Genomic DNA, 56190 nt, shown 5'->3' on the forward strand with positions numbered 1-56190 from the left:
CGCCCGCCACTCCTCGGGCCTGTCCGTGCAGAGCTTCCTCAAGGGCATCCACGTCGTGGACTACAGCGAGGAGGCCCTGCGCGAGGTCGCCGGCCGCGTCGTCGCGCTGGCCGACGCCGAGGACCTGCCCGCGCACGGTGAGGCCGTCGTCGCGCGTTTCGGAGGTTCGGTCGCATGACGATCGGCGAAGAGGTCACCCTGGACGAGCTGCCGCTGCGCGAAGACCTGCGCGGCAAGTCGCCCTACGGCGCGCCGCAGCTGGACGTCCCGGTCCGGCTCAACACGAACGAGAACCCGTACCCGCCGCCGCCCGAGCTGGTCGCGGACGTCGCCGAGGCGGTGCGCGCGGAGGCCGCCGAGCTGCACCGCTACCCGGATCGCGACGCCATGGCGCTGCGCCAGGACCTGGCCGACTACCTGAGCGTGTCGACCCGGGTCGTGCTGTCGGAGGCGAACGTCTGGGCCGCCAACGGGTCCAACGAGGTGCTGCAGCAGATCCTGCAGGCCTTCGGCGGTCCCGGGCGCAGCGCGCTCGGCTTCGAGCCGTCGTACTCGATGCACCCGATCATCGCGTCGGGCACCCGCACCGAGTGGGTGCCGGCACCGCGCCGCGCCGACTTCGGCCTGGACACGGCCGCGGCGGCCGCGGTCATCTCGAAACGTCGTCCGGACGTCGTGTTCGTCACCAGCCCGAACAACCCGACCGGCGGCTCGATCCCGCTTCCCGAGCTGCGTCAGGTGCTGGACGCGGCCACCGGGATCGTCGTCGTCGACGAGGCCTATGCGGAGTTCTCGTCGCAGCCAAGCGCGGTCGAGCTGCTGGCGGACTACCCGTCTTCGCTGATCGTCTCGCGCACGATGAGCAAGGCGTTCGCCTTCGCGGGCGGCCGGCTCGGCTACCTGGCGGCGGCGCCGGCGGTGGTCGACGCGCTGCAGCTGGTGCGCCTGCCGTACCACCTCTCGCGGCTGACCCAGGCGGCCGCCCGGGCGGCGCTGCGGCACGCGGACGCCACGCTGGCCAGCGTGCACAAGCTGGCCGCGGAACGCGACCGCGTCGTGGAGGCGCTGGCCGGGCTGGGCTACGACCCGGTGCCGAGCGACTCGAACTTCGTCCTCTTCGGACGGTTCGGCGACCCGCACGCGGCATGGCAGTCCTATTTGGACACCGGCGTGCTGATCCGCGACCCGGGCATTCCCGGGCACCTGCGCGTGAGCATCGGCACCCCGGAAGAGAACGACGCCTTCCTCGAGGCGAGTAAGGAAGTCTCGCGATGACCCGCATCGGCAAGGTCGAACGGACCACCAAGGAGTCCTCGATCGCCGTCCGGCTGGACCTCGACGGCACGGGCGAGGTCGAGATCTCGACCGGCGTGCCGTTCTACGACCACATGCTGACGGCGTTCGGCGTCCACGGCTCCCTGGACCTCAAGGTCGAGGCGACCGGCGACGTCCACATCGACGCCCACCACACGGTGGAGGACACGGCGATCGTGCTGGGCCAGGCGATCCGCCAGGCCCTGGGCGACAAGAGCGGCATCCGCCGCTTCGGCGACGCGTGGATCCCGATGGACGAAACCCTGGCCCACGCGGCGATCGACGTCTCGGGCCGCCCGTACTGCGTGCACGTGGGAGAGCCGGAGCAGTTCAACACGTTCACCATCGGCGGCAACTACCCGTTCGTGCTGACGCGGCACGTGTTCGACTCGCTGTCGTTCCACGCGCAGATCGCGTTGCACGTGAGGGTGATCCACGGCCGCGACCCGCACCACATCGCGGAGGCGGAGTACAAGGCGGTGGCCCGCGCCCTGCGCGCGGCGACCGAGCCGGACCCGCGCGCGGGCGGCATCCCGTCGACGAAGGGCGTTCTGTGAGCAACGGAGTCGTCGGCGTTCTCTTGCTGGCTCTGGGCGGCTTCCTGGTGGGCGGGGTCTATTCGACCTGGAAGACGGCCAAGTTCATGGCGGTGGTCCTGGGCATCGCGGCCGCCCTCGCCATCGGCGGCGCCATTTTCTGGTTCTCGAGCTGAGAAACGGCGAAGGCCCCCTCGCACGGAGGGGGCCTTCGCCGTGTTCGCTAGCGGCTCGCGCCGACCAGTTCGCGCTCTTCGGGCTCGTCCAGGTGCTTTGTGAGCTTTTCGCCCTCGACGTCGACGTCCGGCAGGATCCGGTCCAGCCACTTCGGCAGCCACCACGCGCCGCGGCCCAGCAGGGACATCACCGCCGGGACCAGCGTCATGCGGACCACGAACGCGTCCACCAGCACGCCGAACGCCAGGGCGAAGCCGATCGACTGGATCAGCGACGACTCCGCGAGCACGAAGCCGGCGAACACGCTGATCATGATCAACGCGGCCGCGACCACCACGCGCGCGCCGTGCTGGAAGCCGGTGACCACCGCTTCCTGCGGCTCCGCGCCGTGGACGTGCTCCTCGCGCATCCGCGTCACCAGGAACACCTGGTAGTCCATCGCCAGCCCGAACAGCACGCCGATCAGCAGGATCGGCAGCATGCTCATGATCGGGCCGGTGGATTCGACGCCGAGCAGGTCCGTCAGCCAGCCCCACTGGAACACCGCGACCACCGCGCCGAACGTCGCCGCGACCGAGCCGAGGAAGCCGATCGTCGCCTTCAGCGGCACCACCACCGAGCGGAACACCAGCATCAGCAGGACGAACGCCAGCCCGACGATCAGCGCCAGGTACGGCAGCATCGCGTCCGACAGCTTCTCGGAGACGTCGATGTTCGCCGCGGTCTGGCCGGTGACGGACAGCTTGGCGCCGGTCCCGTTCTCCAGCGCGCCGGATTCGGTGCGGATCGCGGCCACCAGGTCCTCGGTCTGCGTGCTGCTCGGGCCGCTCTTCGGGATCACCGTCAGCAACGCCGTGTCGCCGGCCTGGTTGACCCGCGGCGGGGTGATGGCGGCGACGTCGGGCAGCTTCTGGATGTCGGCCGCGGCCCGGCCGAGCGCCGCCTGGCGGTTCGTGCTCGCGGAGACGTCGACGACGACCAGCAGCGGCCCGTTCGAGCCTTCGCCGAAGCTGCGGCTGGCGATCTCGTACGCCTTGCGCTGCGTGGACTCCGGTGCGGCGGTGCTGTCGTTGGGCAGGCCGAGCTGCATGCTCAGCGCGGGCAGGGCGACGACGGCCATCCCGGCCAGCGCGACCAGCAGCACCGCGATCCGGTGCCGGCCGACGAACCGCGCCCAGCGTTCGCCGTGCGTCGTTTCGACCGGCTTGCGGCGCAGCCGGATGCGGTCGCCGGCGACCCGGGCGCCGGCGAAGCCGAGGATCGCGGGCAGCAGCGTCAGGGCGATGAGCACGGCGATCGCGACGGTGACGGCGGCGGCGACGCCCATCTGGCCGAGGAACGGGATGCCGATCACGGTGAGGCCGGCCAGCGCGATGATGACGGTGAGGCCGGCGAAGACCACGGCGGACCCGGCGGTGCCCGCGGCGCGGCCGGCGGCTTCTTCGGGGTTGCGGCCGATGGTCAGTTCGTGGCGGTAGCGCGACACGATGAACAGCGCGTAGTCGATGCCGACGGCCAGGCCGATCATCAGCGCCAGGACCGGCGTGTTCGAGTTCAGCTCGAGGAACCCGGAGGCGAGGAAGATGCCCGCCATCCCGGTGCCGACGCCGATCAGCGCGGTGAGCAGCGGGATCCCGGCCGCGAGCAGCGAACCGAACGTGATGATCAGCACGACGGCGGCGACCGCGACACCCAGGCCCTCGGTGGCCCCGGTCGCGGGCACGCCCTGCACGGCGTCACCGCCGAACTCGATGGTGAACCCGGCCGCGCGGCCGGCGTTCGCGGTGTCCAGCAGGGCCTGGCGGTCCTCGTCGGTCAGTTCGTACGCCTTCGCTCCGTAACTGACCTGGGCGAGCGCGACGCGCCGATCGGGTGAGATCGACTGCGCCTGGAACGGGTCGACCACGGCGGCGACCTTCGGCGCGGTCTTCAGCTGCCCGACCAGGGCTTCGACGGCGGCCTTGCCCTTCGCGTCGGTCACCGCGGTCCCGGCCGGGGCCTCGATGACCACGCGCGCGGTGGCGCCACCGGCGTTGGCCTGCGGGAACTTCTCGGTGAGCTGGTCGATCGCCCGCTGCGACTCGGTGCCGGGGATCGTCACCGAGTTCGACAGCTGGCCCGACAGCGTCAGCGCGCCGAGGCCCAGCGCCACCAGGACCGCCGCCCAGACGGCCGCGACCAGCGCTCTGCGCCGGAAGGAAAACCGGCCGAGCCGGTACAGGAAGGTCGCCACGAGTCAGCTCCGTTTCGCCCGAACGGGGTTGGTTCACTCCATAGGGTCCTTTCCAAGCTAGCCGATCGGCAAGGATCGCTCCAAGCCGATCGGCAAGTATGTGACTTGCCGAACAGCAAGGTTTATCCCTTGCCGGTCGGCTAGTAAGGCGGTTTGCCGATCGACTAGGCGTGACGTAGGCTCCGACGGCTGCTGAGGAGGAAGAATGACCGCCGGCCCGGCCGAGGACACCCGGACCCGACTGCTGCAGACCGCGCTGCGCCTGTTCACCGAACACGGGGTCGAGGGCACGTCGCTGCAGATGATCGCCGACGCGCTGGGCATCACCAAGGCGGCTGTCTACTACCACTTCAAGACGAAGGCGGAGATCACCGAGGCGGTCGCCGAGCCGGGCGTCCGCGACCTGGACGAGCTGGTCCGCCGGGCGGCGGCCCAGAAGCGCCGGGGCGCGCAGGTGGACCTGCTGCTGGAGGGTTTCGTCGACCTGGTGATCCGCCACCGGGCGCTGGTGGCCCTGTTTTCGAGCGACCCGGGCATCGCCCGCGCGATCGAGAAGTCGGCCCACGGCGGCATGGAGGGCTTCGGCCGCGTGCTGCTGGGCATCCTGTCGGGCCCCGACCCGGACACGACGGCCCGCGTCAACGCCCTGGTGACGCTGACGGGCATCGCGATGGCCGGCGGCTCCCCGGACCTGGCCGGCCTGGGCGACGAAGAGCTGCGCGCGGAGCTGCTCGACGTGGGCCGCCGCCTCCTCGGCCGCCCCCGCCGCCGAGCCCTCAACGCCGTGTCGCCCCTCCAATCACGCGAGTTGCCCCTCCGGTCACGCGAGATGCCCCTCCAGTCACGCGAGTTGCCCGGGTGATCACGCCGGAAGGCCCGCCCCTCACGCGAGTTCCGCTTCCGACCGCACGAGATGCCCCGCCAGTCACGGGTGATGCCCGTCCAATCACGCGAGATGCCCGTCCAATCACGCGAGTTCCGCCGCTGATCACGCGAGTTCTGGCCTCGATCACTTGAGTGGCGTGCACCTGGCGGTCGGACCGCGTGCCGGAAGGGGGTGGTTCGCGTGATCGGAGCGGCATCACGTGTGACTGAAGGGGAATCTCGCGTGATTGAAGGGGCATCACGTGTGACTGGACGGGACTTGGGTGAGGGGCGGGTTAGGTGAGGTAGGTCAGGTAGGCCGGGGGGACCGAAGCGGTCAGCCAGACTCCGTTGGCGCTCACCTGGAACGCGTCGCCGGCCGCGGCCATGGCGGCGGCGTCGATCCGGAGGATCACCGGGTTGCCGCGGCGGGCGCCGACCGTTCTGGCGGTGTCCACCGTTGCCGAGAGGTGGACCGCGTGGCGGTTCATCGGGCGCAGGCCCTCGCGGAAGATCGCGTCGAGGAACTTCGCCACCGTTCCGTGGTAGAGCACGTCCGGCGGGGTCGCGTCGGGCAGATCGAGGTCGATCGGAACGCTGTGGCCCTGGCTCGCGCGGATGCGCGTGCCCGTCTCGTCGAAGGCGAAGCGGCGCTTGTTGTTCTTCTCGACCACTTCTTCGAGTTCTTCACGGCTGATCGAGAGGGCCCGCAGGAGAGCGTCGACCGGAACCCAGCCGCCGGGGGCGAGGGTGAGACCGAGCGCGGCCGGGTCGTGGCGGAGGTGCCGGGACAGCCGCTTCGAGATGCGGATCAAGTGCTTTTCGTTCATTGCCTCCCCAGCATCTCCCCGCGCGCAACCGGTTTAAATGCCGCCCTCGACCGCCGGGCGCAGCTTGCTGGCGCCCGGCCCGAAGCGGGCCAGCTCGTCGTCGTTGTTGTACAACGCGCAGCTGCGCAGGGACAGGCAGCCGCAGCCGACGCAGCCGGTGAGCCGGTCGCGAAGCCGTTGCAGGGCGTCGATCCGCGCGTCGAGCTCGTGCTGCCAGTCGCGGGACAGGCGCGCCCAGTCCGCCTTCGTCGGCGCGTGGTCCGCCGGCAGCGTCGCCAGCGCCGAACTGATGTCTTCGAGGGAAAGCCCGACCCGTTGCGCGGCGCGGATGAAGGCGATCCGGCGCAGCACCGAGCGCGCGTAGCGGCGCTGGTTGCCCGCCGATCGCTCCGAGCTGATCAGCCCCTTCTCCTCGTAGAACCGCAGAGCCGTGTGCGGAACCCCGCTGCGTTCCGCCACCTGTCCGATGCTGAGATGTTCAGCGAGCCTCGTCACCAGCTCAGGCTATCCTTGACTTCGAGTTTAGTCGAGGTTGCATCGTCGGGACATGACCACTGCGACCGAATCGGGGTACGCCGATCTACCCCGGCTGATTGCGCTGATGACCGGCGACGAAAAGCACGGCGCCGCCGCCGAGTCCACTTTGGACGTCCTGTGGGTGCTCTACGACCGCGTGCTCGACGTCACGCCCGGGAACTTCCGCGAGCCCGGCCGCGACCGGTTCCTGCTGTCCAAAGGGCACGGCCCGATGGCGTACTACGCGGTGCTCACCGCGAAGGGCTTCATCGCCGAAGCGGAGCTGGCGACGTGGTCCGACCCGGTGTCGCGGCTCGGCCACCACCCCGACCGGCGCCGCATCCCCGGCGTCGAGATCTCCAGCGGCTCCCTCGGCCACGGCCTGCCGATCGCGTTCGGCACCGCGCTCGGCCTGCGCGCCCGCGGCCTGACGAGCGCGAAGGTCGTGACGCTCGTCGGCGACGCCGAGCTGGACGAGGGTTCGAACCATGAGGCGATCGTCGCCGCGGCGCGTTCGGGGCTGGAAAACCTGACCGCGGTGGTGATCGACAACCACTCGTCGACGCACGGCTGGCCGGGCGGCATCGCCCGCCGTTTCGCCGTCGAAGGCTGGGAGACGCGCACGGTGTCCGGCCGCGACCACGACGCGCTGTACGACGCCTTCACCACCGCCCACCCCGGCCGGCCGCTGCTCGTGGTCGCCGTCGTCGAACCGAAGGGCTGACGATGTCGCCGATGCGGGAAACCTTCCTCGCCACCACCGAACGGATCATCGACGCCGACCCGGACGTCGCGGTCGTGCTGGCCGACATCTCGGCGGCCCAGCTCGCCGGTGCCGCGCGGCGGCACCCGGACCGGGTGATCAACGTCGGGATCCGCGAACAGCTGCTGGTCAGCGCGGGCGCCGGACTGGCCCTGGCGGGACTGCGGCCGATCGTGCACACGTTCCCGTCGTTCCTGGTGGAGCGTGCGTTCGAGCAGATCAAGCTGGACTTCTCGCACCAGGAGGTGGGCGGCGTCCTGGTGTCGTGGGGAGCGTCGTACGACATGTCGACAGCGGGACGCACGCACCAGGCCCCGGGCGACGTCGCACTGATCGATTCGCTGCCGGGCTGGACGGTCCACGTACCGGGCCACCCGGCCGAAGCCGAGCGGCTGCTGCTGGAGTCGATCCCCGGCGACGGGCGGGTCTACCTGCGGCTTTCGGCGCAGGAAAACGCTTCGCCGCAGTTGGGGGTGGGGTTCACCCGACTGCGGTCCGGGTCTTCCGGGGTCGTCGTGGCGGTGGGCCCGGTGCTGGACCGGGTGCTGCGAGCAACGGCGGGACTGGACGTGACGGTGCTGTACGCATCGACCATCCGGCCCTTCGACGGCGCCGGTCTGCGGGCGGCGGTGCTTTCCGCTTCGGCGTCGGTGGTGTTGGTGGAGCCGTACTTAGCTGGGACGTCGGCTTTCTGGGTGGCGGAGGCGCTTTCGGATGTGCCGCACCGGCTGCGGTCTTTGGGGGTGCGGCGGGATGTGGAGATCCGGTCGTACGGTGGGATTGCGGACCACGATCTGGCGCACGGGCTGGATGCCGGGTCGCTGGGGTTGTCGATCAGGGATTTCCTGGGGGAGTAGGCGGAGCGGCGGCGGGAGGTGGCGGTCCCGCAGCGGGATGGTCGTAGGAAATGTCTTCGAACTTCCCGCGAAGCAGGTTCATGAGCCTGGCGTTGATCCGTCGCTCTTCCCGAGAGGTCGGTGGCTTGCGCACATGGAGGCTTTCGTAGAATTTGAAGCGGTTCAAGTCGATCAGCGTGCGCAACGCGGTCGTATATTCGTCGGCCGCTGCGACGGATGCCCGGTACGCGAGGTAGGTCAGCGCGTAGGTGGCCAATCCGAGGAACAACCACCACCCGTCCGTCAGCAAGCATGCGATGGTCTCGACGGTGGCGACGGCCGAAACCACGCACAAGCGAACCGATGTGTCGAGCTGCTGGCGGGAATCGCGGAGATACACGATGTGCTTGTCGTCCGCGAGCAGGCGAAGTGCGGGGCAGTGACGACCGCGTCGATCCCGTACTGACGTCCGGCGCGATCTTCTTCCTTGCGGAGTGCGTTGCCGAGCCGGGTCGGCATGAGCCTGGTCGGATCGGGATACCGTTCGGTGGCTTGGCCGAGCGATTCCTCGGCGACGAGCCACGGGATGAGATCGTCACCCGCGTTCGGACATCAACAGGCGACGGCGGTTCAGTTCGTAGGTCGCATCGTCCCAAGATCCGAAGTGTTCCTTGCCCCAAACCAGTTCCAGCCGGGCGTCGACGAGTTCGCGCAGCTGGTCCCCGATCGTCGCCCGCCGGTTCTCCAGCTCGCGCTGCTTTCGCCGGTACCGGTCGATCCGCATGCCGGTGAGGATCCGGCCGATCCGCGAATGTCCCCAATAGCCCTCCAGCACCTGGGTCATCGCGAACTGGAGCGGGTGGAGGAAGAGACCGGTCGCGAGGCTCAGGACGAGGATCCAAGCCACTTTCGCCACCGTCGGCTGTCCGAACGCCGCGCCGAGCGACTCGAGCCGCGGTCGTCCGCGCCACGCGCCACTGGCGATCAGAGCCGCCGACCAGAGGACGAGGAAGAGCGCGGGGAGCATGCTGACAACGCCGAAGTAACGGCCGATCCGGTGCCCGACCGCGAGTGCTCCTTCGGTCAAAGATGGAGTCGTCACCTGCGGCGGCCCGATCGGCCGGCCGGGGGCAACCCGCATCGCAGGCAGACGACGTCGCCGTCTTTGTCTTCGCGGAGCGCGCCGCCGCAGCCGGGCCGCTCACACCGGCCGCCCCCGCGCCGGGTGGTCCGGGCCGGCGTGCGTGGTGAGGGGATTTCCTGTCCGAGGAGCGCGTGCACGGAGATGAGGCGGAGAACGAGCCGAAGTCCGCGCATGAGCCTCACCCCGCCCTCCAGGATCCGACCATGGTAGGTCAGCATTCAGGCCGAGTCGACAACGTGGAAGGCGGTGGTGATGGGGCTTTCGCCCTGGGCGGTGCCCGCCGGGGGCATCACGGTGGTCGCGGTGGCCGGGGAGTTCGGTGCGGGATGGGCGTGGCTCTCGGCCGGAGCGCTCGTGGTCGCCGGGGCCGGCTGGTTCGGCTGGGTCGTGCTCTGGCGGCGTTGGCCCGATAGCGTGGCCGGTATGGGCTCCAGCATCCGGCCGATCGCGCTCGGTCTGATCCGGCGGCGTGCGCAGATCCTCGTCTTCGAAGGGCGCGACGATGTCAAGGGCGAGACCTACTACCGCCCCCTCGGTGGCGGGGTCGAGTTCGGCGAACGCAGTGACGACGCCCTCAAGCGGGAGTTCCGTGAGGAGCTCGCCGCCGACATCGAAGTCGGAAACCTGATCGGTGTGCTCGAGAACGTCTTCACCTGGCGTGGCCACCCCGGGCACGAGATCGCCTTCGTCTACGAGGCGGGGTTCGTCGACCCCGATCGGTACGCCGAAGAGGAGATGAAGATCCTCGACGACCCCGCCACCGCGCGGTGGGTCAACGTTGAGGACTTCACAGACGGCCGCATGATTCTCTACCCCGAAGGGCTCATCGAACTCCTCTCACCGGATCAGTGACCGTGCGGTCGGCACCAGCTCGAACGAGGACTCCGAAGGCGAACGGCTGAACCACACCGAAAACGGGCCGTCCGTACGCACCGGCAGCTGGGGGAACGTGTTCTCCGACGGTTCCGTCTCGAACGCCGCGAACGCCGACTCCGGCGCGGGCGAAGAACCGAGAGAAACCGTCACGTGAACCCCCGTGCCCGGCGGTGGCGCGGCGAGCCCGCGGCGGACCGGACGCAGCAGCAGGACGTTGTCCGAGTCGATCATCGTCGCGTTCGCCGCCGCTCGGTGGGCCTTCCACGCCGGGCCGAAGTAGAACTGCTCCAGCGCCTCCTTGCGGGCCGCCATCGAGGGGAAACCTCGTAGCCACACGAACTCGTCCGGCGCCGAGGGGACGCGGAACAAGCCGAACAGGTGCGCGCCGGCGGCCTCCTGCGGCTCGACGAACTCGCGCTCGAACAGCTCGATCAGCTCGTCTCGCCGGCCGGGGTGCAAGGTGTAGCGCCGCAGTTCCACCACGGCTTCGAAGTCGGAGAACGTCATGCCGCCGAAGCTAGCGGGCACCACCGACAAAAAACGATCAGCGGAACGCCGCGAGCCCCGTGACGGCCTGGCCGAGTGACAGCGCGTGCATCTCCTCGGTGCCTTCGTAGGTCAGCACCGTCTCGAGGTTCGCCATGTGGCGCATCACCGGGTACTCCAGCGAAATCCCGTTCGCGCCCAACATCGAACGGGCCTCGCGCGCCACGGAAAGCGCCGAGCGGACGTTCGCCATCTTGCCGAAGCTGACGTGGTTGTGGTGCAGGTCGCCGGCGTCCTTCAGCCGCCCGATCTGCAGCGCCACCAGCCCGGCGCGGTTGACCTCGACGACGATCTCGGCGAGCTTGCGCTGGGTCAGCTGGAACCCCGCCAGCGGCTTGCCGAACTGCGACCGCGACAGCGTGTACTCCAACGCCGCTTCGTAGCACGCCCGAGCCGCGCCGACGACGCCGAACAGGATTCCGAAGCGGGCTTCGTTCAGGCAGGACAGCGGGCCGCGCAGGCCGCGGACCTCGGGGAACGCCGCCGACGCCGGCAACCGGACGCCGTCGAGGACCAGTTCCGCCGTCAGCGACGCCCGCAGCGACAGCTTGTGCTTGACCTCGTTCGCGGTGAAGCCCGGCGTGGCCGTGGGGACGACGAAGCCGCGGATCCCGTCGTCGGTCTGCGCCCAGACGACCGCGACGTCGGCGACGGTTCCGTTGGTGATCCACATCTTCGTGCCCGAGAGCACCCAGTCGCCGCCGTCGCGCACCGCCCGCGTCCGCATCGAGCCCGGGTCGCTGCCCGCGTCCGGCTCGGTCAGCCCGAAGCAGCCCAGCGCCTCGCCGGTGGCCATCCGCGGCAGCCACTCCTGCCGGTGTTCCTCACTGCCCCACTTGTGGATCGCGTACATCGCCAGGGACCCCTGCACCGAGACGAAGCTGCGCAGCCCCGAGTCGACGGCCTCGAGTTCGCGGCACGCGATGCCGTACGCGACGGCGCTGGTGCCGGCGCAGCCGTAGCCCTCCAGGTGCATGCCGAGCAGGCCGAGCGAGCCGAAGCCCTTCGCCAGCTCCGCGGCGGGCAGCGCGCCCGTTTCGTACCAGTCGGCGACGTGGTCCAGCAGATGGTCCTTCGCGTACGCGCGGACGGCGTCGCGGATGGCGCGTTCTTCTTCGGCGAGCCCGGCGTCGAGGCCGAGGAAGTCGTGCGGGTCAGGCGTGCGACTCATGAGGGCTCCCGGGGGGACGCGTCGATGCGGCCACCGCAGGAAACCACAGTCAGGCGTCTGTTCTCCGCGTGGCGTTCGTCACGCGCGCGGCAGACGCGCCCGGCACGCACCGGGGCCGGACCTGCTGGCGCGGGATCAGCAGCTCGCTGAACTGCGGAAACGGCACGCTTTCGATGTCGTCACGCCAGGCGTGCAGCATCTGGGACAGCAGATCGTCCTCGGCCATCTTCGCCTCCCTGGCGTCCGGTCGTGCCGGGCAGAACACACACGTTCGGGTGAACTGATACCCGGCGCGCGGGACGCTCAAACGAGGTTCTTCAAGATTTTTCCGGTCGTCGCCCGGCGTGTGGCAGGCCTATTCGGTCGAAGCTCTCGGGAGGCTGCGGCTACGCTGGGTGGCGTGTCTCGTGTGGTGATCCTCGACTACGGTTCCGGCAACCTCCGCTCCGCCGAACGCGCCGTCGCGCGCGCCGGGGCCGACGTCGAGGTCACCGCCGACCCGCACGCCGCCGTCGAAGCCGACGGCCTGGTCGTGCCCGGCGTCGGCGCCTACTCCGCCTGCATGGCGGGGCTGCTGGACGTGCAGGGACACCGGATCATCGGCAAGCGGCTCGCCGGCGGCCGTCCGGTGCTCGGCATCTGCGTCGGCATGCAGATCCTCTTCTCCCGCGGCGTCGAGCACGGCGAGGAGACCGAAGGCACCGGGGAGTGGCCCGGCGTCGTCGACCGGCTGCACGCCGACGTCCTGCCGCACATGGGGTGGAACACCGTGCGCGCCCCCGCGGGCTCGCAGCTGTTCGCCGGGCTCGACCCGGAGGAGCGGTTCTACTTCGTGCACTCCTACGCCGCGCGCAAGTGGGAGCTCGACGGGCTGGCCGGGCAGGAGCCGAAGGTCACCTGGGCCCACCACGGCGAGGACTTCGTCGCCGCGGTCGAGAACGGGCCGCTGTGGGCGACGCAGTTCCACCCGGAGAAGTCCGGGGACGCCGGGGCGCAGCTGCTGCGCAACTGGCTGGCGACCCTCTGACCGGGTGATCCGGGTTCGCGCCCTAGAGTTACCCGCGTGACTTTCACGCTGCTTCCCGCCGTTGATGTGGCCGATGGCCAGGCCGTGCGACTCGTCCAGGGCGAGGCCGGCACCGAGACTTCCTATGGCAGTCCGCTGGAGGCCGCGCTGACCTGGCAGCGCGACGGCGCCGAGTGGATCCACCTGGTCGACCTCGACGCCGCCTTCGGCAAGGGCGGCAACCGCGAGCTGCTCGCCGAGGTCGTGGGCAAGCTCGACGTGAAGGTCGAGCTGTCCGGCGGCATCCGCGACGACGCGTCGCTGAAGGCCGCCCTGGCCACCGGGGCCCGCCGGGTCAACCTCGGCACCGCCGCGCTCGAGGACCCGGAGTGGACCTCCCGGGTCATCGGCGAGTACGGCGACCGCGTCGCGATCGGCCTGGACGTGCGGATCACCGAGGCCGGCCACCGGCTTTCGGCCCGCGGCTGGACCTCGGACGGCGGCGATCTCTGGGACGTCCTGGAGCGCCTCGACCGCGACGGCGCCTCCCGCTACGTCGTGACGGACGTCAGCAAGGACGGCACGCTGCGCGGCCCGAACCTCGACCTGCTGCGGGACGTCGTCGCCCGCACCGACGCGCCGGTGATCGCCTCCGGCGGCGTGTCGAGTGTGGCTGATCTGGTCGCGCTGGCGGGGCTGGCTTCCGACGGTGTCGAGGGGTCGATCGTCGGCAAGGCGCTGTACGCCGGGGCGTTCACGCTGCCGGAGGCGCTGGCCGCGGTCGCGGAGATCTAGCCGAGCAGGGTGGGTTCTTCGCGGCGGCCGGCCTACCGGGAAGCGTCGGAAGGGATCCGGGCGGCGACGCGGGGCCGGTAGGTCGTGATCGTGCCGCCGTGGCCGAAGGTCAGGGCCTCGGTGGGGGTGAACTCGCGTGGCCCGAAGCCGCCGGTGAACATCGGTGTCCCGCCGCCGGCGACCACCGGGTAGGACTTGACCACCAGTTCGTCGATCTCCGGCAGCAGCTGCCCGGCCAGGTCCGCGCCGCCGCACAGCCAGATGTCCATGCCGTCCTCGGCTTTGAGCTGCCGCACCAGGCCCAGTGGGTCGCCGGGCACGAGGGTGACGGCCGGGTCGGCCTCGGTCAGTGACCGGGACACGACGTACTGCCGCAGGTGCGGGTACGGGTCGGTGATGCCTTCGGTCAGTCCGACCGAGTAGGTGGCGCGGCCCATGATCACCGTGTCGTACCGCTTGTTCGGCGTGTCCGCGGCCATTCCGATGAGCGGCCGGATGTGCGCCGGCATGGTCTCCGGGTACTCCGCGCGCACGTGGGCCACCATGTCCGGGGCGAGCGGGTGGAAGCCGGTTTCGCCGCCGGGTCCGGCGATCATGCCGTCGATGCTGACGCCGATGAAGTACACGAGCTCGCGCATGAGGGTCCCCCTGCCGGAATAACTCCGAACGTAGTACTTTGTCTGAAGTGGTTTCGACCGTAGTACTACATCTGGAGTGGTGTCAACGTCATGGTGCGACGCAACCCCGAGCGGCGGGCGGCGCTGCTCGACGCGGCGATCGAAGTTCTGGCCGGCGAAGGCGCGCGCGGGCTCACCTTCCGCGCGGTCGACCAGCACGCCGGCGTTCCGGTCGGCACCGCGTCCAACTACTTCTCCAGCCGCGGGGAAATCCTCAAGCACGCGGGGGAGCGGGTCTACGAGCGGCTGGTGGACGACGCGGTGATCGCGGGCGGCCTCGAAGGGCCGCGCGACCGAGCCCGCGTCACCGAGCTCATGCACGAACTCGTCGACCGCGTGGCCGCCTTCCCGACGGGTTTCCTCGCGCTGCTCGAACTGCGGCTCGAAGCCGCGCGCCGGCCCGAACTGCGGGACGTGCTGACCAGCCGCATCCGTGCGGACCTCGACTTCAACGTCGAATACCACGAGAAGTCCGGCCTGCCCGGCGACGGCACGATGGTGGTCCTGCTGTGGCTGGCGCTGAACTGGCTGATCATGGAACGGCTGACGCTGCCGGACCTGTTCACCGACGAGCAGCGCCACGACCTCGTCACGGCGCTGGTCGAACGGCTGCTGGCCGGGCAGCCGGCGTAATCGGCGCGGTGCTTGAGGCCGAAAAGCGGCTGACAGCCACCCGCGGCAGTCGTAGGTTGCCGCGGGTGGAGGAGATCGTCACCCAGCTCGAAATGACCGCGCCCGATCAGCTCAACCCCGCTCCGCTCGTCGACGGCGTCGCGCTCCGGACCACCGGACCGGGGCCGCTGATCCGCGACCTGCACGTCCGGATCGGGACCCCGTACCGGTGGCCGAGCGTCACCCGCGGCGACGGCGAATGGGCCCGCTGGCTCGCCGCGCCGCACCGGGAATACCGGCTCGTCGAGTACCGCGGCGAGATCGCCGGCGCCGCGGACTTCGAGCCACAGCCCGGGAACGACGTCGAGATCACCACGTTCGGCCTGCTGCCGGAGTTCGTCGGCAAAGGACTCGGCGGGTGCGCGCTCACCCTCGTCGTCGCCGACGCGTGGGCGCTGCCCGGGACGCGGCGGGTCTGGCTGCACACCTCGACCCTCGACCACCCGAACGCGCTGCCGAACTACCTGCGGCGCGGCTTCCGCGGCTTCAGCCGTCCACTTTGACCGCGATGCCGACCGTCCGGTCCGCCGGGCCGCGCAGCTTCGAGAAGAACATCGTGACGCGCCCGACGATGCCGTACTTGCGGGCGATCGCCCGCCGCGCCTGCTCGGTCTCGGCGGCGTCCAGCAGCCGGGCCTGCCCGGTGACCTTCGCGCCGTGCGTCTTCCGCCCGCGGACGTCGCAGGCCTGCACCTCGACGCGGCCGTCGTTGCGGATGCGCTTGACCTTGCCGGCCTCGCGCACCGACCACAGCACCAGCTCGCCGTCGCGGCCGGCCACCCAGATCGGGGTCGGCACGGCCCGCCCGTCGCGCCGGAACGTGGTCAGGACGACGTAGCGCTCGGCGGCGAGGCGGTCGGTCTCGGAGGTCATGCGTTCACCGTAGCCCCGGAGTCCACTGTGGTCATGGCCCACCGTGACCGGCGGGAAAAATGCCTAGGCCTTTCGGCGCCCCAACCCCACACGCCTGGCCGAAGCGTTGCAACGTCTCTACCTGCAACGCTTCAAACGCTGCATTCCCGCACCCTGGAGGGCTTAGATGGCGGTCAAACAGCAGGTCCCGGTTCATCCCCAAGCAAGCTACTTCGGCGCCGGGCCGTACCCCGTGCGCCGGGCCGCCATCGCCGTGGCCGCGATCGTGGCGGGGTTCGTCCTCACCGCCGTCTGGTCGGCGCCCTTCGTCGACTCCGTGATCGGGGACAGCGTCGCGAACGGCCTCCTCGGGTACGACGCGAAAGCCACCCCGATCAGCGGGGTCCTCGCCGGGACGCTGTTCGCGTTCGTCTCCGGCCTCGCCGGCTCCTTCACCGCCTGCAACATCGCCGCCTTCGGGGCGGTCGCGCCGATGGTGGGCGAACAGGCGGGGCGGAAGCCGAACGCGCTCAAGCCGCTCGGCTGGATCGCCGCCGGGATGCTCACCGTCTCCGTGGTCTACGGCGTGATCGTCGCGCTCGTCGGCACGCGGATGCCGCAGTTCTCCACCGCGAAGACCACCGGGCTCTCCCCACGCAGCATCCAGTCGATGATCGCCTTCGGCGTCGTCGGCATGGTCTTCCTGCTGATGGGCCTGATCGCCCTCGGCATCCTCCGCAACCCCTTCGCGGGCTTCACCCGCCGCCACCCAGCCGCGCCGCTCGTCCTGATGGGGGCGCTCATCGGCGGGTTCCTCATCGGACGGCCGTACCCGCTGTTCCGCATCATGTTCCGCGACGCCGCCGAGCAGCACAACGTGCTCTACGGCGCCGCCGCGTTCGCGTTGCAGTCGCTCGGCAACATCGTCGTCATGGCGGTCCTGTTCCTCGTCCTGACGCACGCCACGGGCGGACGCGTGCAGCGCTGGCTGGCCGCGAAACCGGCGCGGATCGCGACCGTCACCGGCGCCGCCCTGCTCGTCGGCGGCACGTTCACGCTGCTCTACTGGGACGTCCGCGTGCTGGGCAGGCTCGGGATCATCTGGTTCCCGATGATCAGCTGGTAGGCCGCCCGAGCCAGCTGTAGTCGGGTGCCGGGTCGAGCTGGACGCCGTTCGCGACGGCGATCAGCTCGGCCTCCGGCCGCGTCCCCGACACGCGCAGCCAGCGTCCCGACGGCAGCCGGACGAAGACCATCGCGTCCCGCCCGTTCGCCGGCGCCACGAAGAAGCCCTCGCCGCCGCGGACGGTCACCGAGACGGCCTTGTCCGGAGTGGGCGGGTTCGGGCCGGCCAGGACCCGCACCACCGGGTCCGTCGGCCGGGCCGGGTCGCCCGCGGCCAGTTCGGTGGTCGCGTCGCGGGGACTGGTGCCCCGCACCGTGGCGGACAGTTCGGCCAGTCCCGCCGGCAGCGGGCCGAACCGCAGCTCGCCGCGGACGCCGACCGGCTCGGCGGTGACCGAGTCGGCGATGCGCTGGGCGACCGCACGAGCGTCCGGGATCCCGGTGACCGCCGCGCGGAGCACGTGCGCGTCGTCGGCCAGCCAGGTGAGCTCCGCGGTGCTGCCGGTGCCGCGGAACATGGCGATCCGGCCGTGCACCACGGCCTGGTCCTTGATCGCCGCGATCTTCAGCTCGGCCTGCGACCAGTCGGGGTCGGCGGTGGAGTACGCCAGCAGCGTCACCGCGGCCTGGCCCGCCATCCACCGGCGGACCTGCGGGGTGATCCCGGGACCGCCGCCGCGGTGCTGCTCGGTGAGGCCGGCCGGCAGCCAGCCCGGGGTGTAGGCGAGCACCGGGCGGCCCGCGGACGGCACCAGCTCCGGCGGCCGGGTCAGCAGCTGCATACCGGCGACGGCGCCGACGACCACCACGACCACCGCGGCGGCGACGAGGGCCAGCCGGGTCGACGGCCGCCGCGTCCGCCCGGCGCGGGCGAGCGCGTCGCGCACCGCGTGGCCGTCCGGGGCGCGGGCGGCGAGGCGGTCGAGGCCCTCCCGGATCAGCGTCTCGGTCTCGTGTTCGCTGAGGATCATTCGGGGGCTCCGGTGGTGATGACGGGGTGCTTCAACCCGGCTTGGCGGAGGGTGGCCAGCGCGCGCGAGATCTGGCTGCGCACGGTGGAGGGGCCGCACCGCAGGACCGCGGCGATCTCGGGGTCGGTGTAGTTCTCGTAGTACCGCAGCACGATGGCGGCCCGCTGTTTGCGGGGCAGCGTGGCGAGCAGGCCGAGCATGGCGTCCCGCTCGTCGTAGGCGGCCGACGGGTCGGGTTCCGGCGGGCCGATCGCGTCGAGGACGTCGTGGCTGCTGGTCACCACCCGCCGCACCGCGCGCCGCCGCCAGGACAGGTACTCGTTGGTGACCATCCGCCGCACGTAGGTCGACGGCGCGGCGATGCCGTCCCACCGCTGCTGGGCGCGCAGGAGCACGTCCTGGACGACGTCCTGGGCCAGGTGCGGGTCGTTCGTCAGGACGGTGGCGTAGCGGAGCAGCCCGTCCAGCCGCTCCGCCACGAACTCTTCGAAGGTCACACGCGTCCTCTCGTCACGACTGTGGACGCGCGAGGGGGCCGTGCCGCTGCACGGCGGACGGAAGTTTTTCTACCGCGCGAGGACCTCCTCCAGCCGGACGAAGGCGAAGCCCGTCGTCGGCAGGTCACCCGCCGCGGGGCGCCGCTCGCCGTCGTGGACGACCAGGAGGCCGTGCGGGAAGCGGCGCCCGAGGAACGCCGTGCTGATCGCCGAGCCGTCGGAGTGCTCGACCGAGTCCGTGCCGCGGCCGGCGACGATCCGCAGGTCACGCACGTGCCTGCCGTAGACGACGAACCGCGAGTCGCCCTGGCTGGTGGCGAACAGCGTGCCGTTCGCCACCGCGAGCCCCTCCGCGTCGGCCGTCAGCCACCGGCCGCCGAAGCCGGGGTCGGGGCCGTCCGGGACGCACTCCTCCGTGGCCGCGTCCCAGCGCTGCGGGACGCCGAAAGAGCGCACGCGGTCGACCGGTTCGGGCCGCCCGAAGCCGGTGCCCGTCAGCGGGATCCGCCAGATCCCGACGTCCTCCTGGGCGGTGTAGAGCACCCGGCCGTCGAACACCGAGCCCTCCAGCTGCGGCCCCTCGCCGGGTTCCTCGCACGGCGACCAACTCGAGCCGTCCGGCAGGCGGAACCGCGACGGCAGGTCCACCATGTCGATCGGCGCCGTACCGACCGTGCCGTCCGACCGGTCGACGAGCCGCAGCAGCGCCACCCGCGTCTCGTGCCGCCGGGTCACCGCGACCCACCGGACGCCGGTGCGCGGGTCCCGGCCCGCGGCCAGGCCGTAGGCGGTCCGCTGCTCGTCCACTTCGGACTCCGACGCCGAGAACACCGGCGCGGCGGCGGGGTCGGTGACGTCCCGCAGCACGTGCCCGCCGGCCGCCGAGCCCGCCGGGTCGATGCGGTAGACGCGGATCCGGTCCCGCCCGCGGTCGCTGACCACGGCGAGGTCCCCGACCACGTCGACGTTGTTGAACCGCCCGCCCGGCCCGGCGGGAACCAGCTGCAGCGTCCGCGCGGACAGGTCGAACGCGGCGAGCCCGCCTTCCTTGAGGGTGCCGAGGACGACGCTGCGTTCGGGGTCGCGCGGGTGCACCCAGATGGCGGGGTCGTCGGCGTCGGCGTTGGCGGGGGAGGCGCCGGGATCGTCGACGAAGGCCTGCGTCTGCAGGACCGGCGCCGGATCGCGGGGAGCGGCCGAAGCGGGGACGGCGGTCAGGAGGGCAACGGCGGCGACGGCCACCGGGAGGAGTCTGCGCACGGGCGGAAACTAGACGAATCGGGTGGCCGGGGGGTGAACGGTAGATGCCGGGCCGTGCCATCGGCGGCGGCCCCGACCCCCTTGACTAGGCTGGTGACCATGTCTGTCGCGGTGCGGGTGATCCCCTGTCTCGACGTCGACGCGGGCCGGGTGGTGAAGGGCGTCAACTTCGCCGGCCTCCGTGACGCCGGAGACCCCGTCGAGCTGGCCCGGCGTTACGACGCCGAGGGCGCCGACGAGCTCACCTTCCTCGACGTCACGGCCTCCTCGGGCGACCGCGAGACCACCTACGACGTCGTCCGCCGGACCGCCGAGCAGGTCTTCATCCCGCTCACCGTCGGGGGCGGCGTCCGCAGCAACGACGACGTCAACCGGCTCCTGCGGACCGGGGCCGACAAGGTCAGCATCAACACCGCCGCCATCGCGCGGCCGGAATTCCTCAGCGAGGCGTCGAGGCGGTTCGGCGCCCAGTGCATCGTGCTGTCGGTCGACGCCCGCCGGGTGCCCGCCGGCGGCGAGCCGACCGCCTCCGGCTTCGAGGTCACCACCCACGGTGGCCGCCGCGGCACCGGGATCGACGCCGTCGAGTGGGCCGCGCGCGGCGAGGAACTCGGCGTCGGGGAGATCCTGCTCAACTCCATGGACGCCGACGGCACGAAGAACGGCTTCGACCTCGAGCTCATCGAGCTCGTGCGCAAGGCCGTGCGCGTCCCGGTGATCGCCAGCGGGGGCGCCGGCGCCGTCGAGCACTTCCTGCCCGCCGTGCGGACCGGCGCCGACGCCGTGCTCGCCGCCAGCGTGTTCCACTTCGGACAGCTGAAGATCGGGGACGTCAAGACCGCCCTGCGCGAAGGCGGGGTCGAGGTCCGGTGAAGTCCTGGCAGGCACCCGTCGAGGTGAAGGTCATCGCCGGCCTGCTGGTCGGGCTGCCCGTCGCGTGGGCGCTGCTCGACCTGATCCCGGTGCTGAGCGCCGGGGCGAGCCTGGCCATCTACCGGATGCCCGCGCTCGCGCTGCTCCTCGGCGGCGTGGTGACCACCGGGCTCGTGCTGAAGATGGGCAGCGCCCGGATCGGCGGCCTGGTCGTCGCCGTGGTGTTCGCGCTGCTGCACGCGTTCCTGCTGCTCGGCGCCGAGCTGTGGTTCAACAAGCTGTTCTCCGGCCTGTCGTTCGCCGGCTACGGCTACGCGTTCGTCCTGCTGAACTCGATGCCGCTCAAGCGGCACCTCCTGGGAGCCAACGCATGACCTTGGACGCGGCCGTCTCCGCGCGCCTCAAGCGCAACGCCGACGGGCTGATCGCCGCGGTCGTCGTCGAGCACGCCACTTCGGACGTGCTGATGATGGCCTGGATGAACGACGACGCCCTCGCCGCCACCCTGGCCACCCGCCGCGGCACGTACTGGTCGCGCAGCCGGCAGAAGCTGTGGGTCAAGGGCGAGACGTCCGGCCACTACCAGCACGTCCGCGAAGTGCGGATCGACTGCGACGGCGATACGGTCCTGCTGCGCGTCGACCAGACCGGCCCGGCCTGTCACACCGGCACACACACCTGTTTCGACACCGAGGAGCGCCTGCTCCTGGCCGATGAGAAAGAGCTCGCGTGACCATCGTCGCCGACATCCTGGTCGGGCTCGTCGCCCTGATCCACGTCTACATCCTCGTCCTGGAGATGTTCCTCTGGACGAGCCCCCGCGCCCGCGCCGGCTTCGGCATGACCAAGGAGTTCGCGGAGGAGACCAAGACGCTCGCCGCGAACCAGGGCCTGTACAACGGTTTCCTGGCCCTCGCGCTGGTCTGGGGTCTCATCGCGGGCGAGTTCCAGCTCCAGCTGTACGGCATCGTCTGCGTGATCATCGCCGGCCTCTACGGCGCCGCGACGGCCAGCAAGCGGATCCTGTTCGTGCAGGTGGTTCCGGGCGTGCTGGCGCTGATCGCGCTGCTGCTCGCCCGCTGACCCTGCTCCCTTGCACGTTCGGCGGGGCCGCGCGGTTGCCTCGCGGTGAGCTTCCCGAAATCCGGCGCTGACCTGCGGGTTCTCGGCTTAGGCTGCGGCCATGGACCTGGGGTGGGACGCCCAAGCCGCCGCGCGGCGGCTGTCGCGGCGGAGAACGGCGTGGGCAGTGACCGCGGCCTTGTGCGTGGCCGTCTTCGTGCTCTTCGTGATAGGTACGGCGGTGACGCTGGCCGACCCCGCCTACGTCTTCGCGGACGGCGAACTCGCCGCCGAGCTCGGGACGCTCGCCGGTTCGGCCGCGCTGGGCGCCCTGGCGGTGGCCCGGAGCCGGGCCGCCGATCGCCGGTCCGAGTCCGTGTTGGCCCGGCTGAGCCTCGAAACCTGGCTGCCGCCGCCGGAGCGGCTCGACGGCGGCGTCGGGGTCGACTTCGACGTCGAAACCGCCCGGCTGCGCACGCTCGGCCGGCGCGCCCTGGCGCTCGCGCTGCTCTGGTGCGGGGTGCTGGCCGGCGGCATCGCGGGTCTCGAGGCGATCGAGAACGCCGCCGAGGGCCTCCTGGCCACCGGCGTCCGCACCGGCGGCGAGGTCGTGGAAGTCGTGAACCCGCCGAGCGGCCGGGGCTCGCCGTCGATGTGGGTGACGTACGAGGCCGGTGGCACCGTGTTCACCGAGGAGATCGTCCGGGACAGCAGCCGTGCCTACGTGCCCGGCGACCGCGTGACGGTGGTCTACGACCGGGCCGACCCGGAGCACGTCCGCACGGTGGAGGAGCCGAACGACAACCAGTACCTGGTCGGGTTCTGCGTCGTGCCGATGCTGCTCGCGCTCGTCGCGGTGCCGGTTTCGCTGGTGGCCGCCTCGCGGTGGCGGCAGCGGCACCGGGCCGTGCGGCACACCGGCTGGCGTGCCGCCGCCGTGACGGTGGTCCCCGACTACCCGGTTCGCAAGGGACGGCACACGCCCGACATCCACGTCCGCTACCGCGACGGCTCGGTGATCGCGTTGCGCGCCGCCACCTCGACGCACGGCGCCACGGTGCTGAAGAACCGGCCGGACCGGCCGGCCTGGGTCGGCGGCTGGGGACGCGACATGGTCGTGCTGTTCCCGGACGCGCCGCTGCGGAAGCGGCCGTACGCGGTCCCGGCGTACGCGAGGTCGCCGCGGAAAGCCGGGTGACGGCCGGAAGTCAGCGCAGCCGGTCGAGGGCGGCGCGCCAGGCCCGGGCGGAGACGGTCAGCTTCCCGGCACGCCGGGCCTTGGTGTCCCGAACGCTCACGACCGGCCCCAGCGCCACCTCGACGCAGCTGTAGTTTTCCCCGCTGTATGAGGACTTCCGCCAAACGGCCATGTGGTCGCCTCCGTTAGGGTGCAGCCTCCTCGAGCAGCTCCCGGGAGGCGGCTTCGCTCAACGCCTGCTCGCCAAGCATCTTAACCACCTGCTGGTGGGCGAGGGTCTGCGTTTCTTCGTGCAGGAACGCGCTCGAATGGGCGTGCTCGACAAAGGTGATCGGGGGCGTGCCGGGGAACTCGTATATTTCGAACGGTCCCAGCAGACCCGTGTGGTAGCCGAGTCCGGCCGGAACGACCCGCACGGAAACGTTGGTCCGCTGCGAAATTTCGAGCAGGTGATCGATCTGGTCGGACATGATGGCCGGACTGCCGATGGTTTCCCGGATCGCCCATTCGCCGATCAGCGCGCGGAGCCCGACCGGGTCCCGCTGCGTGAGCACTCGCTGTCGCTTGAGCCGGATGCGGAGCCGCTTGTCGGCTTCCTCGACCGGGACCGAGGAGGCCTCCATGATCGACCGGATGTAGTCGGGCGTCTGCAGCAGTCCGGGTACGAGCAGGGGCGACCAGGCGGTGATCTTGGTGGCGGTGCTTTCCAAGGCCAGCAACGCCGTGAGGGCGTGCGAGATGTCCGCGTTGCTGGACGCCAGCCAATTGGGCTCGCGGGCGTGCCGGGCGAGCGTCCGGATGCGATCGCGTTGCTCCCCGTGGATACCCAGCAGCGCGAGAATCGCCGACACGTCCTCGACGCTCGGCAGCCGATACCCCTTCTCCCACGCCGAAAGCAGCTGCGGCAGGATTCCCAGCCGGTCGGCGAGAACGCGCAAACCGACGTTGCGTGCTTCGCGTTCTTCGCGCAGTGAAGCGGCGAGAGTTCTCGCTGCGGGCCCCGAAGACGTTGGCTTCATGAGCCGATAATACGAATCCCGTCGATTCCCCGAATGTGCGAACGGTGTCCGCGAAATGCGATGGACCGCCATTCCCGTCCGGCATCCGGGTGACCCGCGGATTTCAGCCGATGTCACCGGTGAGGTAGCGCTGCAGGTTCGGGGCGATCGCCCGCACCAGGACCTCGACGTCCTCGGAGGTGAGCGGCTCGAACTTCGCCACGTACCGGACCATGCCCAGGCCCACCATCTGGCTGGCGCACAGGTTCATCCGCAACGGGATGCGGTCCGCGCCGACCGAGGTGATCAGCGCGCTGAAGAACTTCTGGAAGAAGTCGCGCAGCACGTGGCCGGCCTGCTCGTGGCCGGTGATGCTGCGCATGAGCGCCACGAACTGGCCGCCGCCCGCGCTGTCCCAGCGGGTGATGAAGGTGCGGACGATCCGTTCGCCCAGCTCTTCGTCGGGGCCCTGTCGCAGGGCTTTCTGCAGCTCCAGGGGGTCGAACGGCAGCTCGAGGACGGCTTGGGCGAACAGGCCCTCCTTGCTGCCGAACCAGTGGTTGACCATCGCCGCGTCGACGCCGGCGCGGGTGGCGATCGCGCGCACGGTCGCGCCGTCGTAGCCGGTTTCGGCGAACACCGCCCGCGCGGCGTCGACCAGTGCCGTGCGGGTGTCCTGACCGGCGGGCCGCCGCCCGCGACGGCGGCCGGTAGTCTCGCTGTTGTCCGTGGGGCTCACGGCCCCATCATGACGGACGGGCCCCCGAAATTCAATGTACGTTGAATTTGTCCCCCGCGGCGCCGTGCTCCGCGCAAGCGGCACAATGAGGTTCATGGTCAGCGCATCCGCCGGTTCGACCGGTCCCGGCACGGTCAGCCCGTCCCGCGAGGACTTCCGCCTCCTCGCCGAGAGCCGCCGCGTGATCCCGGTCGTGCGCCGGGTCCTCGCCGACGGCGAGACGCCGATCGGGGTGTACCGCAAGCTCGCCGCCGACCGGCCCGGCACCTTCCTGTTCGAGTCCGCCGAAAACGGCGCCTCCTGGACCCGCTGGTCGTTCATCGGCGTCCGCAGCCCGGCCGCGCTCACCGTCCGCGACGGCGAAGCGGTCTGGACCGGCACCCCACCGGTCGGCCTGCCCAGCGAGGGCAACCCGCTGAACGTCCTGCGCGAGACGATCGAAGCCCTGCACACCGAGCCGCTGCCCGGCCTGCCCCCGCTGACCGGCGGCATGGTCGGCTACATCGGCTACGACGCCGTGCGCTGGCTGGAGAAGCTGCCCGAGCTGGCCGAACGCGACCTCGACATCCCCGAGCTGACCATGCTCCTGGCCACCGACCTCGCGGCCTTCGACCACCACGAGGGCACGGTCACGCTGATCGCGAACGCCGTCAACTGGGACGACTCGCCCGAGCGCGTGGACGCGGCCTACGACGACGCCGTCGCCCGGCTGAGCGCGATGACCGAGCAGCTGCAGGTGGCCGCGCCCGCCACCGTCGCCGCGTTCGACCGGCCCGTGCCGGAATTCACCCGGAAGCGGTCGAAGGAGGACTTCCACGCGGCCGTCGAGAAGGCCGTCGAGGCGATCAAGGCCGGCGAAGCGTTCCAGATCGTGCCGTCGCAACGGTTCGAGATCCCGACCGCGGCCGACGCGATCGACATCTACCGCGTGCTGCGGACGTCCAACCCGAGCCCGTACATGTACCTGCTGCGGCTGGAGGGCTTCGACATCGTCGGCTCCAGCCCGGAATCGCTCGTCACCGTGCGGGACGGCCGCGCGACCACGCACCCGATCGCGGGCACGCGCTGGCGCGGCGCCGACCCGGAGGAGGACGCCCAGCTGGCGAAGGACCTCCTGGCCGACGACAAGGAGCGCGCCGAGCACCTGATGCTCGTCGACCTCGGCCGCAACGACCTCGGCAAGGTCTGCAGGCCGGGCACCGTGCGCGTCGTCGACTTCTTCCAGATCGAGCGCTACAGCCACGTGATGCACATCGTGTCCACCGTCACCGGCGAGCTGGCCGAGGGCAAGACGGCGTTCGACGCGGTCACGGCGTGCTTCCCGGCCGGGACGCTGTCCGGCGCGCCGAAGGTCCGCGCGATGGAGCTGATCGAGGAGCTCGAGCCGGTCCGCCGCGCGCTGTACGGCGGAGTCGTCGGCTACCTCGACTTCGCCGGCGACGCCGACACCGCGATCGCCATCCGCACCGCGTTGGTCAAGGACGGCATCGCGCACGTCCAGGCCGGCGGCGGGGTGGTCGCCGACTCGGTGCCGGACTACGAGGACACCGAATCCCTGAACAAGGCCAGGACCGTGCTTTCGGCGGTGGCCGCCGCGCAGACGATGGTGGCGGCGGGCGCCCTCGACCCGGCCGCGGACGCCGCGCGTGTCTGACACACCGCGGCACCCGGGCGTCCCCGCGCCGGCCGCGGACGCTCCGGTGGCGACGGCGTCGAGGCGTCCACTGTGGATGATCGTGACCGCGCTCCTGCTGGGCGCGCTCGCGTTGTGGGGCGCGTCACGGCTGACCTGGTTCGCCGAATTCCGCGACGGCGGCGTGCGGGGCACGATCCTCCACCGCGAAACCGGCGAGCAGCGGGCGACCGCGCTCGTGCCGCTCGCGCTGCTGGCCCTGGCCGGCGTGGCCGGGCTGGTGGCCACGGGCGGCTGGGCGCGGCGCGTGCTCGGCGTCGTGCTGGCGCTGGCCGGCCTGGCGGCGATCTGGACCGGCGTCGCCGGGGTCCGGTTCGGCGGGTACGCCGACGGCCTGCCGGTCACCGAAATGCTGCTCGGTCGCGGGCTCGCCGTCGTCGCGGGAATTCTCGTCGCCGCCGCCGGGTTGGCAGCCGTCAAGGGCGCGGGCCTGGCCACCCGGCTCGGGGCCAGGTACGCGGCTCCGGCCACCCGGAAAAAGGTCCGTGACCCCGACGCCCAGCTGTGGGAAGCCCTCTCCGACGGGGAAGATCCGACCGATGCCCGGAGCGGGCATTCGGAGTAACGCGCACACCCGGAACCGGGCGTCTCGGATGCGGGGGTTAGCATCGTTTCGGCGGGAAGGGGAAGGTTTTTGTGAGCGACCTTGCGAGTGAATCCGTGAGCACGCGCCCTGGTGGGGGCGTCCGGTGAGCGTGCTCGAAGACATCGTCGCCGGCGTGCGGGAGGATCTCGCCGTGCGGGAATCCGCGCTGCCGTTCGACGAGCTGAAGATCCGCGCGGCCGCCGCCCCGGCACCGCGTGACGTGATGGCCGCCCTGCGCGAGTCCGGCATCGGCGTCATCGCCGAAGTCAAGCGGCGCAGCCCCTCGAAGGGCGAGCTGGCCGACATCCCCGACCCGGCCGCGCTGGCGAAGGACTACGAAGCCGGCGGGGCGCGCGTGATCAGCGTGCTCACCGAGCAGCGCCGGTTCGGCGGTTCGCTGGCCGACCTGGACGCCGTCCGCGCCGCGGTCGACACCCCGATCCTGCGCAAGGACTTCATCGTCAGCCCCTACCAGGTGCACGAGGCCCGCCTGCACGGCGCCGACATGGTGCTGCTGATCGTCGCCGCGCTGGAGCAGAACGCGCTCGTCTCGCTGCTCGACCGCGTCGAGTCGCTGGGCATGACCGCGCTGGTGGAGATCCACAACGCCGAGGAAGCCGACCGGGCCCTCGAGGCGGGCGCCAAGGTCATCGGCGTCAACGCGCGCAACCTGCACACCCTCGAGGTGGACCGGGACGTCTTCTCGCGGCTGGCCCCCGGCCTGCCGATGGACGTCTACAAGGTCGCCGAATCCGGCGTCCGCGGCCCGGGCGACCTGATGTCGTACGCGGGTCACGGTGCCGACGCGGTGCTGGTCGGCGAGGGCCTGGTCGCCTCCGGCGACCCGAAGGGCGCCCTGGTCAAGCTGGTCACGGCCGGTTCGCACCCCGCCTGCCCGAGGCCGTCGCGGTGACCGGACAGCACGACGAGCACGACCCGGACGAGCGCGGCTACTACGGCCCGTACGGCGGGCGGTTCATGCCGGAGGCGCTGATCGGCGTCGTCGACGAGGTCGCCACCGAGTACGACAAGGCCCGCCACGACCCGGAGTTCCTGAACGAGTTCAACCGCCTGCTGAAGGACTACGCGGGCCGTCCGTCGCTGCTCACCGAGGCCAAGCGCTTCGGCGAGCACGCCGGGGGCGCGCGGGTCTTCCTCAAGCGCGAAGACCTGAACCACACCGGCTCCCACAAGATCAACAACGTGCTGGGCCAGGCGCTGCTCACCAAGCGGATGGGCAAGAAGCGCGTCATCGCCGAAACCGGCGCGGGCCAGCACGGCGTCGCGACGGCCACCGCGTGCGCGCTGCTCGACCTCGACTGCGTCGTCTACATGGGCGAGGTCGACACCGAGCGCCAGGCGCTGAACGTGGCCCGGATGCGGCTGCTCGGCGCCGAGGTGATCCCGGTCAAGACCGGTTCGCGGACGCTGAAGGACGCGATCAACGAGGCCCTGCGCGACTGGGTCACCAACGCCGACACCACGCACTACCTGTTCGGCACGGCCGCGGGGCCGGCGCCGTTCCCGACGATGGTGCGCAACTTCCACCACGTCATCGGCACCGAGGCCCGCGAGCAGATCCTCGAGCAGGCCGGGCGCCTGCCCGACGTCGTCGCGGCCTGCGTCGGCGGCGGGTCGAACGCGATCGGCATCTTCTCGGGCTTCTACGACGACCCGTCGGTGCGGCTGGTCGGCCTGGAGCCGGGCGGCGAGGGCATCGAGGGCAACCGCCACGGCGCGACGCTGACCAAGGGCACCCCGGGCAACCTGCACGGCGCGATGACGTACCTGCTGCAGGACGAGGACGGCCAGACCGTCGAGTCGCACTCGATCTCGGCCGGGCTGGACTACCCGGGCGTCGGCCCGGAGCACGCGTGGCTCAAGGACACCGGCCGCGCCGAGTACCGCCCGATCACCGACGCCCAGGCGATGGACGCGTTCAAGCTGCTGTCCCGCACCGAGGGCATCATCCCGGCGATCGAGTCGGCGCACGCGCTGGCCGGCGCGCTGGACCTGGGCCGCGAGCTGGGCCCGTCCGGCCTGATCGTGGTCAACCTCTCGGGCCGCGGCGACAAGGACATGGACACGGCGGCGAAGTGGTTCGGACTGGTGAACGGATGAGCGGGCTGGACGACCTCTTCGCGACGACGCGCGCGGAAGGCCGCGCCGCGCTGGTCGGCTACCTGCCCGCGGGCTTCCCGACGGTCGACGGGTCGAAGGACCTGATCGCGGCCTGCGTCGACGGCGGCGCGGACCTCATCGAGGTCGGCGTCCCGTATTCGGACCCGGTGATGGACGGCCCGACCATCCAGGCCGCCTCGGTGACGGCCCTGGACAACGGCTTCCGCCTCAAGCACGTCTTCGAGGTCGTGGAGTCGGTGGCCTCGCGCGGTGGCCGGGCCGTGGTGATGACGTACTGGAACCCGGTGAACCGCTACGGCGTGGACCGTTTCGCGCGTGATCTGGCGGCGGCGGGCGGCCTCGGCCTGATCACCCCGGACCTGATCCCGGACGAGGCCGCGTCCTGGATGACGGCGTCCGAGGAGCACGGCCTGGACCGGACGTTCCTGGTGGCGCCTTCGTCGTCGGAAGAGCGGCTGGCCCTCACGGCGGCGGCGTCGTCGGGCTTCATCTACGCGACCGCGGTGATGGGCGTGACGGGCGCGCGCGACCAGGTCGGCGCGGGCGCCGAGGAGCTGGTGCGGCGGACGCGAGCGCACACGTCGCTCCCGATCGGTGTGGGTCTGGGCGTCCGCTCCGGTGCGCAGGCGGCCCAGGTGGCGTCGTTCGCGGACGCGGTGATCGTGGGCTCCGCCCTGGTCACGGCGGCGGCCGAGGGCGCGTCGGGCGTTCGTGCGCTGTCGGCGGAGCTGGCGGAGGGTGTGCGCCGGGCCGTCACGCCTGCGTGACACCCATCGCCCGATCAGAACTGTCGGTGGCGGTCTGGATACTCCTCGTGTGATGATCCACAACGAGGGGACCAGCAGACATGTCACACTGGGACAGACCCACGGCGACGCGCGGGAGCGGAGGTGAAGCGCGATGGCGGCACCCGCTGAGCCTCAGGCCGAGTTCAGCATTCCCCTGCGCCCCGAAGGCTGGACGGTCGAAGACGTTCTCGCCCTGCCCGAGGAACAAACCTCACTGCAGCGGCTCGAACTCGTGGACGGGGTGCTGCTGATGAGCCCCGCTCCGACTTCAGCCCACCAGCGGCTCTTGCAGAAACTGCAGTTCACCTTGGTTCCCGCGCTGCCGGATGGCACCGAGCTGCTGCCCGGCGTGAACGTGCGCCTCGGAACACAACGCCTGCTGATTCCCGACCTGGTGATCCTCAACTGCCCCGGAATCGACACCGTCGCCTACACGGCGAGCGATGTTCTCTTGGCCGCGGAGATCGTCTCACCGTCGACCAAGATCCAGGACCGGATCCTCAAGCGGGCCCTCTACGCCGAGGCCTTGATCCCGTACTACCTCCTGGTTCAACCGGGCGAGCCCATCGCGGCAACCCTGTTCGAACTCCAAGGCGACGAGTACGAGCCCATCGCCAAGAGTGAGCACGGCGAACTCCGCCTCACCCGCCCCTTCGAGGCCACTGTTCGTCTCTGAAATTTTGTACGAAAGCTGTACGGCGCCGCGAGAGAATCCCGCCATGGACATCGCACACCTCCCGCGGCGCACCTTCCTCCGCGGTGCCGCCGGCCTCGCCGTCGCCGGGGCCGCCGGCCTGGTCCTCCCGCGGGCTGCGCAAGCCGCCACCGAGCCGCGGATCTACAGCTGTGCCGAGTGGGGGGCCCGGCCGCCCACCGACGCGCTCACCACGCTCGACCACCCCGCGAACCGGATCCTCATCCACCACATCGCCAGCGCCAACAGCACCGACTACTCCCTCGCCCACGCCTTCCAGGTCGCCCGCGACGACCAGCACGACCACATCGACAACAACGGGTGGTCCGACACCGGCCAGCACTTCACCGTCAGCCGCGGCGGGTACCGGCTCGAAGGGCGGCACGGCAGCCTCGACGCGCTGCGCGGGCGCACCACCATGATCCAGGGCGCGCACTGCCCCGGGCAGAACACCAACGCCATCGGCATCGAAAACGAAGGCCTCTACACCAGCGTCGAGCCGCCCGAGACGCAGTTCGCCTCGCTCGTCGTCTTCTGCGCCTACATCTGCCGGCAGTACGGCATCCCGGTCGAGGAGATCAAGGGCCACCGCGACTTCTACAACACCGAATGCCCGGGCGACCGCCTCTACGCCAAGCTCCCGCTGCTGCGCAGCGAGGTCGCCAAGGCGCTCAAGTCAATGTAGGTACCGCATCACGGCGCACAGCTCGGCCGGCGGCAGCGCACCCAGCCGGTCGAGCTCGCCGCGGCGGACGTCCACCAGCGTCGCCGCCAGTTCCGGGCCGAACGCCGACGTCAACGCCGGGTCCGCCTCGAACGCCGTCACCGCGTCGGCCAGCGAGGCCGGCAGCCGCTCCACCGCACCCCCGAGCGTTCCGGGGTCGACGTCGACCGGCTCCGGCAGGCTCTCCCGGGCCTCCACCCCGGCCAGGCCCGCGAAGATCAGCGCGGCCACCACCAGGTACGGGTTCGCCGTCAGGTCGAAGCACTTGACCTCGAAGTTCGCCGCCCGCTCGCGCTGCCCGGCCGGGCCCCGCACCAGCCGCAGCGGCGCCTCGCGGTTCTCCAGCCCCCACACGCGGAACACCCCGGCCCAGTGGTGCGGTTCGAGCCGCAGGTAGCTGACCACCGAAGGCGCGCCGATCGCCAGCAGGGCCGGCAGCCGCGAGAGGACGCCCGCGCCGAACACCTCCGCCGTCTCCGTGAGCCCGAACCGCCGGTCGCCGCCCGCGCACAGGTTGCGGTCGCCGTCCCACAGGCTCAGGTGGACGTGCCCGCCGTTGCCCACGCCGTTCGGGGCGAACTTCGGCGTGAACGACGCCCGCAGCCCGTACTGCTCGCTGACCGTCCGGATGGTCTCGCGCGTCAGCACCGCGACGTCCGCCGCGCGCACCGGGTCGCCGGCCGCCACCGACACCTCGAACTGCCCGGCCGCGTACTCCGGGTGGATCTGTTCGACCGCGATCCCCTGGGCGGTCAGCGTGGACACCAGTTTGCGCAGGTAGCCCGCCTGCGCGGAAAGCCGCGCGTAGCCGTAGGCCGGACCCGCGGTGGCCGAGCGCGGGTCGTCCGGCGCGTCGGCCCTGGTGACCACCCACTCGATCTCGAACGCCGTCCGCGCGTTGTAGCCCAGCTCCGCGAGCCGGGCCGTCGCGGCCGCGGCCAGTGCCCGCGCGTCCTGCGGGTGCGGGTCGCCTTCCTGGTCGTACCGCCACGCCGGTGCCCACGCCCAGCCCGGCTGCGCGGCCAGCGGCACGAGCGCGTCGAGGTCCGGGTGCAGCCGCAGGTCGCCGACCGGGCCGCGCGAGTGCGTGCCGCCCACGATGTCGTCGGTGGCCAGGAAGAAGTCGAACGAGTTCGACGCGCCGACCCCCCACGCCGCGGCCGACCACAGCCGGTCCACCGGCACGGCCTTCACCCGCGTGATACCGCTGTTGTCCACGAACGTCAGCGCCACGAGCTCCACGCCGGCGGCACGCAGGGCGTCGGCCCGGAGCGCGCCCTGCTGCGCGAGTTCGGCCCGGTCGAGCTGGCTCATCCCGCCCCCATCGCTGTGCCTCACCCGGAGAAAGAGGTGAAGATCGTGTCAGACACCGCCGAAGCCCGTCCAGGTCCGTGCCGGACTCGCCGTCCTGTCGGCGCCGCGGTTCGCTCGTAGGGTGGGGGAGAGGCTCGGCCCAGTGGACGGAGGCGCATGACCGACCTGCTCCCGTTCGTCGCGGATCTGCCGCTGGTGGACCACCACTGCCACGGGGTCGTCACCGGCGACGTCGCCCGCGCGGGCTTCGAAGCGATGCTGACCGAGGCCGACGCGCCGTCGCCGCTGGGCACGAGCCTGTTCGACTCGCTCATCGGGCTCGCCGTGCGCGAACGCTGCGCGCCCGTCCTCGGCCTGCCGAAACACGCGGACCCCGGCGCCTACCTCGAACGCCGCGCCGAGCTGGGCGCGGCCGAGGTGGCCCGGCGGTTCCTGCGGGCCACCGGCACCACCGACTTCCTCCTGGACGGCGGTTTCCTGCCGGACTCGCTGACCACGACCGCCGAGTTCGCCGGGCTGGCCGGCACGCGCGCGCACGACGTCGTCCGGCTGGAACAGGTGGCCGAATCGGTGATCCGGGGCACCACCGCGGCCGGGTTCGCCGGGGCCTTCGCCGACGAGCTGGGGAAACGCGCGGCCACGGCCGTCGGGCTCAAGTCGATCGCCGCCTACCGCGTCGGCCTCGAACTGGCGGGGGAGCGGCCGTCGCCGCCGGAGGTCGAAGCCGCGGCCGGGCGGTGGCTCGCCGCCGGTGGCGGGCGCCTGGCCGACGAGGTGCTGCACCGGCACCTCGTGTTCACCGGCCTCGACCTGGGCCTGCCGGTGCAGTTCCACGTCGGCTACGGCGACGCCGACATCGACCTGCACCGCTGCGACCCGTTGCTGCTCACCGGGCTGCTGCGGGCGACCCGGGGCAGCGGCGTGCCCATCCTGCTGCTGCACAACTACCCGTTCCACCGCCAGGCCGCGTATCTGGCGCAGGTCTTCGAGCACGTGTTCGTCGACGCCGGGCTCATCACGCACAACGCGGGGTTCCGGGCGCCGGCCGTGCTGGCCGAGCTCCTGGAGATCGCGCCGTTCGGGAAGGTGCTCTTCTCCACCGATGCCTTCGGCCTGGCCGAGCTGTACCACCTGGGCACCGCCCTGTTCCGGCGGGGTCTGTCGGACTTCGCCCGCACGGCACTGGCCGCCGACGCGATGTCCGAAAAGGACGCCGTCCGGCTGTGTGCTTTGGTGGGACACGAGAACGCGAAGAGGATCTACCGCTTGGAGCACGTGTGAGTGATCTGTGGACCCGGTGGACGCAGGCGATCGCCGACGAATTGCCCGCCGCCGTCGAGCTCCGGCACGCCGTGCACGCCGACCCCCGCGGTTCCGGCGACGAGGAGGACACCGCCCGCCTGGTGACCGGCGCGCTCGGCGCCGGCGACGGCACCCGCGTCGCCAAGACCGGGCGCGCCATCCGGCTGCCCGGCACGTCGGACGGCCCGGCCGTGGCGCTGCGGGCCGAGCTCGACGCCCTCCCGGTGCTGGAGGGCACCGGCGTGCCGTGGGCGTCCGGGAACGAGTTCATGCACGCGTGCGGCCACGACGTCCACCTCGCCGCGCTGGTGGCTGTCGGCCGGGCGGCGGTCCGCGTCGGCGTGCCGCGGCCGATCCTGGCGCTGCTGCAGCCGCGGGAGGAGACGTCGCCGCCCGGCGCGCTCGACGTCGTCGGGTCCGGGGTGCTGGCCGAGCACGGCGTGGACGCGGTGATCGGCGCGCACGTCCAGCCGCGGATCGCGCACGGCATCGTCTCGGCGGCCCCGGGGCCGGTGAACGCCTCCACCGACGAGTTCGAGGTCACCATGCACGGCCAGGGCGGCCACGCCGGCTACCCGCACCTGCTGCGCGACCCGATCCTGGCGCTGTCGCAGCTGGTCGTGAGCCTGCAGCAGCTCGCGTCGCGCCGGATCGACCCGGTGTTCGGCGCGGTCTGCTCGATCGGCCGCATCCAGGGCGGCGCGGCCGCCAACGTCGTCCCGAACAGCGCGAGCGCGTTCGGCTCCCTGCGCCTGATGCGCACGAAGGACCGCGAACGCGCCCTGGAGACGCTGACCGACATCGTGCACGGCACCGCGCGGGCACACGGCTGCACCGCCGAGCTGGAGATCAGCCCCTGCGAGCCGGTCCTGGACAACGACGCCGCGCTGGCCGCGGGCGCGCAGCGCTGGCTGCGGCACGCCGGCTTCACCGTCGACGAGGGGTTCCGGTCCTTCGGCGCCGACGACTTCGCCCACTACTGCGGCGGCGGCACCCGCGGCCTGATGCTCTTCGTCGGTCTCGGCGACACGGCGGGCGTGCCGAGCCTGCACGACGAGCGGTTCCTGCCGCGTGACCAAGCCGTCACCCAGGTCGCGCACGCGCTGGTGGCGGGGTACCTGGCCGCCTTGGATGCTCCGGTGCCTTAGCGCTACGGTGGCCGCGTGATGAGCGCCTACCTCGCGACGATCCCCAGCCCCGACCGCGGTGTCTGGCACCTGGGACCGATCCCGCTCCGCGCGTACGCCCTGTGCATCATCGCCGGCATCATCGTGGCGATCTGGTGGGGCGAGCGCCGCTGGGTGGCCCGCGGCGGCACCAAGGGCACGGTGATCGACATCGCGGTGTTCGCGGTGCCGTTCGGCCTGGTCGGCGGCCGGTTGTACCACGTGATCACCGACCCCGAGCTGTACTTCACCGAGGGCCGCAACCCGTGGAACGCGTTCGCGATCTGGGACGGCGGGCTGGGTATCTGGGGCGCGATCGCCCTGGGCGCGGTGGGTGCGTTCATCGCCTGCCGCCGCCGCGGCATCCCGCTGCCGGCGATGGCGGACGCGGTCGCCCCCGGCATCGTCGTCGCGCAGGCGATCGGCCGCATCGGCAACTACTTCAACCAGGAGCTGTACGGCGCGCACACGGACCTGCCGTGGGGGCTCGAGGTCTTCCAGCGCTTCAACCCGGAGGACCCGGAAAACCTGCTCAACGGCGTCGCGACGGGGCACATCCCGCTGCCGGAGAGCCCGGTCCACCCGACGTTCCTGTACGAGCTGCTCTGGAACCTGCTGGTGGCGCTGCTGGTCGTGTGGGCGGACCGCCGCTTCAAGCTGGGCCACGGGCGGGCGTTCGCGCTGTACGTGGCGGGCTACACGGCCGGGCGCGGCTGGATCGAGATGATGCGGACGGACACGGCCAACCACATCCTCGGGCTGCGGGTGAACGTGTGGACGTCGATCCTGCTGTTCGCGGGCGCGGTGGCGTACTTCGTGATCGCGGCCAAGCGGGGGCCGCGGGAGGCGCCGGAGACGCTGGTGAACAAGGACGCGCGACCTGGCCCGGACGCGCCTTCGGAGGACGTTTCGGCTTCCGCGTCGGGAGAGCCTGAGGTGGCTGACGAGCCGGAGCACGCGAAGGTGGCGGCCGACGCCCCGCCGGAAACGCCGGGGGAACCGGCGAAGGAGCCGAAGAAGACCGACGAGAGCTGACCGCTCGCGTGTTCGAAGGCCGCCACAGGGGACTTCCGGTGGCGGCCTTCGGCGTGTCCGGCCCATTTCGAAGGAGAACATCTCTTGCGCGTGTCGAAAACCCTGGAGATGCACGGTGACACCCCGTGGGTTGATCCGGCGAGCGAGATGATGGTCCGGCGGTCCTTCTTCCCCGTCTTCGACGACGACGAGGTGATTCGGTGCATCGGCCAGCTGGCCGGCGAGTACCCGGAGGCCGCGAGACGGACCGACCGCCGCTCGTTGGGGCTGCACCGGTCCACCACCGGGCCCAACGGGGTCGTCCTGGTCGCGGTCACGCCGGTCGCGACGCTCGTCTTCGCCGGGGTGAGTGCGTTTTCCGCCTGGGTCGTGCTTCGGTCGCTTCCGGAGACCCTGCGGCGGACGGGCGGTAGCTGGTTCGAGGTCGGCTTCGTCCTGACCGTGCTCGGGTCGATGTTCGTGGCGAGCCTGGCCCTGGCGGCAAGTCGTCACCCGGATCTCCGGTTCCAGCGGGTTGTCGCCAAGGTGCAGCGCCTCACCCGCGAAGGGTTCGCGCCGATGTACCGAATCGTCCGGTGCGCAAACCTGGCCGGGAAGGCGGCGAGGGAGTTGTTCCGGGTGCACCAGGGACGCAGGCTCACCTGGGTGTCGCCACCGATGGTGGCCGATCGCGCGCTCACGCTTTCGTTTCCGCTGGTCGACGTCGAGCTGAGTCGCGAAGCAAATCCGGATGACCTCGACAAGGTGATCCGGGTTTACGGTGAATTCCTGTACTTCGCCGCGGCGTTGGAGGCCGCCGGTCGGCCGGAGTTGATCCCGAAGCTGCGTGACCACTACGCCCGCAGCGGCCTGCTGGAGCGCCGGAACGCCGAGCCGCCGGGCGAGGTGCCGGAGCGGGATGCGCTCTTCCTGGATCCGATGCGCAACCACAGCCGCTGGGCGGTGGCCAAGGACTTCCTCTACCCGCTCTCGTCCTGGTTCAGCCTGGCGGTGGCCGTCGCCGCACTGGTGGTGAGCCTGGCCAGGTGACGTCGTCGCCGGCTCAGCCCAGGTCGGGCAGGCCCAGCTCCAGGTTCGGGGTCTGCAAGCCGCCGTCGACCTCGAGGATCTTGCCCGTGATGTACCCGCCGGCCCGGGACGCCAGGAACACCACCGTCGCCGCGATGTCCGCCGCCTCGCCGATCCTCCGCAGCGGCGTCGCCGACTCCATCTTCTCCTTCAGCTCCGGGTTGCCCACCACGATCTCCAGCGCCGACGTCGCCACCGAACCGACCGAGATCGCGTTGACCCGCACGCGAGGTGCCAGGTCCGCTGCCGCGAGCCGCGTGTAGTGCGCCAGGGCCGCCTTCGCCGTTCCGTAGGCCGCGAAACCGCGGCCCGCCACCCGGCCCATCACCGACGAGATGTTGACCACCGAGCCGCCGGTCTCCAGCAGTGCGGGCGCCGCCGCCACCGTGAGCGCGTGGGCCGTGGCCACGTTGAAGCGGAACGCTTCCTCCATGAACTCGACGGAGCTCTCCAGCAACGGCCGCGGGTACGTGCCGCCGACGTTGTTGACCACCAGGTCGAGGCGGCCGAACTCCGACACCGCCGTCGACGCCAGTGCCGCCGCCGCGTCGGGGGCGGACAGGTCGGCCGCCACGACGTGCGCGCGGCGGCCCGCGTCGGCGACGCGCGTGGCGACTTCCTCCAGCTGAGACTCCGTGCGGGACGCGATCAGCACGTCGGCGCCCGCTTCGGCGAGGGCCACGGCCGTGGCCGCGCCGATTCCGCGTCCCGCGCCGGTGACCACCGCCACCTGGCCGGTGAGCTTGAACCGATCGAGGATCATGCGGCGAAATGTAACACGTTCTAGTGATGGGGAACACATCTCGACGATCAGGTCACGGGGGACTTGACCGGAGTTCACGGGCCGTATACTTAGCGGAACGAACTACCGGGAACCCATCAGGAACTCTGTCGTTCCGCGCAGCCAGATCGTTACCGTCCGACGTCGTCCGGGGCGCTCTGAGGTGCTGCTGCGGTGTTTCCCAGGTGTTAAAGTCGCGCTAACAAGCGGGCCATCGTCGTCCCGTGCGCTCCCCGGCCGGTAGCCCGGCCCCGCACGACAAGACGACGAAGGAGGTCCCTTCATGATCTTCTCCGCCATTCCCGGCAAGCAGGGTCTTTACGACCCGGAGACCGAACAGGATTCCTGCGGGGTGGCCATGGTGGCCGACATCCGCGGGCGCCGCTCCCACGGCATCGTCACCGACGGCCTGGCCGCGCTGACCAACCTCGACCACCGCGGCGCCGCGGGCGCCGAGCCCACCTCCGGCGACGGCGCCGGCATCCTGCTCCAGCTCCCCGACGCGCTGCTGCGCGCCGAGGCCGGCTTCGAGCTGCCCACCCCCGACGAGCGCGGCCACCACGCCTACGCCGCCGGCATCGCGTTCCTGCCCCAAGACGCCGAGCAGCGCCGCAAGGCCGTCGAGCTGGCCGAACGCATCGCCGTCGAAGAGGGCCTGGAGGTCCTCGGCTGGCGCGAGGTCCCGGTCGACGCCGACCGCGCCGACATCGGCCCGACCGCCCGCTCGGTCATGCCGCACTTCGCCATGCTCTTCGTGACGGCGGAGGGGAAAGCCGGCCTGGAGCTGGACAGGCTCGCGTTCTGCCTGCGCAAGCGCGTCGAGCACGAAAGCGCGAACTCCGGCTGCGGCACGTACTTCCCGTCGCTGTCTTCGCGGACGATCGTCTACAAGGGCATGGTGACGCCGGAGCAGCTGCCCGCGTTCTTCGCCGACCTGCGTGACGAACGCCTGGAAAGCGCCATCGCGCTGGTGCACTCCCGCTTCTCCACCAACACCTTCCCGTCGTGGCCGCTGGCCCACCCGTTCCGGTTCGTGGCCCACAACGGGGAGATCAACACCATCCGCGGCAACCGCAACCGGATGCGGGCCCGCGAGGCGCTGCTCGAATCCGACGTCATCCCCGGCGACCTGAGCAGGCTGTTCCCGATCTGCTCGCCGGACGCGTCGGACTCGGCGTCCTTCGACGAGGTCCTCGAGCTGCTGCACCTGGGCGGCCGGTCGCTGCCGCACGCGGTGCTGATGATGATCCCGGAGGCGTGGGAGAACCACGCCACCATGAAGCCCGAGCGCCGCGCCTTCTACCAGTTCCACGCGAGTCTCATGGAACCGTGGGACGGCCCGGCCTGCGTCACCTTCACCGACGGCAGCCTGGTCGGGGCGGTGCTGGACCGCAACGGCCTGCGCCCGGCGCGCTGGTGGCGCACGGCCGACGACCGCGTCGTGCTCGCCAGCGAGGCGGGCGTCCTGGACGTCGCTCCGAAGGACGTCGTCGCCAAGGGGCGGCTCAAGCCCGGCAAGATGTTCCTGGTCGACACCGAGGCCGGCCGGATCGTGGACGACGAAGAGGTCAAGTCCGCGCTGGCCGCCGAGCTGCCCTACGACTCGTGGCTGCACGCGGGCCTGCTCAAGATCGCCGAGCTGCCCGACCGCGACCACGTCGTGCAGAGCCACGACTCCGTGCTGCGCCGCCAGCTTTCCTTCGGCTACACCGAAGAAGAGCTCAAGATCCTGCTCGCGCCGATGGCCACCAACGGCGCCGAGCCGATCGGCTCGATGGGGTCCGACACCCCGCCCGCGGTGCTGTCGAAGCGGTCCCGGCTGCTCTACGACTACTTCAAGCAGAACTTCGCCCAGGTGACCAACCCGCCGCTGGACGCGATCCGCGAGGAGCTCGTCACCTGCATGGCGCGGATCATGGGCCCGGAGCGCAACCTCCTGGCCCCCGGCCCGGCGTCCTGCCGCCACCTCAAGCTGCCCTACCCCGTCATCGACAACGACGAGCTGGCCAAGCTCATCCACATCAACGACGACGGCGACCTCCCCGGTTTCGCCTGCAGCGTCCTTTCCGGACTGTACGAAGTGGAGGGTGGCGCCGCGGCGCTGGCCTCGGCGATCGAGCGCGTCCGGCGGGAGGCCTCCGAGGCGATCGCGGCCGGCGCGCGCACGCTCGTGCTGTCCGACCGCGACTCCGACCACCGGATGGCGCCGATCCCGTCGCTGCTGCTGGTGTCGGCGGTGCACCACCACCTGGTCCGCACCAAGGAACGCCTGCGCGTCGCGCTGGTCGTCGAATCCGGCGACGCGCGCGAGGTGCACCACATCGCGCTGCTGCTCGGCTACGGCGCCGCCGCGGTGAACCCGTACCTGGCCTTCGAAACCATCGAAGACATGATCTCCCAGGGCGCGGTCACCGGCATCGAGCCCGCCAAGGCCGTCCGCAACTACGTGTACGCGCTGGTCAAGGGCGTCCTGAAGATCATGTCCAAGATGGGCATCTCGACGGTCGGCGCCTACACCGCCGCCCAGGTCTTCGAGTCCCTCGGCCTGAGCCAGGACCTGCTCGACGAGTACTTCACCGGGACGTCGTCGAAGCTCGGCGGCGTCGGCCTCGAGGTGCTCGCCGAAGAGGTCGCGACGCGCCACCGCCGCGCGTACCCGGAGAACCCGACCGACCGCGTCCACCGCGGCCTCGACACCGGCGGCGAGTACGCCTACCGCCGCGAGGGCGAGCTGCACCTGTTCACGCCGGAGACGGTGTTCCTGCTGCAGCACGCGTCCAAGACCGGCCGCGACGAGGTCTACCGCAAGTACACCGAAGAGGTGCACCGCCTCTACCGCGAGGGCGGCACGCTGCGCGGGCTGTTCAAGTTCAAGGACGGCGTCCGCGAGCCGGTGCCGCTCGACGAGGTCGAGCCCGCCGAAGCGATCTTCAAGCGGTTCAACACCGGCGCGATGTCGTACGGCTCGATTTCGGCCGAGGCGCACGAAACCCTGGCCATCGCCATGAACCGGATCGGCGGCCGCTCCAACACCGGCGAGGGCGGCGAGGACCCCGAGCGGCTCTACGACCCCGAGCGGCGTAGCGCGATCAAGCAGGTCGCTTCGGGCCGCTTCGGCGTCACCAGCGAGTACCTGGTCAACGCCGACGACATCCAGATCAAGATGGCGCAGGGCGCGAAGCCCGGCGAGGGCGGCCAGCTGCCGCCGAACAAGGTGTACCCGTGGATCGCGCGCACCCGGCACTCCACGCCGGGCGTCGGCCTCATTTCGCCGCCGCCGCACCACGACATCTACTCCATCGAGGACCTGGCCCAGCTGATCCACGACCTCAAGAACGCCAACGAGCACGCCCGCATCCACGTGAAGCTGGTGTCCTCGCTCGGCGTCGGCACGGTCGCGGCCGGTGTGTCCAAGGCGCACGCGGACGTCGTGCTCATCTCGGGCCACGACGGCGGCACCGGCGCGTCCCCGATGAACTCGCTCAAGCACGCGGGCACGCCGTGGGAGATCGGCCTCGCCGAGACCCAGCAGACGTTGCTGCTCAACGGGTTGCGCGACCGGATCACCGTGCAGGTGGACGGCGCCATGAAGACCGGGCGCGACGTCGTCATCGCGGCGCTGCTCGGCGCCGAGGAGTACGGCTTCGCGACCGCGCCGCTGGTCGTCGCGGGCTGCATCATGATGCGCGTCTGCCACCTCGACACCTGCCCGGTCGGCGTCGCCACGCAGAGCCCCGAACTGCGCAAGCGCTACACCGGCCAGGTCGAGCACGTGGTCAACTTCTTCAAGTTCGTCGCCGAAGAAGTCCGGGAGACCCTGGCGGCGCTGGGCTTCCGCACGCTCGACGAGGCCATCGGCCACGCCGAGCTGCTGAACACCGACGAGGCCGTCGACCACTGGAAGGCCTCCGGGCTCGACCTGTCGCCGATCTTCGAGATGCCGCAGGAGACGCCGTACGGCGGCGCGAAGCGGCGTACGCGGGGCCAGGACCACGGTCTCGAGCACGCCCTGGACCGCACGCTCATCCAGCTCGCCGAGGCGGCGCTGGAAGACGCGCACCAGGTCAACATCGAGCTGCCGGTGCGCAACGTCAACCGGACCGTCGGCACGCTGCTCGGCTCGGAGATCACCCGCCGCTACGGCGGCGACGGCCTGCCCGAGGGCACGATCCACGTCACGCTCACCGGCTCGGCGGGGCAGTCGCTCGGCGCGTTCCTGCCGCGCGGCATCACCCTCGACATGGTCGGCGACGCGAACGACTACGTCGGCAAGGGCCTGTCGGGCGGCCGGATCGTCGTCCGCCCCGACCCGGAGGCGTCCTTCGCGGCCGAGGCGCAGACGATCGCGGGCAACACGATCGCCTACGGCGCCACCGGCGGCGAGATCTTCCTCCGCGGCCAGGTCGGCGAACGCTTCTGCGTCCGCAACTCCGGGGCCACGGTCGTCGCCGAGGGCGTCGGCGACCACGCCTTCGAGTACATGACCGGCGGCCGCGCCGTGGTGCTCGGCCCGACCGGGCGCAACCTGGCGGCCGGCATGTCCGGCGGTATCGCCTTCGTCCTCGACGTCGACGCGAAGAAGGTCAACCAGGACATGGTGGACCTGCTGCGCCCGACCGCCGACGACCTGGCGTGGCTCAAGAAAACCGTGCAACGGCACTACGATCTCACCCGCTCCGCGGTGGCGGCCTCGCTGCTCGGCGACTGGCCGCGCCGCTCGGCGGCGTTCACGAAGGTGATGCCGCGCGACTACCAGCGGGTTCTGGACGCGGCGAAGGCAGCGCGTGCTGCCGGCCGCGATGTCGACGAGGCGATCATGGAGGCCGCTCGTGGCTGACCCGACCGGTTTCCTGAAGTACGAACGCGAAGAGCCGAAGAAGAAGCCTTACGAGGAACGGCTTTCCTCGTGGGGCGAGGTGTACGCGGAGGTCGACCCGGCCGAGCGCAACGAACAGGTGCGCAAGCAGGCGTCGCGGTGCATGGACTGCGGCATCCCGTTCTGCCACTCCGGGGGCTCCGGCTGCCCGCTGGGCAACCTGATCCCGGAGTGGAACGACCTGGTCCGCCGGGGCGACTGGGCCGCGGCGAGCGACCGGCTGCACGCCACCAACAACTTCCCCGAGTTCACCGGGAAGCTGTGCCCGGCGCCGTGCGAGGCGGGCTGCGTGCTGTCGATCTCGCCGCTGTCGGGCGGACCGGTGTCGATCAAGCGCGTCGAGCAGACGATCGCCGACCAGTCCTGGGAAGCGGGCTACGTCCAGCCGCAGGTGTCCGAAGTGTCCAGTGGCCGCCGGGTCGCGATCGTCGGCTCCGGACCGGCCGGGCTCGCGGCCGCCCAGCAGCTGACCCGCGCCGGCCACGAGGTCACGGTCTTCGAGCGCGACGACCGCCTCGGCGGGCTGCTGCGCTACGGCATCCCCGAGTTCAAGATGGAGAAGAAGGTCCTCGACCGCCGCCTGGCGCAGCTGCGCAAGGAGGGCACCCGGTTCGTGACGGGCTGCGAGGTCGGCGTCGACCTGTCGGTGGAGGACCTGCGCGCGCAGTACGACGCGGTGGTCCTGGCGGTCGGCGCCCTGCGCGGCCGCGACGACACGACGACACCCGGCCGTGACCTCAAGGGCATCCACCTGGCGATGGAGCACCTGGTCCCGGCCAACAAGTTCGTCGAGGGCGACGGCCCGCCCGCGATCGACGCCCGCGGCAAGCACGTGGTGATCATCGGCGGCGGCGACACGGGCGCGGACTGCTACGGAACGGCCACCCGCCAGGGCGCACTGTCGGTGACCCAGCTCGACCAGTACCCGACACCCCCCACGGTCCGCGACGACGCCCGGTCGCCGTGGCCGACCTGGCCGTACATCCTGCGCACGTACCCGGCCCACGAGGAGGCGGGCGAGCGCAAGTTCGCGGTGGCGGTCCGCCGCTTCGTGGGCTCCGCCGAGGGCCACGTGACGGCGGTGGAGCTGCAGCAGGTCCGCGTGCAGAAGGACCCGGTTTCCGGCCGCCGCGAGGTCATCCCGATCAACGACGAGATCGAGACCCTCCCGGCGGACCTGGTCCTGCTGGCGATCGGCTTCGAGGGCGTCGAGGAGATGCCGTTGCTCTCCGGCTTGGGCCTGTCGTTGACCCGCCGGGGAACGCTGTCCTGCGGCGCGGACTGGCAGACGGAGACCCCAGGCGTGTTCGTCTGCGGCGACGCGCACCGCGGGGCATCGCTGGTGGTGTGGGCGATCGCGGAGGGCCGCTCGGTGGCCAACGCGGTGGACACGTACCTGACGGGCGCGTCGGACCTGCCGGCTCCGGTCCACCCGACGGCTCTGCCGCTCGCGGTCGTCTGATCGAGTTACGTCGGAAGGCCCCCTCGCCGCTGGTGAGGGGGCCTTCGTCGTAACAGCGCGCGTACCCTCGGCGACGCTGGCAGAGCCAGCGAACGGTGACGGGGAGGATCGTCGATGACCCAGCCGGAAGCCGAGCCCGGCACGATCGAGAACTCGATCACCATCGGTGGCGACCTGACCGGGAACGTCCTCCAGGTCGGCACCGTGGCCGGCGACATCCAGTTCAACGAGCTCGGCGTGGCGCAGTCCTGGTACATCGGCACGGTTCGCGACGTGGCGCCCGGGAGGTTGGTGGGACGCGAGACCGAGCTGGCCGAGCTGACCCGGTTCTGCCTGGCTGCCGACCCGGCGCCCTCCTACGCGTGGTGGCGGGCGGAAGCGTGGAGCGGGAAGACCGCGCTGATGTCCTGGTTCATCCTCAACGCGCCCCCGGAAGTCCGGGTCGTCTCGTTCCTCATCACGGCCCGGGACACCAGGGCCGACACGCGGGCGGGTTTCCTCGCCGAAGTGGTTCCGCAGCTGGCGGTGGTGCTGCGGGTCAAGTCCCCTGAGCCGACGAGCGAATCCGACTTCCGCGGTCTGCTCGACGCCGCCGCGAAGCGGTACTCGGACCGCGGCGAACGTCTGGTCCTCGTCGTCGACGGGCTCGACGAAGACCGGGGCGCGGGGGAGGAGGACGGCGCCAGGAGCATCGCTGCCCTGCTTCCCCGGCGGCCGGCCCATGGCCTGCGGGTCATCGTCTCGGGTCGGCCGAATCCCGGCATCCCGCCGGTCTTGCCCGACGATCACCCCCTGCGTGATCCGGCGATCGTTCGCGAACTCGCACCCTCTCCCGCGGCTTCCGCGGCGAAGTACGCGATGAAGCACGACCTCGATCGACTGCTGCGTGCGGACGCAGGCGAAGCGAAGGACGTCCTCGGCTTGCTCGTGGCCGCTCGCAGCGGACTCAGCCGCCGAGATCTCGGCGAGCTTCTGGGCGGGACCCGCATCAGCGAGGTCTTGAACAGCGTCGAAAGCCGGGCCTTCAGCCGTCGGCACGCCCGTTGGCGGCCCGAGACCGCTCCCGAGGTCTACCTGCTCGGCCATCAGGGCCTGTACGCCGAAGCAGCGGACAGGCTCGGAGAGGAGCGGTGCGCGTCTACGCTGAGCAGATCACGAAATGGGCCGAGAGCTATCAAGCCAGGGGATGGCCGCCCGAGACGCCGCAATTCCTGTTGCACGGCTACCCGCGGTTGCTCAAGGAAGCCGGGCAGCTCGAGCGGATGGTCGAGTGTGTCACGGACCTGGCGAGACAGCGTCGCCTCATCGAGGTCACCGGCGGCGAAGAAGCAGCCCAAGCCGAAGTCGCCGAAGCCCACGCAGTGATCTGCGCTTCGCCCGCCCCCGACGTCGTGAGCCTGGTCAAACTCACCATGCACCGCGACGACCTCAGCGACCGGAACGCGCGGACGCCCGCGCGGCTCCCGGCGCTGTGGGCCAGGATGGGCGACTTCGACCGGGCCGAAGCGCTGGCACGGTCGATTTCGGAGGAGAACCGACGGGCCGAAGCCATCGGTGAACTGGTGGAGGTCATGGTGAAGGCCGGGCTGACCGATCGCGTCGACCGGCTGGTGGCCGAAGTCCGGCACGAATATCGGCGCATCCACCTTCGCAACCGGCTCGTGAGCGCGGTGGCCGGGACCGGGGACTTCGTCCGCGCGAGATCGCTGGCCGAAGGCTTCGCGAATTCCGATTGGCGCGCGCAAGCGCTCATCTCGATCGCTGCCGCCGAACGGCCGAAAGATGCCGAGCTGCTCCTGACGGCCGCCGTCGAGATCGGTGACCGAACAGCGAGGCATCAGGCGATCCATTCGGTGGCGAGGTCGTTGATCGAGGCGGGATTCGCGGAGTCCGCGATCCGGTTTTCCTCCGAGTTGATTCCGGAATACCTGCCCGGCTTGGTCGAGCAAGCTGCTCGGACGCTCATGCGGTCCGGCAAAGCCTCCGAAGCGCACCGGCTGGTCGGCAAGTTGGACGAGGAACCGGCGCGGAATCTGCGCATCGGGATGGACCTCGAAGCGGCGGCGCGGACCGATCCGGAATCGGCGTTCGCCGGATTGACCGAGATCGAAGAGTCGCGACGCGGAGGCATACTGCTGAACCTGTTCGAGATCGTCCTCGAAGACGACAACGTCGACTTTGCGGAGTTCGCACTCGGTGGGGTGGGCCCTTACTACGGCAAACTCGGCCTTCACCTGGTGCTGAAACACCTCGGCGCCAAGGGTGCAGTCGAACGCGTCGAAGCTTTGCTGCACCACAGCGCGCCGGATACGGAGAGCGAGATCGGACTCGCTGCGCGGGCGGAGGCGCTGACGGCGATGGCCGAGGGTACTCTGCAGGCGGGTGACCTCGAACAGACACGGGCACTGGCCGGGCGCGCGGAAGCGATCGCTCGCCGGGTAGGTGGCTCTTACCGTTACGGCGGCGCGTTGCGGAGCTTCATAAAACTCGTTACGACGACGAAGAATCTCGCGGCTGCCGAGCGGCTCGCCGGGGTGCTCCTGGTTTCCGATGTGGCTCATTACAACATCGAGCAGGTCGCCCGGTTCCTGGCGGAGTTGGGCGACGTGAAGATCGCGGAGTCGCTCGCTTTCCGGCTTGGCGCTCCGGCAAAGGTGATGAAGACGCTCACGCCATTGCTTCGTCGTCTCCGTTCTGGGGAGAACAGTAGCGAAGTCTTCCGCATCGTTCAACGGGTCGACGACCTTCCCGGTGGGTGGATCGACGACCTAGACAAACGGTGTGCGGTCGAGTTCTTCTGTGCGGCAGGAATTCCTGACCGAGCGCTCGAGCAAGCGGATGCTGTGATGAGCAACCATGGACGTACGTGGGCGCAGAGCCGGGTCATCGAGGAACTGTGCACCATGGGGAGAACCGATGACGCCGTCGGCATCGTCCAGAGGGTGAGCGGTGACGAAAAGACCGATGAACTCGTCGAAGCGCTGGCGAAAGCGCTGGGAGCTGCGGGGTGCGACAATGGGCTCGAAATCCTGAGCGGTCTCGGTGTCAAGCGCGGCAGGGTAGCCCTGGGGTTTCTCGAGGAGTTCGCCGCGCACGATGGCGAGCGGGCTCTGCAGTTGGCAGCCACGTCGCTGGAAGGTTTCGAGCAGGAAACGGCGTTGCTGGCGATCGCGGGCCGGGTCGACGGGCCTTTCCGATCGCGAGTGCTCGCCCAGTACATGCAGCGTGGCGAATGGGCGCGAGTCGTCCCCTTGCTGAACCCGATCGAGCAGTCCGCGCTGGCCGAGGTCGTCGATCAGTTCGTGGCCCTGCAGGAAGCGCGGCTGGGGCTGGGCCCCGAGACACCTGACCAGCCTGAAAGTGTTACGCCGGACGGCGGCTGTGCACTGTGTGCTCAGGCAACTACTTTCGAGTAGCTGTGTCGCCTTTGCGACGATTCACTTCTGCGGAAGGTGGGGCGTCTTGAAGCACACGAAAACCGCGGTGATCACCGCAATCCTCGCTCTCGCGTTCGCCCTGGTCGGGATCCCGGCCCAGGCCGCCGCGAAACCCTTCTGGACGCCCGATGCCATGCGGGCGGCCGTTCCCATGGACTCCCTCGTCCGAGCTCCGGCCGTCACGCCGAAAGACGTCGCGCGAGGGCAGAGCACGATCATCCAGAGCATTCCGAACGGCGGCGGGCCCTGGACCGGCGGCGGCAAGGTCACCCAGACCGCCGGGCGGGTGTTCTTCCTCTTCAACGGCCAGAAAGCGTCCTGCTCCGGGGACGCCGTCACCAGCACCAACGGCAGCGTCGTCGTGACCGCCGGGCACTGCGTGAAGTACCAGGGCACCTGGCACACCCAGTGGGTCTTCGTGCCCGGCTACGACAACGGCAACGCCCCGTACGGCCAGTGGGCCGCGAAGACCACGCTCACCACGCCGCAGTGGGAAGCCAGTGAGGACATCAACTACGACGTCGGCATGGCCGTGGTGAACCCGCTGAACGGCCAGCGGCTCACCGACGTCGTCGGCGCGCAGGGCATCGCCTTCAACCAGCCGAAGAACCAGAGCATGTACACCTTCGGCTACCCGGCCGCGTCGCCCTACGACGGGACGAAGCTGATCTACTGCAGCGGCAGCACCTTCACCGACTTCCTGCTGACCCAGGACCACGGCATGCAGTGCAACATGACCGGTGGCTCCAGCGGCGGGCCGTGGTTCCTGTCGTTCAACGAAGGCACCGGCACCGGCGTGCAGGCCTCGGTGAACAGCTTCGGCTACAACTTCCTGCCCGGCTACATGTTCGGGCCGTACTTCGGCACCGACGCGCAGAACCTGTACAACCGCGCGCAAGCCGCGTGATCCGCGTCAGCCCAGGGGCGGAGCGGAAGTTCCGGCCCCTGGGCTGACGTCCGCGCGCGGCCGCCGCGGCAGGCTCGGGGCATGCGGAAAACCCTGATCGCCCTGGCGTTCCTGCCCCTGCTCGCCGCGCCACCCGCGGAGGCGGCCCCGGCGCTGCGGTGGACGACGCCCTGCCCGGACTACGGCATGACGCCGTCCCCGACGGCCGGGCTCGAATGCGCCACCCTGCGCGTGCCGCTCGACTACGCCCACCCGGATCGCACCATCGAGCTCACGCTGTCCCGCCACGCCGGCACCCCCGGCAAGCGCCGCGGCGTGCTGCTGATGAACCCCGGCGGGCCGGGCAGCCCGGGCCTCGCCATGCCCGCCCAGCTGCGGCAACGCCTGGGCGATTCCGGCCTGCCGGACGCCTACGACGTCATCGGCTTCGACCCGCGCGGCACCGCCTCCAGCACGCTGGTCACGTGCGGCATGACCACGCCGGAGGAGCGCGGCGCCGTGCTGGGCCCCTACGCGGACGGACCCGCCGACGTCGCGGCCACCGCCGTGCGGGCCCGCGCCGTGGCGGAGAAATGCGGCCGGGCGTCCACAAAGGACCTGCTGCCGCACATGACGACCGCGAACACCGCCCGTGACCTCGACCGGATCCGGGAAGCGCTGGGCGAGAAGAAGATCTCCTACTACGGCCTCTCCTACGGCAGCTACCTCGGCGCCGCCTACGCGTCGATGTTCCCCGGCCGCACCGACCGGATCGTGCTCGACAGCGTTCTCGGCCCGCACGGTCTCGACGTCCGCGCCAACCAGCGATTCGCCGAAGGGTTCGACGACCGCTTCCCCGACTTCGCCGCGTGGGCGGCCCAGCGCGACGACGTCTACCACCTGGGGCGGACGCCGGCGGCGGTGACGGCCAGGTTCTTCGAGCTCGCCGCCGTCCGCGGGCCGGAGTTCCGGTCCGACACGTGGAACGGGCTCTACGACGACGCCTTCTTCCCGGACGTGGCCCGGGAGTGGGCCGGCACCGCGCGCGCCGCGGCCGGGCCGCTCGACGGCGACAACCGCGCCGCACTCCAGCTCCAGGTGCTCTGCAACGACGCCGACTGGCCCGAGCAGGTCGGCTACTACCGGCACGCGGTCGAACGCGAACGGGCGCGGCACCCGATGTTCGGCCCGGCCGCGGCGAACGTGAACCCGTGCGCGTTCTGGCCCGTCGAACGCGCGGAACCGCCGGTGCGCGTCGGCGGCCCCGGCCCGGCGAACATCCTGCTGGTGCAGAACCTGCGCGACCCGGCGACCCCGTTGTCGGGCGCCCGGGAGACGCGGGCGGCGTTCGGGGCCCGCGCGCGGATGGTCACCGTCGACGCCGGCGGGCACGGCGTGTTCACCCGGGAAAACGCGTGCGGAAACGAAGCCGTGCTGGGCTATCTGCGGGACGGGGTCTTCCCCGCGGCGGACGGTTCCTGCCGGTCTGGACGCTGAAGGGGACACGCGATCCCCGGGGGGCGGCGCAGGGCGGGGGCCCGGACCCGGTAGCCGCCCCGCCGGCGGACCGGCCGGGCAGCGGGACCCGGCGCCCGTCCGGTGGGTCACGTGGTGGCCGTCTCACTGGCCGCGTCTCGCCCCTCGGACATCAGCAGTCCCCAGGTCAGCGGCTACCCGGGCGACGGCGAGGGGCAGTGTGGGCACCTGGATTCAGGACGCCCCGCCTTCAGGGGCAAACCAGGCGAAGCGGAGCACGGCCTTGACCTTATATTGGTCGGTGTGAACTGGACTGTGGACGTCCCCGTCGACACACTGCCCGAGCTGCCGCCGCTGCCGCCCCAACTGCGTCAGCGGCTCGACAAGGCGCTGGCTCTCCCGGCCGCGCAGCAGCCGGAGTGGCCGGACCCCGAGGCCGCCCGGCGGGTCCGCGCCGTGCTGGAGAGCGTGCCGCCGATCACCGTCCCGGCCGAGATCGACCGGCTGAAGGGCCAGCTGGCCATGGTCGCCGGCGGGGAGGCCTTCCTCCTGCAGGGCGGCGACTGCGCGGAGACGTTCGAGTCCAACACCGAGCCGCACATCCGGGCCAACCTGCGCACGCTGCTGCAGATGGCCGTCGTGCTCACCTACGGCGCCAGCCTGCCGGTGGTCAAGGTCGGCCGCATCGCCGGGCAGTACGCGAAGCCGCGCTCGGCCGCGACGGACGCGCTCGGCCTGCCGGTGTACCGCGGCGACATCATCAACTCCCTGGTCGCCAAGCCCGACCTCCGCGTGCCGGACCCCGGCCGGATGATCCGCGCCTACGCGAACGCGGGCGCGGCGATGAACCTGGTCCGCGCCCTCACCGCCGCGGGCATGGCCGACCTGCACCAGGTGCACGACTGGAACAAGGACTTCGTGTCGGCTTCGCCGGCGGCGCAGCGCTTCGAGTCACTGGCGAACGAGATCGACCGCGGCCTGCGGTTCATGTCGGCGTGCGGCGTCACCGACACGTCGCTGCAGTCCACCGAGATCTTCGCCAGCCACGAGGCGCTGCTGCTCGACTACGAGCGCTCCATGCTGCGGCTCGACCAGGCGGACTCGACGAACCCGAAGCTCTACAACCTCTCCTCGCACTTCCTCTGGATCGGCGAGCGGACCCGCCAGCTGGACGGCGCGCACATCGCGTTCGCGGAGCTGCTGGCCAACCCGATCGGGTTGAAGATCGGCCCGACGACCACCCCGGAGCAGGCCCTGGAGTACGTCGAGCGGCTCGACCCGCGCTTCGAGCCAGGCCGGCTCACGCTCATCTCGCGGATGGGCAACGGCAAGGTCCGCGAGGTGCTGCCGGCGATCGTGGAGAAGGTCGAGGCGTCCGGCCACAAGGTCATCTGGCAGTGCGACCCGATGCACGGCAACACCCACGAGTCGTCCACCGGCTACAAGACCCGCCACTTCGACCGGATCGTCGACGAGGTCCAGGGCTTCTTCGAGGTGCACAACAAGCTGGGCACCTACCCGGGCGGCATCCACGTGGAGCTGACCGGCGAGGACGTCACCGAGTGCCTGGGCGGCGCCCAGGAGATCTCGGACGTCGACCTGTCCGGCCGCTACGAGACGGCCTGCGACCCGCGGCTGAACACGCAGCAGTCCCTGGAGCTGGCGTTCCTGGTCGCGGAGATGCTCCGCGGCTGAGCCGCCCACGACCGCCCCAAGGTGGCCTTCGGTGCGTCGAGCGCGCCCAAGGCCACGTCGGGGCGGGGTGGTCAGGAGGCGTCGAGGAGCCGGGCCGCGGATTTGAGGACCGCGTCCCGCAGCGAGCCGACGTCCGGCACCGCCGCGCCGTTGGCCTGCAGTCCGATGTGGACCGAGTCCCGGTACGTCGCCACCGCGATGCCGACCGCGTGGCGCGGGGCCAGCGGCACGAACGGGTAGACCTCCGCCATCCGGGCGCCGTCGAGGGACAGGCGGGCCGGGGGCACCGGGACCGTCGTGATCACCAGGTCGAACAGCATCGGCGCGGCCCGGCCCGCCGTGCGGGTGCCCAGGCGGTGCAGCAGCGGCGGGACGCGGCCGGCCAGCAGCGGCAGCGCGCCGGCGCCGCGGCTCGGGCCCGCCGCCTTGTTGCGGGTCATCGCCCGGCGGACCACCCGCAGCCGCTCCACCGGGTCGTCCTCGCCGACCGGCAGGTCGCACAGGTACCCCGAGAGCTTGTTGCCGCCGAGCTGCTCGCCGGCCCGGCCGCGCACGCTCACCGGGATCAGCGCGCGCAGCGTGCGGCCGTCGGCGCGCTGCCCGCGGTTGACCAGCCACTCGCGCAGCGCCCCCGACAGCACCGCCAGGACGACGTCGTTGGTCGTGCCGCCGTGCGCCCGGCGCACCTGCCGCAGCTCGGTCACCGGCAGCCGCACGAAGCCGAGCCGCCGTTCGGCCGACGGCGGCGCCGACACCGGCGACAGCGCCGGGCGCGCGGCCCGCACCACCGAAGAGGCGATCCCGGCCGCCTCGTTGGCCTGGCCCCACACCGAGCCCAGCGCGTCCTTCACCGTGTCCAAAGTGGAGCGGGGAGCCGGGATCGGCCGGGACGGCGCGGAGATCCGTTCCGGCAGCTTCACGCCGTCGAGCAGCCCGGCCGCGACCGCGTACGCGCCGGCGCCGTCGGTCAGCGCGTGGTGCAGTTTCAGCAGCAGCGCGAACTTCCCGTCCGGCAGCCCGGTGACGAGCGTCAGGTCCCACAGCGGGCGGGCCGTGTCGAGCGGCTCGGCGATCCACTGTGACGCGTACGCCGAAAGGGGGTCCGGCTCGTACAGCGAACTCAACACGACGTGGTGAATGTGGTTGCCCGCAACAAAACCCGGATCGTCGCTCCAGCTGGCCGAACCCGGGGGGAACAGCTCCGCCCGCGCCCGCTGGCGCAGCTTGGGCAACCGGGCGGCCCGCCGCGCGAGCAACGCCGTCAACGCGGCCGGGTCGACCGGGCGGCGGGCGGCGAAGGTGACCACCGCCCCCATGTGCATCGGGGTGGTTTCGCTTTCCAGGCACAGGAAAGCGACGTCGAGTGCGCTGAGCGGCGAGCCTGCCATGGGCGACCTTTCCGGGTTCGCGGGGGGCGCACGGCCACGTGCGTCGGAAGGGAAGGAACCCACTGCACCAGCCCGGCATGACGGCCGGGTGGTCGGAGTGTTTCCACCACGCTAACGAGCGACCCCGTTCCGCCATTCGAGACACCCCGGGCCGTGGTGCCCCGGCTCACAGCGCGCGGACGGGCTCATTCCCCCGGAGCATGCTCGGGTTCTTCCGCACGGGCCACCGGCGTGCCCCAATCGGGGGTGAGGGCCACCTGCTTGCCGACGCGGCGCACCGGCAGGCCGTTCACCTGCCGCCGGCCGAGTCCCGGCCAGATCTCCGCGGCGTCCTTCGCCGCGGCGCGGATCGCGCCGCCGTCGAGCGTCGTGCGGGTTTCCGGGATCTCGCGGTCGGTCCACTGCACGACCAGCTTGAGCGGGCCGGCCGAGGGGAGCGGCCACAGGAACACCTCGTGCTCGACGGCGAACCGCGTGCCGCCGACCGGGTGGGCCCGCAGCACCGGGGCCTCCGGCTCGGAGGCGGACGGCACCGAGATCGTCTCGGAGCTCGCCCGGCTGCCGTCGGCGTAGAGCACGCCGATGAGCAGCCCGTTGTAGTCGGGCTTGCGCCGGTGGTCGATCAGCCCCTCGCCGGGGTCGTCGACCAGGCTGTCGCGGGAGTACACCGTGACGCGCAGTGTCAGCGCCTGCGGCCAGACCTCGATGACCCGCAGCGCCACCACCGTGCGCTCGGACCGGCCCAGCGGCTGCGCCCACGGCAGCACGGCCGGGACGATGTACTCGCGCGGGGGATCGGTCCAGTGCCGTCCGTTGAAGGCGTAAAGCTCCTGCTCCGGAACGGGGAACAGGGGACGCTCACGGGGACCGCCGGTGAAGAAGCTCATCGGGCGGCCCGCGACGCACGGTCCGGCACCATGCGCCCACGGTAGGACAAGAGCGCGGGAATTTCCGCCCCCGAACGGGGGTACGGCCCCGGTGTCCTGTGATCTGGGACACAGGAGCCGTACACTCAGCGTGAGGGATCAGTCGCTCAGTTTCAGCTCGCCGTTGCGCCGGGCGCTCTCGTCGAGCTCCTTGTCCGCCGGCTTGCCCATGGCGTCCATCAGCTGGCGGGCCAGGCCGAGGCCGGTCCCGCCGAGCGACAGCGCCTTGGCGAACATGTCGGACATGCCGTCGGCGCCGTTGAGCACGACCATGTGGTCGACGTTGCCGAACGCGCTCGCGCCCGCCTCGACGATCTCCGGCCAGCGCTCGGCCAGCTGCTGCGCGACGACGGCTTCCTGGTTCTCCGCCAGCGCCGCCGCGCGCGCCTTGATCGCGTCCGCTTCGGCCAGGCCCTTCGCCCGGGCCGACTCCGCTTCGGCGAGACCGCGTGCCTTGGCGGCTTCCGCCTCCGCGAGGCCCCGGGCCTTGGCCGCGGCGGCCTCGGCCTCACCGGTCGCCCGGGTCGCGCCCGCCATCGCCTCGGCACGGGCCTTGGTGGCCTGGGCCTCGGCCTCGGCGGCCGTCTTCACGCGGGTCGCGTCCGCCGCGGCCCGCAGCTCGGTCTCCCTCGCTTCGGCCTGGGCCTTGGCGATCGAGGCGTCACGGGCGGCGTCGGCCGCGGTCCGCGTGTCGTACGCCTTCGCGTCGGCCGGCTTGCGGACCTGGGACTGCAGGCGCTGCTCGGCCAGCGCCGCCTCCAGCTCGGCCGCCCGCGTCTCCTGCACGACGACTTCCTGGCGCGCCGTCGCTTCGGCCAGCGGTCCCGACTGCGACGCCTTCGCCCGTGCCTGGTCGACCTCGGCCTGGTAGCCGGCCTGCTGGATCTGGCTCTCGCGCACGGCGGCGGCCTTCTTCGCGGCGGAGACCTGCTCGACCTCGGCGGCCTCCTGGTCCCGCTGGGCCTCGGCGATCCGGGCCGACGCGGCGATCGCGGCGGCGTGCGGCTTGCCGAGGTTGTTGATGTAGCCGGACTCGTCGTCGATCTCCTGGATCTGCAGCGAGTCCACGATCAGTCCCAGCTTGATCATCTCGGTGGCCGAGGACTGGCGCACCTCGCCGGTCAGCGCGTCCCGGTTGTGGATCATCTCCTCGATGGTCAGCCCGCCCACGATCGAGCGCAGGTGGCCGGAGAACAGCTCGTGGATCGTGTCGTTCATGCCCTTCTGCTGGTCCAGGAACCGGCGGGCGGCGTTGGCGATCGAGGCGAAGTCGTCGCCGACCTTGTAGATGACGACGGCCCGCACGGTGACCGGCAGCCCTTGCTTGGTCACGCAGGAGACCTGCAGGTTGACGCCGCGGGTGTCCAGCGACAGCCGCCGGGCGGTCTGGAAGCCGGGGATGACGTTCACCCCGCGCCCGGTGATGATCTTGAAGCCCAGGCTGTCCGCGGTGTCCGCCCGGTCGACGCGGACGCCGAGCCCGGAGATGATCAGCGCCTCGTTCGGTTCGGCGACCTTGTACAGCAGGCGCAGGACCCCGAACACCAAGATCAGCACGGCGACGAGTCCGCCCGCGGCGTACAGCAGGATTTCCACGAGACTCATGGCACCGACCCCCTCGTTCTTTTCTGTTGTGAGTGTTGGTGCCCCTTCGACGCCGTCAGCGGCTCAGCGGTTGCCACCGTTCGACATAAACCGTCCGCGGGGGTTCGAAGTCCACCACGAGCACCTGGGTGCCGGAGGTGAACGTCTCCTCCGGGTCCGCCGGGTAGGCGTAGAACGCCTCCGTGCCGCCCCGGACGTTCAGCAGCACCTCGCCGATGAGGCCGGGGCCGATCGTGCCCGTCACGCGGCCTCGGCTGCCGATCATCCCCCGAAGCCCTTCAGCTTGACCTTCGAGTTCTTCGCCACGAACGTGCCCGGTTGCGGGTCCTGCTGGAAGACGAAGTCGAAGCCGCCGCCGTTGCCGCGGCCCCGGCCGCCTTCGCGGTCGGCCTTCAGGCCCGCCTGCTCCAGGAGCTTCTGGGCGTCGTCGAACGAGCGGAACCGGACGTCCGGCACCTGGACGGCGTTGTTGACGAACACGCCGATCCGCTTGGCCTTGGCCGGCGAGTTCGCCGGCGGGTCGGTCCGGGTGACCGCGCCGGCCGGGATCTCCTGCTTGAACTCCTCGCCCGCCTGGAACGGCTCGAACCCCGCCTGCTGCAGCAGCTGGAACGC

The 56190-nt window shown here is 71.1% G+C and carries 58 protein-coding genes (1 of these 58 only partly in view); 35 read left to right on the forward strand and 23 right to left on the reverse strand.

Annotation, left to right across the window (positions count from 1 at the left end):
* From DV20_RS44215 to DV20_RS45910, 4 genes are all read left to right on the forward strand, one after another.
* The coding region (locus tag DV20_RS44215) for a histidinol dehydrogenase (RefSeq protein ID WP_200876474.1) at positions 1-178 on the forward strand (178 nt) is incomplete at its 5' end.
* On the forward strand, positions 175-1275 hold the full coding sequence (locus DV20_RS21650; protein ID WP_043783117.1) for a histidinol-phosphate transaminase: 1101 nt from the start codon (positions 175-177) through the stop codon (positions 1273-1275). The genes DV20_RS44215 and DV20_RS21650, both read left to right, overlap by 4 nt.
* Positions 1272-1871: an imidazoleglycerol-phosphate dehydratase HisB gene (hisB, locus tag DV20_RS21655; RefSeq protein WP_043783118.1), complete on the forward strand. Its 600-nt coding sequence runs from the start codon at positions 1272-1274 to the stop codon at positions 1869-1871. Before DV20_RS21650 ends, hisB begins: the two co-directional genes overlap by 4 nt.
* On the forward strand, positions 1868-2026 hold the full coding sequence (locus tag DV20_RS45910; protein ID WP_167344391.1) for a hypothetical protein: 159 nt from the start codon (positions 1868-1870) through the stop codon (positions 2024-2026). The genes hisB and DV20_RS45910 overlap by 4 nt, the downstream gene beginning before the upstream one ends.
* Before the next feature lie 47 nt (positions 2027-2073).
* Here the strand turns inward: DV20_RS45910 and DV20_RS21660 are convergent, their stop codons facing one another.
* Positions 2074-4260: an MMPL family transporter gene (locus tag DV20_RS21660; protein ID WP_043783121.1), complete on the reverse strand. Its 2187-nt coding sequence runs from the start codon at positions 4258-4260 to the stop codon at positions 2074-2076.
* Between the two features lie 205 nt (positions 4261-4465).
* Here DV20_RS21660 and DV20_RS21665 point away from each other — a divergent pair, with 205 nt between their 5' ends.
* The gene (locus DV20_RS21665; RefSeq protein WP_235190911.1) at positions 4466-5122 is read left to right on the forward strand and encodes a TetR/AcrR family transcriptional regulator; all 657 of its coding nucleotides are present in this window, start codon (positions 4466-4468) and stop codon (positions 5120-5122) included.
* Positions 5123-5420: 298 nt separating this feature from the next.
* Here the strand turns inward: DV20_RS21665 and DV20_RS21670 are convergent, their stop codons facing one another.
* Both DV20_RS21670 and soxR read right to left on the reverse strand, forming a co-directional pair.
* The gene (locus DV20_RS21670; protein ID WP_043783123.1) at positions 5421-5954 is read right to left on the reverse strand and encodes an RNA 2'-phosphotransferase; all 534 of its coding nucleotides are present in this window, start codon (positions 5952-5954) and stop codon (positions 5421-5423) included.
* A gap of 33 nt (positions 5955-5987) precedes the next feature.
* Positions 5988-6449, reverse strand: coding sequence for a redox-sensitive transcriptional activator SoxR (gene soxR, locus DV20_RS21675; protein ID WP_043783125.1), 462 nt, complete (start codon positions 6447-6449; stop codon positions 5988-5990).
* Positions 6450-6501: 52 nt separating this feature from the next.
* On the opposite strand from soxR, the gene DV20_RS21680 reads away from it, so the two are divergent.
* Complete coding sequence (locus tag DV20_RS21680; RefSeq protein WP_043783128.1) at positions 6502-7194, forward strand: thiamine pyrophosphate-dependent enzyme; 693 nt, start codon at positions 6502-6504, stop codon at positions 7192-7194.
* A 2-nt stretch (positions 7195-7196) separates the two neighbouring features.
* Positions 7197-8090 carry a transketolase family protein gene (locus DV20_RS21685; protein ID WP_043783129.1) on the forward strand — a complete coding sequence of 298 codons (894 nt, stop codon included), beginning with the start codon at positions 7197-7199 and terminating at the stop codon, positions 8088-8090.
* On the opposite strand, the gene DV20_RS45010 is transcribed toward DV20_RS21685, so the two are convergent.
* Together DV20_RS45010 and DV20_RS21690 are read right to left on the reverse strand one after the other, a co-directional pair.
* Complete coding sequence (locus DV20_RS45010) at positions 8068-8469, reverse strand: hypothetical protein (RefSeq protein ID WP_152603748.1); 402 nt, start codon at positions 8467-8469, stop codon at positions 8068-8070. The genes DV20_RS21685 and DV20_RS45010 overlap by 23 nt on opposite strands.
* A gap of 195 nt (positions 8470-8664) precedes the next feature.
* Positions 8665-9156: a hypothetical protein gene (locus tag DV20_RS21690; protein ID WP_043783131.1), complete on the reverse strand. Its 492-nt coding sequence runs from the start codon at positions 9154-9156 to the stop codon at positions 8665-8667.
* A 309-nt stretch (positions 9157-9465) separates the two neighbouring features.
* Between DV20_RS21690 and DV20_RS21695 the strand changes: the two genes are divergently transcribed.
* Entirely contained in the window at positions 9466-10065 is a 600-nt protein-coding gene (locus DV20_RS21695) for an NUDIX hydrolase (protein ID WP_235190924.1), read from the forward strand.
* Here the strand turns inward: DV20_RS21695 and DV20_RS21700 are convergent.
* Genes DV20_RS21700 through DV20_RS45915 form a run of 3 tightly spaced genes read right to left on the reverse strand, consistent with a single transcriptional unit; the run spans position 10051 to position 12032 of the window.
* Positions 10051-10596: an NIPSNAP family protein gene (locus DV20_RS21700; RefSeq protein ID WP_152603749.1), complete on the reverse strand. Its 546-nt coding sequence runs from the start codon at positions 10594-10596 to the stop codon at positions 10051-10053. The genes DV20_RS21695 and DV20_RS21700 overlap by 15 nt on opposite strands.
* Positions 10597-10633: 37 nt before the next feature.
* On the reverse strand, positions 10634-11806 hold the full coding sequence (locus tag DV20_RS21705; RefSeq protein ID WP_043783133.1) for an acyl-CoA dehydrogenase family protein: 1173 nt from the start codon (positions 11804-11806) through the stop codon (positions 10634-10636).
* Between the two features lie 49 nt (positions 11807-11855).
* A complete protein-coding gene (locus DV20_RS45915; RefSeq protein WP_167344392.1) occupies positions 11856-12032 on the reverse strand; it encodes a hypothetical protein in 177 nt (58 codons plus the stop codon).
* A gap of 183 nt (positions 12033-12215) precedes the next feature.
* Here DV20_RS45915 and hisH point away from each other — a divergent pair, with 183 nt between their 5' ends.
* Together hisH and priA are read left to right on the forward strand one after the other, a co-directional pair.
* Complete coding sequence (gene hisH, locus DV20_RS21710; protein ID WP_043783135.1) at positions 12216-12833, forward strand: imidazole glycerol phosphate synthase subunit HisH; 618 nt, start codon at positions 12216-12218, stop codon at positions 12831-12833.
* Between the two features lie 36 nt (positions 12834-12869).
* Positions 12870-13607, forward strand: coding sequence for a bifunctional 1-(5-phosphoribosyl)-5-((5-phosphoribosylamino)methylideneamino)imidazole-4-carboxamide isomerase/phosphoribosylanthranilate isomerase PriA (priA, locus tag DV20_RS21715; RefSeq protein WP_043783136.1), 738 nt, complete (start codon positions 12870-12872; stop codon positions 13605-13607).
* A gap of 32 nt (positions 13608-13639) precedes the next feature.
* On the opposite strand, the gene DV20_RS21720 is transcribed toward priA, so the two are convergent.
* Positions 13640-14245 carry a dihydrofolate reductase family protein gene (locus DV20_RS21720; protein ID WP_043783137.1) on the reverse strand — a complete coding sequence of 202 codons (606 nt, stop codon included), beginning with the start codon at positions 14243-14245 and terminating at the stop codon, positions 13640-13642.
* A 90-nt stretch (positions 14246-14335) separates the two neighbouring features.
* On the opposite strand from DV20_RS21720, the gene DV20_RS21725 reads away from it, so the two are divergent.
* Entirely contained in the window at positions 14336-14917 is a 582-nt protein-coding gene (locus DV20_RS21725; protein ID WP_043783140.1) for a TetR/AcrR family transcriptional regulator, read from the forward strand.
* A 65-nt stretch (positions 14918-14982) separates the two neighbouring features.
* The gene (locus tag DV20_RS21730; RefSeq protein WP_043783142.1) at positions 14983-15459 is read left to right on the forward strand and encodes a GNAT family N-acetyltransferase; all 477 of its coding nucleotides are present in this window, start codon (positions 14983-14985) and stop codon (positions 15457-15459) included.
* Here DV20_RS21730 and DV20_RS21735 read toward each other — a convergent pair.
* Complete coding sequence (locus tag DV20_RS21735; protein WP_043783143.1) at positions 15443-15829, reverse strand: PPOX class F420-dependent oxidoreductase; 387 nt, start codon at positions 15827-15829, stop codon at positions 15443-15445. The two genes, DV20_RS21730 and DV20_RS21735, sit on opposite strands and share 17 nt — an antisense overlap.
* A gap of 166 nt (positions 15830-15995) precedes the next feature.
* Between DV20_RS21735 and DV20_RS21740 the strand changes: the two genes are divergently transcribed.
* Complete coding sequence (locus tag DV20_RS21740) at positions 15996-16934, forward strand: hypothetical protein (protein ID WP_043783145.1); 939 nt, start codon at positions 15996-15998, stop codon at positions 16932-16934.
* Here the strand turns inward: DV20_RS21740 and DV20_RS21745 are convergent.
* The 3 genes from DV20_RS21745 to DV20_RS21755 form a co-directional block, all read right to left on the reverse strand.
* Positions 16924-17904: a hypothetical protein gene (locus tag DV20_RS21745; protein WP_043783146.1), complete on the reverse strand. Its 981-nt coding sequence runs from the start codon at positions 17902-17904 to the stop codon at positions 16924-16926. The genes DV20_RS21740 and DV20_RS21745 overlap by 11 nt on opposite strands.
* The gene (locus tag DV20_RS21750; protein ID WP_043783148.1) at positions 17901-18401 is read right to left on the reverse strand and encodes a SigE family RNA polymerase sigma factor; all 501 of its coding nucleotides are present in this window, start codon (positions 18399-18401) and stop codon (positions 17901-17903) included. Before DV20_RS21750 ends, DV20_RS21745 begins: the two co-directional genes overlap by 4 nt.
* A 69-nt stretch (positions 18402-18470) precedes the next feature.
* On the reverse strand, positions 18471-19643 hold the full coding sequence (locus DV20_RS21755) for a phytase (protein WP_043783149.1): 1173 nt from the start codon (positions 19641-19643) through the stop codon (positions 18471-18473).
* A 117-nt stretch (positions 19644-19760) separates the two neighbouring features.
* On the opposite strand from DV20_RS21755, the gene hisF reads away from it, so the two are divergent.
* The 5 genes from hisF (at position 19761) to DV20_RS21780 (ending at position 22794) form a co-directional block, all read left to right on the forward strand.
* The gene (gene hisF, locus DV20_RS21760) at positions 19761-20534 is read left to right on the forward strand and encodes an imidazole glycerol phosphate synthase subunit HisF (RefSeq protein WP_043783151.1); all 774 of its coding nucleotides are present in this window, start codon (positions 19761-19763) and stop codon (positions 20532-20534) included.
* Positions 20531-20908 (forward strand): hypothetical protein, encoded by a 378-nt coding sequence (locus DV20_RS21765; RefSeq protein ID WP_043783153.1) that lies wholly within the window; start codon positions 20531-20533, stop codon positions 20906-20908. Before hisF ends, DV20_RS21765 begins: the two co-directional genes overlap by 4 nt.
* Positions 20905-21267 (forward strand): phosphoribosyl-AMP cyclohydrolase, encoded by a 363-nt coding sequence (gene hisI, locus DV20_RS21770; protein ID WP_043783154.1) that lies wholly within the window; start codon positions 20905-20907, stop codon positions 21265-21267. Before DV20_RS21765 ends, hisI begins: the two co-directional genes overlap by 4 nt.
* Positions 21264-21617 (forward strand): DUF1304 domain-containing protein, encoded by a 354-nt coding sequence (locus DV20_RS21775; protein ID WP_043783157.1) that lies wholly within the window; start codon positions 21264-21266, stop codon positions 21615-21617. The genes hisI and DV20_RS21775 overlap by 4 nt, the downstream gene beginning before the upstream one ends.
* Positions 21618-21717: 100 nt before the next feature.
* Positions 21718-22794 carry a DUF3592 domain-containing protein gene (locus DV20_RS21780; protein WP_043783158.1) on the forward strand — a complete coding sequence of 359 codons (1077 nt, stop codon included), beginning with the start codon at positions 21718-21720 and terminating at the stop codon, positions 22792-22794.
* 10 nt (positions 22795-22804) lie between these two features.
* Here DV20_RS21780 and DV20_RS21785 read toward each other — a convergent pair whose 3' ends face one another.
* The 3 genes from DV20_RS21785 to DV20_RS21795 all read right to left on the reverse strand — a co-directional run bounded on the left by DV20_RS21785 (position 22805) and on the right by DV20_RS21795 (position 24531).
* Positions 22805-22966: a DUF397 domain-containing protein gene (locus tag DV20_RS21785; RefSeq protein ID WP_043783160.1), complete on the reverse strand. Its 162-nt coding sequence runs from the start codon at positions 22964-22966 to the stop codon at positions 22805-22807.
* A 13-nt stretch (positions 22967-22979) separates the two neighbouring features.
* Complete coding sequence (locus tag DV20_RS21790) at positions 22980-23813, reverse strand: helix-turn-helix domain-containing protein (protein WP_051736086.1); 834 nt, start codon at positions 23811-23813, stop codon at positions 22980-22982.
* 103 nt (positions 23814-23916) lie between these two features.
* Positions 23917-24531 (reverse strand): TetR/AcrR family transcriptional regulator, encoded by a 615-nt coding sequence (locus DV20_RS21795; RefSeq protein ID WP_043783161.1) that lies wholly within the window; start codon positions 24529-24531, stop codon positions 23917-23919.
* Between the two features lie 94 nt (positions 24532-24625).
* Between DV20_RS21795 and DV20_RS21800 the strand changes: the two genes are divergently transcribed.
* The 7 genes from DV20_RS21800 (at position 24626) to DV20_RS21830 (ending at position 31119) form a co-directional block, all read left to right on the forward strand.
* Positions 24626-26185 (forward strand): anthranilate synthase component I, encoded by a 1560-nt coding sequence (locus DV20_RS21800; protein WP_043783163.1) that lies wholly within the window; start codon positions 24626-24628, stop codon positions 26183-26185.
* A gap of 76 nt (positions 26186-26261) precedes the next feature.
* Positions 26262-26789 carry a Trp biosynthesis-associated membrane protein gene (locus DV20_RS21805; protein WP_043783165.1) on the forward strand — a complete coding sequence of 176 codons (528 nt, stop codon included), beginning with the start codon at positions 26262-26264 and terminating at the stop codon, positions 26787-26789.
* 124 nt (positions 26790-26913) lie between these two features.
* A complete protein-coding gene (gene trpC / locus DV20_RS21810) occupies positions 26914-27723 on the forward strand; it encodes an indole-3-glycerol phosphate synthase TrpC (RefSeq protein ID WP_043783166.1) in 810 nt (269 codons plus the stop codon).
* The gene (gene trpB, locus DV20_RS21815) at positions 27720-28931 is read left to right on the forward strand and encodes a tryptophan synthase subunit beta (RefSeq protein WP_084093594.1); all 1212 of its coding nucleotides are present in this window, start codon (positions 27720-27722) and stop codon (positions 28929-28931) included. The genes trpC and trpB overlap by 4 nt, the downstream gene beginning before the upstream one ends.
* Positions 28928-29719 (forward strand): tryptophan synthase subunit alpha, encoded by a 792-nt coding sequence (gene trpA / locus DV20_RS21820; protein ID WP_043783168.1) that lies wholly within the window; start codon positions 28928-28930, stop codon positions 29717-29719. The genes trpB and trpA overlap by 4 nt, the downstream gene beginning before the upstream one ends.
* Before the next feature lie 133 nt (positions 29720-29852).
* Positions 29853-30416 (forward strand): Uma2 family endonuclease, encoded by a 564-nt coding sequence (locus DV20_RS21825; RefSeq protein WP_043783170.1) that lies wholly within the window; start codon positions 29853-29855, stop codon positions 30414-30416.
* A gap of 43 nt (positions 30417-30459) precedes the next feature.
* Positions 30460-31119, forward strand: a complete 660-nt coding sequence (locus DV20_RS21830; protein ID WP_043783172.1) for a peptidoglycan recognition protein family protein — start codon at positions 30460-30462, stop codon at positions 31117-31119.
* Here the strand turns inward: DV20_RS21830 and DV20_RS21835 are convergent.
* Positions 31111-32472 (reverse strand): type I glutamate--ammonia ligase, encoded by a 1362-nt coding sequence (locus DV20_RS21835; protein ID WP_043783173.1) that lies wholly within the window; start codon positions 32470-32472, stop codon positions 31111-31113. The two genes, DV20_RS21830 and DV20_RS21835, sit on opposite strands and share 9 nt — an antisense overlap.
* A 156-nt stretch (positions 32473-32628) precedes the next feature.
* On the opposite strand from DV20_RS21835, the gene DV20_RS21840 reads away from it, so the two are divergent.
* From DV20_RS21840 to DV20_RS21855, 4 genes are all read left to right on the forward strand, one after another.
* Positions 32629-33753, forward strand: a complete 1125-nt coding sequence (locus tag DV20_RS21840) for an amidohydrolase family protein (RefSeq protein WP_043783175.1) — start codon at positions 32629-32631, stop codon at positions 33751-33753.
* Entirely contained in the window at positions 33750-34922 is a 1173-nt protein-coding gene (locus DV20_RS21845; RefSeq protein WP_043783176.1) for a M20 metallopeptidase family protein, read from the forward strand. The genes DV20_RS21840 and DV20_RS21845 overlap by 4 nt, the downstream gene beginning before the upstream one ends.
* Before the next feature lie 18 nt (positions 34923-34940).
* Complete coding sequence (gene lgt, locus DV20_RS21850) at positions 34941-35975, forward strand: prolipoprotein diacylglyceryl transferase (protein ID WP_200876475.1); 1035 nt, start codon at positions 34941-34943, stop codon at positions 35973-35975.
* Between the two features lie 84 nt (positions 35976-36059).
* Positions 36060-37004 (forward strand): hypothetical protein, encoded by a 945-nt coding sequence (locus tag DV20_RS21855; RefSeq protein ID WP_160169748.1) that lies wholly within the window; start codon positions 36060-36062, stop codon positions 37002-37004.
* Between the two features lie 13 nt (positions 37005-37017).
* Here the strand turns inward: DV20_RS21855 and DV20_RS21860 are convergent, their stop codons facing one another.
* On the reverse strand, positions 37018-37806 hold the full coding sequence (locus DV20_RS21860) for an SDR family oxidoreductase (RefSeq protein ID WP_043783181.1): 789 nt from the start codon (positions 37804-37806) through the stop codon (positions 37018-37020).
* Positions 37807-38107: 301 nt separating this feature from the next.
* On the opposite strand from DV20_RS21860, the gene gltB reads away from it, so the two are divergent.
* The 6 genes from gltB to DV20_RS21890 all read left to right on the forward strand — a co-directional run bounded on the left by gltB (position 38108) and on the right by DV20_RS21890 (position 51656).
* Positions 38108-42661: a glutamate synthase large subunit gene (gene gltB, locus DV20_RS21865; RefSeq protein WP_043783183.1), complete on the forward strand. Its 4554-nt coding sequence runs from the start codon at positions 38108-38110 to the stop codon at positions 42659-42661.
* A complete protein-coding gene (locus DV20_RS21870) occupies positions 42654-44162 on the forward strand; it encodes a glutamate synthase subunit beta (protein ID WP_043783185.1) in 1509 nt (502 codons plus the stop codon). Before gltB ends, DV20_RS21870 begins: the two co-directional genes overlap by 8 nt.
* A gap of 1130 nt (positions 44163-45292) precedes the next feature.
* Positions 45293-47578, forward strand: a complete 2286-nt coding sequence (locus DV20_RS44220) for a tetratricopeptide repeat protein (RefSeq protein ID WP_200876476.1) — start codon at positions 45293-45295, stop codon at positions 47576-47578.
* A 46-nt stretch (positions 47579-47624) separates the two neighbouring features.
* The gene (locus tag DV20_RS21880) at positions 47625-48506 is read left to right on the forward strand and encodes a trypsin-like serine peptidase (RefSeq protein WP_043783187.1); all 882 of its coding nucleotides are present in this window, start codon (positions 47625-47627) and stop codon (positions 48504-48506) included.
* An 81-nt stretch (positions 48507-48587) separates the two neighbouring features.
* Entirely contained in the window at positions 48588-49982 is a 1395-nt protein-coding gene (locus DV20_RS21885; RefSeq protein ID WP_043783189.1) for an alpha/beta hydrolase, read from the forward strand.
* Positions 49983-50264: 282 nt separating this feature from the next.
* Positions 50265-51656, forward strand: a complete 1392-nt coding sequence (locus DV20_RS21890) for a class II 3-deoxy-7-phosphoheptulonate synthase (RefSeq protein WP_043783191.1) — start codon at positions 50265-50267, stop codon at positions 51654-51656.
* A 71-nt stretch (positions 51657-51727) separates the two neighbouring features.
* Here the strand turns inward: DV20_RS21890 and DV20_RS21895 are convergent, their stop codons facing one another.
* The 5 genes from DV20_RS21895 to pknB all read right to left on the reverse strand — a co-directional run.
* On the reverse strand, positions 51728-53044 hold the full coding sequence (locus tag DV20_RS21895; protein WP_084093595.1) for a wax ester/triacylglycerol synthase family O-acyltransferase: 1317 nt from the start codon (positions 53042-53044) through the stop codon (positions 51728-51730).
* Between the two features lie 185 nt (positions 53045-53229).
* Positions 53230-53931 (reverse strand): hypothetical protein, encoded by a 702-nt coding sequence (locus tag DV20_RS21900; protein WP_043783192.1) that lies wholly within the window; start codon positions 53929-53931, stop codon positions 53230-53232.
* 138 nt (positions 53932-54069) lie between these two features.
* Entirely contained in the window at positions 54070-55575 is a 1506-nt protein-coding gene (locus DV20_RS21905) for an SPFH domain-containing protein (protein ID WP_043783194.1), read from the reverse strand.
* 55 nt (positions 55576-55630) lie between these two features.
* Complete coding sequence (locus DV20_RS21910) at positions 55631-55840, reverse strand: hypothetical protein (RefSeq protein ID WP_003100783.1); 210 nt, start codon at positions 55838-55840, stop codon at positions 55631-55633.
* Positions 55837-56190, reverse strand: the end of a protein-coding gene (gene pknB, locus DV20_RS21915; RefSeq protein ID WP_043783197.1) for a Stk1 family PASTA domain-containing Ser/Thr kinase. The gene runs 1683 nt beyond the window's last position; 354 of the gene's 2037 nt are visible here — the last part of the coding sequence; the start codon falls outside the window, past its right edge; it ends in the stop codon at positions 55837-55839. Before pknB ends, DV20_RS21910 begins: the two co-directional genes overlap by 4 nt.

The sequence above is a fragment of the Amycolatopsis rifamycinica genome, from assembly GCF_000695625.1.
Classification (GTDB): Bacteria; Actinomycetota; Actinomycetes; order Mycobacteriales; family Pseudonocardiaceae; genus Amycolatopsis; species Amycolatopsis rifamycinica.

Excerpts from the sequence above, each read along its gene's own strand:
- DV20_RS21650 (WP_043783117.1), top strand. The coding sequence starts at position 175 with ATGACGATCGGCGAAGAGGTCACCCTGGACGAGCTGCCGCTGCGCGAA.
- hisB (WP_043783118.1), top strand. The coding sequence starts at position 1,272 with ATGACCCGCATCGGCAAGGTCGAACGGACCACCAAGGAGTCCTCGATC.
- DV20_RS21665 (WP_235190911.1), top strand. The coding sequence starts at position 4,466 with ATGACCGCCGGCCCGGCCGAGGACACCCGGACCCGACTGCTGCAGACC.
- DV20_RS21670 (WP_043783123.1), bottom strand. The coding sequence starts at position 5,954 with ATGAACGAAAAGCACTTGATCCGCATCTCGAAGCGGCTGTCCCGGCAC.
- DV20_RS21680 (WP_043783128.1), top strand. The coding sequence starts at position 6,502 with ATGACCACTGCGACCGAATCGGGGTACGCCGATCTACCCCGGCTGATT.
- DV20_RS21685 (WP_043783129.1), top strand. The coding sequence starts at position 7,197 with ATGTCGCCGATGCGGGAAACCTTCCTCGCCACCACCGAACGGATCATC.
- DV20_RS21695 (WP_235190924.1), top strand. The coding sequence starts at position 9,466 with ATGGGGCTTTCGCCCTGGGCGGTGCCCGCCGGGGGCATCACGGTGGTC.
- DV20_RS21700 (WP_152603749.1), bottom strand. The coding sequence starts at position 10,596 with ATGACGTTCTCCGACTTCGAAGCCGTGGTGGAACTGCGGCGCTACACC.
- DV20_RS21705 (WP_043783133.1), bottom strand. The coding sequence starts at position 11,806 with ATGAGTCGCACGCCTGACCCGCACGACTTCCTCGGCCTCGACGCCGGG.
- DV20_RS45915 (WP_167344392.1), bottom strand. The coding sequence starts at position 12,032 with ATGGCCGAGGACGATCTGCTGTCCCAGATGCTGCACGCCTGGCGTGAC.
- DV20_RS21720 (WP_043783137.1), bottom strand. The coding sequence starts at position 14,245 with ATGCGCGAGCTCGTGTACTTCATCGGCGTCAGCATCGACGGCATGATC.
- DV20_RS21725 (WP_043783140.1), top strand. The coding sequence starts at position 14,336 with ATGGTGCGACGCAACCCCGAGCGGCGGGCGGCGCTGCTCGACGCGGCG.
- DV20_RS21735 (WP_043783143.1), bottom strand. The coding sequence starts at position 15,829 with ATGACCTCCGAGACCGACCGCCTCGCCGCCGAGCGCTACGTCGTCCTG.
- DV20_RS21740 (WP_043783145.1), top strand. The coding sequence starts at position 15,996 with ATGGCGGTCAAACAGCAGGTCCCGGTTCATCCCCAAGCAAGCTACTTC.
- DV20_RS21745 (WP_043783146.1), bottom strand. The coding sequence starts at position 17,904 with ATGATCCTCAGCGAACACGAGACCGAGACGCTGATCCGGGAGGGCCTC.
- hisF (WP_043783151.1), top strand. The coding sequence starts at position 19,761 with ATGTCTGTCGCGGTGCGGGTGATCCCCTGTCTCGACGTCGACGCGGGC.
- hisI (WP_043783154.1), top strand. The coding sequence starts at position 20,905 with ATGACCTTGGACGCGGCCGTCTCCGCGCGCCTCAAGCGCAACGCCGAC.
- DV20_RS21780 (WP_043783158.1), top strand. The coding sequence starts at position 21,718 with ATGGACCTGGGGTGGGACGCCCAAGCCGCCGCGCGGCGGCTGTCGCGG.
- DV20_RS21785 (WP_043783160.1), bottom strand. The coding sequence starts at position 22,966 with ATGGCCGTTTGGCGGAAGTCCTCATACAGCGGGGAAAACTACAGCTGC.
- DV20_RS21790 (WP_051736086.1), bottom strand. The coding sequence starts at position 23,813 with ATGAAGCCAACGTCTTCGGGGCCCGCAGCGAGAACTCTCGCCGCTTCA.
- DV20_RS21800 (WP_043783163.1), top strand. The coding sequence starts at position 24,626 with ATGGTCAGCGCATCCGCCGGTTCGACCGGTCCCGGCACGGTCAGCCCG.
- DV20_RS21805 (WP_043783165.1), top strand. The coding sequence starts at position 26,262 with ATGATCGTGACCGCGCTCCTGCTGGGCGCGCTCGCGTTGTGGGGCGCG.
- trpA (WP_043783168.1), top strand. The coding sequence starts at position 28,928 with ATGAGCGGGCTGGACGACCTCTTCGCGACGACGCGCGCGGAAGGCCGC.
- DV20_RS21825 (WP_043783170.1), top strand. The coding sequence starts at position 29,853 with ATGGCGGCACCCGCTGAGCCTCAGGCCGAGTTCAGCATTCCCCTGCGC.
- DV20_RS21830 (WP_043783172.1), top strand. The coding sequence starts at position 30,460 with ATGGACATCGCACACCTCCCGCGGCGCACCTTCCTCCGCGGTGCCGCC.
- DV20_RS21835 (WP_043783173.1), bottom strand. The coding sequence starts at position 32,472 with ATGAGCCAGCTCGACCGGGCCGAACTCGCGCAGCAGGGCGCGCTCCGG.
- DV20_RS21840 (WP_043783175.1), top strand. The coding sequence starts at position 32,629 with ATGACCGACCTGCTCCCGTTCGTCGCGGATCTGCCGCTGGTGGACCAC.
- lgt (WP_200876475.1), top strand. The coding sequence starts at position 34,941 with ATGAGCGCCTACCTCGCGACGATCCCCAGCCCCGACCGCGGTGTCTGG.
- DV20_RS21860 (WP_043783181.1), bottom strand. The coding sequence starts at position 37,806 with ATGATCCTCGATCGGTTCAAGCTCACCGGCCAGGTGGCGGTGGTCACC.
- gltB (WP_043783183.1), top strand. The coding sequence starts at position 38,108 with ATGATCTTCTCCGCCATTCCCGGCAAGCAGGGTCTTTACGACCCGGAG.
- DV20_RS21885 (WP_043783189.1), top strand. The coding sequence starts at position 48,588 with ATGCGGAAAACCCTGATCGCCCTGGCGTTCCTGCCCCTGCTCGCCGCG.
- DV20_RS21895 (WP_084093595.1), bottom strand. The coding sequence starts at position 53,044 with ATGGCAGGCTCGCCGCTCAGCGCACTCGACGTCGCTTTCCTGTGCCTG.
- DV20_RS21900 (WP_043783192.1), bottom strand. The coding sequence starts at position 53,931 with ATGAGCTTCTTCACCGGCGGTCCCCGTGAGCGTCCCCTGTTCCCCGTT.
- DV20_RS21905 (WP_043783194.1), bottom strand. The coding sequence starts at position 55,575 with ATGAGTCTCGTGGAAATCCTGCTGTACGCCGCGGGCGGACTCGTCGCC.
- DV20_RS21910 (WP_003100783.1), bottom strand. The coding sequence starts at position 55,840 with ATGATCGGCAGCCGAGGCCGCGTGACGGGCACGATCGGCCCCGGCCTC.